56 protein-coding genes, 1 other RNA gene and 1 pseudogene (1 of these 58 running past the window's edge) are annotated in these 57671 nt (G+C 37.4%); 20 read left to right on the top strand and 38 right to left on the bottom strand.

Features of this window, described 5'->3' with window-relative positions; genetic code table 11:
* The 4 genes from KW850_RS22725 to KW850_RS22710 all read right to left on the bottom strand — a co-directional run.
* Positions 1–55: the 5' end (the start) of a PIN domain-containing protein gene (locus KW850_RS22725; protein ID WP_218350038.1), read on the bottom strand. The gene continues 101 nt to the left of window position 1, outside the view; only the first 55 of its 156 coding nucleotides appear in the window; it begins with the start codon at positions 53–55; its stop codon lies off the left edge, out of view.
* Positions 56–116: 61 nt separating this feature from the next.
* Complete coding sequence (locus KW850_RS22720; RefSeq protein ID WP_218350037.1) at positions 117–965, bottom strand: DegV family protein; 849 nt, start codon at positions 963–965, stop codon at positions 117–119.
* Positions 966–1101: 136 nt separating this feature from the next.
* On the bottom strand, positions 1102–1623 hold the full coding sequence (locus tag KW850_RS22715; protein ID WP_218350036.1) for a hypothetical protein: 522 nt from the start codon (positions 1621–1623) through the stop codon (positions 1102–1104).
* Positions 1624–1641: 18 nt separating this feature from the next.
* Positions 1642–3345 carry a formate--tetrahydrofolate ligase gene (locus KW850_RS22710; protein ID WP_218350035.1) on the bottom strand — a complete coding sequence of 568 codons (1704 nt, stop codon included), beginning with the start codon at positions 3343–3345 and terminating at the stop codon, positions 1642–1644.
* 225 nt (positions 3346–3570) lie between these two features.
* On the opposite strand from KW850_RS22710, the gene metA reads away from it, so the two are divergent.
* Entirely contained in the window at positions 3571–4479 is a 909-nt protein-coding gene (metA, locus tag KW850_RS22705; RefSeq protein ID WP_218350034.1) for a homoserine O-acetyltransferase MetA, read from the top strand.
* A gap of 123 nt (positions 4480–4602) precedes the next feature.
* Positions 4603–4815: a DUF3892 domain-containing protein gene (locus KW850_RS22700; protein WP_256358390.1), complete on the top strand. Its 213-nt coding sequence runs from the start codon at positions 4603–4605 to the stop codon at positions 4813–4815.
* Between the two features lie 74 nt (positions 4816–4889).
* Here KW850_RS22700 and mntR read toward each other — a convergent pair whose 3' ends face one another.
* The 4 genes from mntR to KW850_RS22680 all read right to left on the bottom strand — a co-directional run bounded on the left by mntR (position 4890) and on the right by KW850_RS22680 (position 8037).
* Positions 4890–5312 carry a transcriptional regulator MntR gene (gene mntR, locus KW850_RS22695; protein WP_218350033.1) on the bottom strand — a complete coding sequence of 141 codons (423 nt, stop codon included), beginning with the start codon at positions 5310–5312 and terminating at the stop codon, positions 4890–4892.
* 92 nt (positions 5313–5404) lie between these two features.
* Positions 5405–7573, bottom strand: a complete 2169-nt coding sequence (locus tag KW850_RS22690; protein ID WP_218350032.1) for a DNA topoisomerase III — start codon at positions 7571–7573, stop codon at positions 5405–5407.
* A complete protein-coding gene (locus KW850_RS22685; protein ID WP_218350031.1) occupies positions 7573–7725 on the bottom strand; it encodes a hypothetical protein in 153 nt (50 codons plus the stop codon). The genes KW850_RS22690 and KW850_RS22685 overlap by 1 nt, the downstream gene beginning before the upstream one ends.
* A gap of 27 nt (positions 7726–7752) precedes the next feature.
* Positions 7753–8037, bottom strand: a complete 285-nt coding sequence (locus tag KW850_RS22680) for a hypothetical protein (protein WP_218350030.1) — start codon at positions 8035–8037, stop codon at positions 7753–7755.
* 280 nt (positions 8038–8317) lie between these two features.
* On the opposite strand from KW850_RS22680, the gene cspD reads away from it, so the two are divergent.
* On the top strand, positions 8318–8518 hold the full coding sequence (gene cspD, locus KW850_RS22675) for a cold-shock protein CspD (protein ID WP_026563856.1): 201 nt from the start codon (positions 8318–8320) through the stop codon (positions 8516–8518).
* Positions 8519–8588: 70 nt separating this feature from the next.
* Here cspD and KW850_RS22670 read toward each other — a convergent pair whose 3' ends face one another.
* Together KW850_RS22670 and KW850_RS22665 are read right to left on the bottom strand one after the other, a co-directional pair.
* The gene (locus KW850_RS22670) at positions 8589–8774 is read right to left on the bottom strand and encodes a zinc-finger domain-containing protein (protein ID WP_218350029.1); all 186 of its coding nucleotides are present in this window, start codon (positions 8772–8774) and stop codon (positions 8589–8591) included.
* 20 nt (positions 8775–8794) lie between these two features.
* The gene (locus KW850_RS22665) at positions 8795–9451 is read right to left on the bottom strand and encodes a reverse transcriptase-like protein (RefSeq protein WP_218350028.1); all 657 of its coding nucleotides are present in this window, start codon (positions 9449–9451) and stop codon (positions 8795–8797) included.
* 196 nt (positions 9452–9647) lie between these two features.
* Here KW850_RS22665 and KW850_RS22660 point away from each other — a divergent pair, with 196 nt between their 5' ends.
* Positions 9648–10055, top strand: coding sequence for a reverse transcriptase-like protein (locus KW850_RS22660; RefSeq protein ID WP_218350027.1), 408 nt, complete (start codon positions 9648–9650; stop codon positions 10053–10055).
* Positions 10056–10061: 6 nt separating this feature from the next.
* A complete protein-coding gene (locus KW850_RS22655) occupies positions 10062–10991 on the top strand; it encodes a DMT family transporter (protein WP_218350026.1) in 930 nt (309 codons plus the stop codon).
* A 32-nt stretch (positions 10992–11023) separates the two neighbouring features.
* On the opposite strand, the gene KW850_RS22650 is transcribed toward KW850_RS22655, so the two are convergent.
* Together KW850_RS22650 and KW850_RS22645 are read right to left on the bottom strand one after the other, a co-directional pair.
* Positions 11024–11305 carry a DUF6123 family protein gene (locus tag KW850_RS22650; protein ID WP_218350025.1) on the bottom strand — a complete coding sequence of 94 codons (282 nt, stop codon included), beginning with the start codon at positions 11303–11305 and terminating at the stop codon, positions 11024–11026.
* 29 nt (positions 11306–11334) lie between these two features.
* Positions 11335–11826 (bottom strand): divergent PAP2 family protein, encoded by a 492-nt coding sequence (locus KW850_RS22645; protein WP_218350024.1) that lies wholly within the window; start codon positions 11824–11826, stop codon positions 11335–11337.
* An 83-nt stretch (positions 11827–11909) separates the two neighbouring features.
* On the opposite strand from KW850_RS22645, the gene sspL reads away from it, so the two are divergent.
* On the top strand, positions 11910–12047 hold the full coding sequence (sspL, locus tag KW850_RS22640; protein ID WP_218350023.1) for a small, acid-soluble spore protein L: 138 nt from the start codon (positions 11910–11912) through the stop codon (positions 12045–12047).
* 43 nt (positions 12048–12090) lie between these two features.
* On the opposite strand, the gene KW850_RS22635 is transcribed toward sspL, so the two are convergent.
* From KW850_RS22635 to KW850_RS22625, 3 genes are read right to left on the bottom strand one after another with little or no spacing between them, the layout of a single operon-like run.
* Entirely contained in the window at positions 12091–13119 is a 1029-nt protein-coding gene (locus tag KW850_RS22635; RefSeq protein WP_218350022.1) for a YheC/YheD family protein, read from the bottom strand.
* 10 nt (positions 13120–13129) lie between these two features.
* A complete protein-coding gene (locus KW850_RS22630; protein ID WP_218350021.1) occupies positions 13130–14353 on the bottom strand; it encodes an ATP-grasp domain-containing protein in 1224 nt (407 codons plus the stop codon).
* Between the two features lie 25 nt (positions 14354–14378).
* Positions 14379–15461, bottom strand: a complete 1083-nt coding sequence (locus KW850_RS22625) for a YheC/YheD family protein (RefSeq protein WP_218350020.1) — start codon at positions 15459–15461, stop codon at positions 14379–14381.
* A 175-nt stretch (positions 15462–15636) separates the two neighbouring features.
* Here KW850_RS22625 and KW850_RS22620 point away from each other — a divergent pair, with 175 nt between their 5' ends.
* Entirely contained in the window at positions 15637–16797 is a 1161-nt protein-coding gene (locus KW850_RS22620) for a glycosyltransferase family 4 protein (RefSeq protein WP_218350019.1), read from the top strand.
* 50 nt (positions 16798–16847) lie between these two features.
* Here KW850_RS22620 and KW850_RS22615 read toward each other — a convergent pair whose 3' ends face one another.
* The 8 genes from KW850_RS22615 to KW850_RS22580 all read right to left on the bottom strand — a co-directional run bounded on the left by KW850_RS22615 (position 16848) and on the right by KW850_RS22580 (position 28176).
* The gene (locus tag KW850_RS22615) at positions 16848–19157 is read right to left on the bottom strand and encodes a YheC/YheD family endospore coat-associated protein (protein WP_218350018.1); all 2310 of its coding nucleotides are present in this window, start codon (positions 19155–19157) and stop codon (positions 16848–16850) included.
* A gap of 39 nt (positions 19158–19196) precedes the next feature.
* Complete coding sequence (locus KW850_RS22610; protein WP_218350017.1) at positions 19197–19763, bottom strand: hypothetical protein; 567 nt, start codon at positions 19761–19763, stop codon at positions 19197–19199.
* Positions 19764–19819: 56 nt separating this feature from the next.
* Complete coding sequence (locus tag KW850_RS22605; protein ID WP_218350016.1) at positions 19820–20569, bottom strand: protein kinase domain-containing protein; 750 nt, start codon at positions 20567–20569, stop codon at positions 19820–19822.
* 116 nt (positions 20570–20685) lie between these two features.
* Positions 20686–21579, bottom strand: coding sequence for a 5'-3' exonuclease (locus KW850_RS22600; protein WP_218350015.1), 894 nt, complete (start codon positions 21577–21579; stop codon positions 20686–20688).
* Between the two features lie 71 nt (positions 21580–21650).
* Positions 21651–22478 carry a sulfurtransferase gene (locus tag KW850_RS22595; protein WP_218350014.1) on the bottom strand — a complete coding sequence of 276 codons (828 nt, stop codon included), beginning with the start codon at positions 22476–22478 and terminating at the stop codon, positions 21651–21653.
* A 23-nt stretch (positions 22479–22501) separates the two neighbouring features.
* A complete protein-coding gene (locus tag KW850_RS22590) occupies positions 22502–26170 on the bottom strand; it encodes a dynamin family protein (RefSeq protein ID WP_218350013.1) in 3669 nt (1222 codons plus the stop codon).
* 341 nt (positions 26171–26511) lie between these two features.
* Complete coding sequence (locus KW850_RS22585) at positions 26512–27087, bottom strand: isoprenylcysteine carboxyl methyltransferase family protein (RefSeq protein ID WP_218350012.1); 576 nt, start codon at positions 27085–27087, stop codon at positions 26512–26514.
* Positions 27088–28176: a type III polyketide synthase gene (locus tag KW850_RS22580; RefSeq protein WP_218350011.1), complete on the bottom strand. Its 1089-nt coding sequence runs from the start codon at positions 28174–28176 to the stop codon at positions 27088–27090.
* Positions 28177–28888: 712 nt separating this feature from the next.
* On the opposite strand from KW850_RS22580, the gene KW850_RS22575 reads away from it, so the two are divergent.
* Genes KW850_RS22575 through KW850_RS22565 form a run of 3 tightly spaced genes read left to right on the top strand, consistent with a single transcriptional unit; the run spans position 28889 to position 31200 of the window.
* Entirely contained in the window at positions 28889–29038 is a 150-nt protein-coding gene (locus KW850_RS22575; protein WP_218350010.1) for a cytochrome c oxidase subunit 2A, read from the top strand.
* 21 nt (positions 29039–29059) lie between these two features.
* Positions 29060–29536: a cytochrome c oxidase subunit II gene (locus tag KW850_RS22570; RefSeq protein WP_218350009.1), complete on the top strand. Its 477-nt coding sequence runs from the start codon at positions 29060–29062 to the stop codon at positions 29534–29536.
* Positions 29536–31200, top strand: coding sequence for a b(o/a)3-type cytochrome-c oxidase subunit 1 (locus KW850_RS22565; protein WP_218350008.1), 1665 nt, complete (start codon positions 29536–29538; stop codon positions 31198–31200). The genes KW850_RS22570 and KW850_RS22565 overlap by 1 nt, the downstream gene beginning before the upstream one ends.
* A 56-nt stretch (positions 31201–31256) precedes the next feature.
* Here KW850_RS22565 and KW850_RS22560 read toward each other — a convergent pair whose 3' ends face one another.
* Positions 31257–32771: a carboxypeptidase M32 gene (locus tag KW850_RS22560; protein ID WP_218350007.1), complete on the bottom strand. Its 1515-nt coding sequence runs from the start codon at positions 32769–32771 to the stop codon at positions 31257–31259.
* Positions 32772–33068: 297 nt separating this feature from the next.
* Positions 33069–35427 (bottom strand): annotated as a pseudogene (locus tag KW850_RS22555) (nitric-oxide reductase large subunit).
* A 224-nt stretch (positions 35428–35651) separates the two neighbouring features.
* Here KW850_RS22555 and KW850_RS22550 point away from each other — a divergent pair.
* Genes KW850_RS22550 through KW850_RS22530 form a run of 5 tightly spaced genes read left to right on the top strand, consistent with a single transcriptional unit; the run spans position 35652 to position 38417 of the window.
* Entirely contained in the window at positions 35652–36344 is a 693-nt protein-coding gene (locus KW850_RS22550; RefSeq protein ID WP_218350006.1) for a Crp/Fnr family transcriptional regulator, read from the top strand.
* A gap of 41 nt (positions 36345–36385) precedes the next feature.
* On the top strand, positions 36386–36619 hold the full coding sequence (locus KW850_RS22545; RefSeq protein ID WP_218350005.1) for a DUF2249 domain-containing protein: 234 nt from the start codon (positions 36386–36388) through the stop codon (positions 36617–36619).
* 18 nt (positions 36620–36637) lie between these two features.
* A complete protein-coding gene (locus KW850_RS22540) occupies positions 36638–36844 on the top strand; it encodes a DUF2249 domain-containing protein (RefSeq protein ID WP_218350004.1) in 207 nt (68 codons plus the stop codon).
* Positions 36845–36859: 15 nt separating this feature from the next.
* Positions 36860–38104, top strand: coding sequence for a hypothetical protein (locus KW850_RS22535; RefSeq protein ID WP_218350003.1), 1245 nt, complete (start codon positions 36860–36862; stop codon positions 38102–38104).
* A 13-nt stretch (positions 38105–38117) separates the two neighbouring features.
* Positions 38118–38417: a metal-sulfur cluster assembly factor gene (locus KW850_RS22530; protein ID WP_218350002.1), complete on the top strand. Its 300-nt coding sequence runs from the start codon at positions 38118–38120 to the stop codon at positions 38415–38417.
* A 48-nt stretch (positions 38418–38465) separates the two neighbouring features.
* Here the strand turns inward: KW850_RS22530 and KW850_RS22525 are convergent, their stop codons facing one another.
* From KW850_RS22525 to KW850_RS22490, 8 genes are all read right to left on the bottom strand, one after another.
* Positions 38466–40391: an ATP-dependent DNA helicase gene (locus KW850_RS22525; protein WP_218350001.1), complete on the bottom strand. Its 1926-nt coding sequence runs from the start codon at positions 40389–40391 to the stop codon at positions 38466–38468.
* A 54-nt stretch (positions 40392–40445) separates the two neighbouring features.
* On the bottom strand, positions 40446–41603 hold the full coding sequence (locus KW850_RS22520) for a THUMP domain-containing class I SAM-dependent RNA methyltransferase (RefSeq protein WP_218350000.1): 1158 nt from the start codon (positions 41601–41603) through the stop codon (positions 40446–40448).
* Between the two features lie 179 nt (positions 41604–41782).
* An RNA gene (rnpB, locus tag KW850_RS22515) (RNase P RNA component class B) lies at positions 41783–42188 on the bottom strand.
* 79 nt (positions 42189–42267) lie between these two features.
* Positions 42268–42570, bottom strand: coding sequence for a cell division regulator GpsB (gene gpsB, locus KW850_RS22510; protein ID WP_218349999.1), 303 nt, complete (start codon positions 42568–42570; stop codon positions 42268–42270).
* Positions 42571–42713: 143 nt separating this feature from the next.
* The gene (locus tag KW850_RS22505; RefSeq protein WP_218350095.1) at positions 42714–43271 is read right to left on the bottom strand and encodes an SLOG family protein; all 558 of its coding nucleotides are present in this window, start codon (positions 43269–43271) and stop codon (positions 42714–42716) included.
* Positions 43272–43399: 128 nt separating this feature from the next.
* Positions 43400–43870: a CotD family spore coat protein gene (locus KW850_RS22500; protein ID WP_218349998.1), complete on the bottom strand. Its 471-nt coding sequence runs from the start codon at positions 43868–43870 to the stop codon at positions 43400–43402.
* Between the two features lie 429 nt (positions 43871–44299).
* On the bottom strand, positions 44300–45568 hold the full coding sequence (locus KW850_RS22495; RefSeq protein WP_218349997.1) for a ribonuclease H-like domain-containing protein: 1269 nt from the start codon (positions 45566–45568) through the stop codon (positions 44300–44302).
* Between the two features lie 14 nt (positions 45569–45582).
* Complete coding sequence (locus KW850_RS22490; protein WP_218349996.1) at positions 45583–47859, bottom strand: DEAD/DEAH box helicase; 2277 nt, start codon at positions 47857–47859, stop codon at positions 45583–45585.
* 210 nt (positions 47860–48069) lie between these two features.
* Between KW850_RS22490 and KW850_RS22485 the strand changes: the two genes are divergently transcribed.
* A complete protein-coding gene (locus KW850_RS22485; protein ID WP_218349995.1) occupies positions 48070–48768 on the top strand; it encodes a Crp/Fnr family transcriptional regulator in 699 nt (232 codons plus the stop codon).
* Positions 48769–48810: 42 nt separating this feature from the next.
* Here the strand turns inward: KW850_RS22485 and hcp are convergent, their stop codons facing one another.
* Positions 48811–50109: a hydroxylamine reductase gene (hcp, locus tag KW850_RS22480; protein ID WP_218349994.1), complete on the bottom strand. Its 1299-nt coding sequence runs from the start codon at positions 50107–50109 to the stop codon at positions 48811–48813.
* A 191-nt stretch (positions 50110–50300) separates the two neighbouring features.
* On the opposite strand from hcp, the gene KW850_RS22475 reads away from it, so the two are divergent.
* Positions 50301–50780 (top strand): Hsp20/alpha crystallin family protein, encoded by a 480-nt coding sequence (locus KW850_RS22475; protein ID WP_218349993.1) that lies wholly within the window; start codon positions 50301–50303, stop codon positions 50778–50780.
* Positions 50781–50833: 53 nt separating this feature from the next.
* Here the strand turns inward: KW850_RS22475 and KW850_RS22470 are convergent, their stop codons facing one another.
* Positions 50834–51397 (bottom strand): YppG family protein, encoded by a 564-nt coding sequence (locus tag KW850_RS22470; protein WP_218349992.1) that lies wholly within the window; start codon positions 51395–51397, stop codon positions 50834–50836.
* Positions 51398–51587: 190 nt separating this feature from the next.
* Here KW850_RS22470 and yppF point away from each other — a divergent pair, with 190 nt between their 5' ends.
* A complete protein-coding gene (gene yppF, locus KW850_RS22465; protein WP_218349991.1) occupies positions 51588–51797 on the top strand; it encodes a YppF family protein in 210 nt (69 codons plus the stop codon).
* A gap of 33 nt (positions 51798–51830) precedes the next feature.
* On the opposite strand, the gene KW850_RS22460 is transcribed toward yppF, so the two are convergent.
* The 3 genes from KW850_RS22460 to KW850_RS22450 all read right to left on the bottom strand — a co-directional run bounded on the left by KW850_RS22460 (position 51831) and on the right by KW850_RS22450 (position 54017).
* A complete protein-coding gene (locus tag KW850_RS22460; protein ID WP_218349990.1) occupies positions 51831–52187 on the bottom strand; it encodes a DUF1798 family protein in 357 nt (118 codons plus the stop codon).
* A 233-nt stretch (positions 52188–52420) separates the two neighbouring features.
* Entirely contained in the window at positions 52421–52699 is a 279-nt protein-coding gene (locus KW850_RS22455) for a hypothetical protein (protein ID WP_218349989.1), read from the bottom strand.
* 340 nt (positions 52700–53039) lie between these two features.
* The gene (locus tag KW850_RS22450; RefSeq protein ID WP_218349988.1) at positions 53040–54017 is read right to left on the bottom strand and encodes a DUF2515 domain-containing protein; all 978 of its coding nucleotides are present in this window, start codon (positions 54015–54017) and stop codon (positions 53040–53042) included.
* Positions 54018–54213: 196 nt separating this feature from the next.
* Here KW850_RS22450 and recU point away from each other — a divergent pair, with 196 nt between their 5' ends.
* Positions 54214–54828 carry a Holliday junction resolvase RecU gene (recU, locus tag KW850_RS22445; protein WP_218349987.1) on the top strand — a complete coding sequence of 205 codons (615 nt, stop codon included), beginning with the start codon at positions 54214–54216 and terminating at the stop codon, positions 54826–54828.
* A 29-nt stretch (positions 54829–54857) separates the two neighbouring features.
* Positions 54858–57500 (top strand): PBP1A family penicillin-binding protein, encoded by a 2643-nt coding sequence (locus tag KW850_RS22440; RefSeq protein WP_218349986.1) that lies wholly within the window; start codon positions 54858–54860, stop codon positions 57498–57500.
* Positions 57501–57671: the final 171 nt, after the last annotated feature.

The following is a 57671-nucleotide window of genomic DNA, read 5'->3' as shown; positions in this document are numbered from 1 at the left end:
GTTTTTCAATTTGCTCTCTCGTTTGGTTGGGGTTTTGCCTTCCTTGCTTACTCATTACACATCTCCCTCTCTGCAAAATTTAATAGCCATTTTAGTATGCACAGAGGGAGAAAAAGTTATTTCAGCCCATTATGCCAGCTTATGCCGAGAGTATTTTCACCTGCATGAACACCAATTACTGCTCCCAATGGGCAGCAGATAATTTCTAATTGTGGAAATTCCTTTCTTAATTCATCCTTCCAATTAGCGGCAGTTTCCTCATGCAATCCATATAAAATGTATACTTCTTTAAAGTGGTGCTGCTCATAAGATGAGCGTAAATATTCCAATATTTTCTCTTTCGCTCTTTTCTCACTTCGTACTTTTTCTTTTACACTTAATGCCCCGTCAACAATCGATATAATGGGTTTCACATTAAGCATACTACCAAGGAAGAATTGTACACCAGACATCCTTCCGCTTCGGTGAAGTTGCTCTAAACTGCCGATAAGCACATATGTCTCGTTTGTTTTTTTCAACTTTTCAAGTTGATTGATAACCGATTCAATACCTGCACCAGCCTCTAGTAATGCTATTCCCTCTTTAAGTAACGCCGTCATCGGATAGGTAAGAATATTGGAATCAAACGTGATAACTGGAATATCAACTAGTTTGGCAGCTTGCTCACTTGAAGACACAGTACCACTTAATTTTCCTGATAAAAGAACAGCCACCACTTGGTCGTACTCCTTTGATAGTTGTACGTATAATGCTTGAAACGCTCCAATGGATGGTTGTGATGTTTTGGGCGGTGTTTTTAGCTGCTTTAATCGCTCGAATAATTGTGCAGAGGATAAGTCCACCCCATCTGAAAATTCATCACCATCAAGTAGAACCGTTAGCGGAATGGTATATAAATCAGGATGATTTCTTAATTCTTCGTCTAAATAGGCGGTACTGTCTGTGACCCAAGCGGTTTTGACCAATGCCCTCTCCCCTTAACCTTATTATTTAACAAGTATGTAAAATAATCGTACATAAAAATTAGAATATTGTAAATATTTTAGGGGTGCTAACAAAACCAGCTCTCGCTAAAAAAGCTGGTTTGGTGATTTGGTTATCTTAGTTAATCTCGCCGTTAAGTTTTTTAAGTGTTGTGATAATAAACTCCGTCATTTCTACTAAATCATCCATTTGGTCTTCTCGGATTAACCGATCAAATTCAATACTGATGATATGATCATGCTTTTTATCGATATGGAGCGGGTCATACTGAATAATTTGAGTAATTTTTCTCGCAGATCCCCAAACATCCAGGAGAGTGGCTTCCATTGCTTGAAAGTCGATTTCTTTGTCGTCATGTTCCGTATAAAATTGCAGGCTCAACTGACATCCTGCCTTCTGCTCTGAAAGTAAAGCGGGCAATAGTTCAGCAGCTAGATTACCGAGATTTGATATCATCTCGATTTTCGCAGTAAATCCTTTAGTAGGCAATTGAAAAGAAACGTCAAATTTCCGAGACATTTTGGCCATGTTAATGGAATCATTTCGATCGGTAATAACAATATCACCACTAATATCTAGATCATATAATGCTCCTTCAATCACTACTTTCATATTATCGAAGGCTGTAGGATCAAACATTTACCATCTACTCTCCTCTTAGAAAAGCCCTAATACATTCCCGTTTTCATCCACATCCATATTTAAGGCTGATGGCTTTTTCGGCAGTCCTGGCATCGTCATTACATCACCTGTTAAGGCGACAATAAATCCTGCGCCAATAGATGGTTTAAATTCCCTGATAGTTACACTAAAATCCGCTGGCCGTCCTAACTTAGAGGGGTCATCAGACAAGGAATACTGGGATTTCGCCATACAAACGGCCAAATTAGACCAACCAAACTTTTCAAATTCAAGCAATTGTTTTTTTGCTTTCGATGAAAATTCTACATCTCTTCCACCATAAACCATTTGCACAATCGTTCTAACTTTCTTGTCAATCGAATCAGATAAGTCGTATAAAGGCTTAAAGTTGTTTTCCTTCTTGTCCATCACGGCTAACAATGTGTTAGCTAGGTCGATGCCGCCTGCTCCCCCTTTTTCCCACACTTCTGTTATGGCAACGGGCACATTTTCTCGTTGACACCATTCTAGCAATGTGGCCGCCTCAAGCTCTGTATCGGTGATGAATTTGTTAATCGCAACCACCACTGGTAATCCAAAGCTCTGGATTGTCTCGATGTGTTTCTTCAAATTGGCAAAGCCAAGAGTTAGGGATGGAATATTCTCATGCGCTAACTCACTTTTCGCTACACCGCCATGCATTTTTAAGGCACGAATTGTTGCAACAACCACCACTGCTTCCGGTTGAATACCGGCACTTCTTGATTTTATATGTAAAAACTTTTCTGCACCCAAATCAGCACCAAAACCTGCTTCTGTAATAACATAATCAGCTAACTTGGCCGCTGTTGTGGTGGCGATTACGCTATTACACCCATGGGCAATATTTGCAAACGGTCCTCCATGAATAAGTGCTGGTGTATGTTCAATGGTTTGAACAAGGTTTGGTTTAATCGCATCCTTTAACAGCAGCGTTAATGCACCCTCCACTCCTAGTTCACCAACCGTAACCGGCTCTTTCTCATAATTATAAGCTACAACCATCCGTGATAAACGTAATTTTAAATCTTGTAAATCAGTTGCTAAGCATAAAACTGCCATAATTTCCGATGCTACAGTAATATCAAAGCCATCTTCGCGCGGCACCCCTTGTAACGGACCGCCAAGGCCTATTATTACTTTTCTTAAGGCACGGTCATTTAAATCAACCGCCCGTTTCCAGACAATTCTTCGTTGATCGATGTTAAGCTCGTTTCCCTGTTGGAGATGATTATCGATTAATGCTGCGAGAGCATTGTTTGCAGTCGTAATCGCGTGAATATCTCCAGTAAAGTGTAGGTTGATGTCCTCCATCGGCAGAACTTGTGAGTACCCGCCGCCAGTCGCCCCGCCTTTAATCCCCATTGTTGGTCCTAGTGAGGGCTCACGAAGGGCAATCATTGTTTTTTTGCCTATCTGGTTGAAAGCATCGGCCAGGCCAACGGTCACAGTTGATTTTCCCTCGCCTGCTGGTGTTGGATTTATGGAAGTGACAAGGATAATTTTCCCATTTTCCTTTGTTTTGAGTTTAGCTAAAGCATCACTTGAAATTTTTGCTTTGTATTTTCCAAAAAGCTCTAAATCATCCTCAACCAAACCAATTTTTTCGGCGATTTCAACAATTGGCCTCATTGATGATTCTTGTGCAATTTCAATGTCTGATTTCACTGTTGTTTTTAATACCACCTTTATCCCCCGCATTCAGCATTTAGAATTGGACTTACGCTAACATTGTATCAAATAAGCGCTTTCAATCCGATATGTATATTTGAATTAATTATTTTCTTTTCTGAACTTCCAATAATGTTTATAATATAATTATTAAATATTTCAAATATTCATTGACTAATGATGTTGGTAGTTATATTAATGGATGTAGTATTTTGAAAAATGTCTTAAATTAAACCTGATAAAGGGGATGGTCACTTGCCAATTAACATTCCAAAACTCCTTCCTGCAAGGGAAATTCTTGAAACAGAAAATATTTTCATCATGGACAATGAACGAGCGACTGCTCAGGACATCCGACCATTAAATATCCTTATTTTGAATTTAATGCCTGAAAAAGAGAAAGCAGAAACACAACTTTTACGTTTATTGGGAAACTCGCCATTACAAGTAAATGTTAACTTTCTAAAAACAAATTCTTATGAATCGACCCATACGAGCAAACAGCACCTCGCACAGTTTTACACTACTTTTTCCCAAGTGAGAAACCTGAAGTTTGATGGGATGATTATTACTGGTGCACCTGTGGAGCTTTTGGAATTTGAGCAAGTAAAATATTGGGCGGAGTTAACAGAAATTATGGATTGGGCAAATGAAAATGTTACATCGACATTACATATTTGCTGGGGAGCCCAAGCTGCACTTCATTATCATTATGGAATTGGTAAATTTGAGTTGCAGAGAAAATGCTCCGGCATTTATGCCCACCGGATTTTCGAACAAAACGATATTCTATTACGTGGTTTTGATGACCAATTTTATGCTCCTCATTCCCGTTATACAGATGTACCCATTGAAGCTATTAAGAAACATCCAGAATTAAAATTACTAGCGGCTTCTGAGGATGCAGGTGCTTTATTGATTGCATCACGAGACAGAAAGCATGTAATGGTAACCGGACATTTGGAATATGAATCAGATTCGCTCGCACAGGAATATGAAAGAGATTTAAATAAGGGTCTTGAAATCCACATTCCAGAGAACTATTTTCCAAACAATGACCCAACACAACCGCCAATAAACCGCTGGCGTTCTCATGGCCACTTATTCTTTTCAAACTGGCTCAATTATTATGTCTACCAAGAAACTCCATTTTATTGGGGTTAACAGAAAGTATCGGACACCTTCCGATGCTTTTTTTTATGGTTTTGTTCGTTTATTATTTGTAAAAATAGAAAGAATATAGGAAAAAGCAAGATACTTTAATTCAAAAACTAGAGGGAGATTTTTATGGAATCTATCGTTGCTCTGCATCGCAATTACTTTGGTGAAATTATTAATTTCGTTACTTCAGAAGGGCGAATCATTTCATATCGAAAGGCATTACATGAAGCTGAAAATGGATTAATACAAGGTGTTCAGGCTATTGAGGAAGAACATGGGCAAATGACTTTAATCCCTGAGGGAAGCCAATCATTTGATCAATATCCTGATTTATATTAATGTGCAAATCACCAATTAGCTCTTACATAACTAATATTAAAAGCACCTAGCGTTTAATGCTAGGTGCTTCTTTTTTATTCGCTTTCATTCTGTTTTTGAATTTCATTTAATGCATCAATGCGTCTGTGGTCTTCTTCGAAAAATTGAACCAGGTCACCAATTCGATCAATTGAATCCCAACTTAAATGGTGCTCAATTCCTTCCACATCGTTATAAATATTTTCATTTTTTACGCCGATGATTTTAAGGAACTGTTCTAACAAATCATGTCTAAAGACTAGACGTTTTCCAATCTTTTTACCTTTTGTTGTTAACACAAGGCCTCTATATTTTTCATAAACTAAGTATTCATCTTTATCAAGCTTTTGCACCATTTTCGTTACTGAGGAGGGATGTACAGACAGCGCTTCGGCAATATCTGAGACCCGAGCGTATCCTTTTTCTTCAATCAATATATAAATTTGTTCGATATAATCTTCCATACTTGGTGTTGGCATCCCATACCCTCCAAAAAAATTACTCATCTAAAAGTGTACTATAGAAAAAAAATAGTGACAAGGCAATTTATCACTTATCAATTACAACTTCCTTATTTTGTGGCCGTTTCTTCAAATAAAAATTTAACTTTTTTTTCAGTTTCATCTAAATAAAGTCTTGCATTAAAGGTTTTTTCCTTATTAACGAACCCTTCAATCAGCTCTGTTTTCCCTTCTGAGAGAAGCAGTTTAATATTCTTCTGGGTAATATTTTTTCCCAATATTTTTTTGGAAATGGTAAAGTCACAATGATTTTTTTGGTAATTCGAACATCCGTAAAAGCTCCCTTTGTCAACAACTGCCCCCTCACATTTTTTACAAGGTCCCAGTTTCGTATACGACTGCTTTCTTCCCTTTTGCTTCCCAGGTGCAAAATTTTCACGCATTTCATCTGAAAAAGACCAATTTGATGCTTGATCCATACTTGATGCTATTAAATGGATGACCATCTTTTTTGTTTGTTCCATAAAATGTTTAGGTGCCGCAGATCCTTCTGAAATTTCCTTTAACTTCTGTTCCCACTTTGCGGTCATTTCCGGTGAGGCTAAGATTTCTTTGCCGATTGCTTCGATCAGGATCTTGGCTTTTGCAGTGGCATATACTAAATTTTTCTTAACCTCAATATATAAGCGGTCCTTTAACATCGTAATAATGCCTGCTCTTGTTGCTTCTGTCCCAAGCCCCTCGGTCTTTGTTAGAATTTTCTCAAGTTCTTTGTCATCTATATGCTTTCCGGCCGTTTTCATTAACGTAATCAATTGACCTTCTGTATAGCGTTTAGGAGGCTGAGTTTTGCTTTCTTTTACATCCACTTTTACAGTATGCCCCTGCTCACCTTTTGCTAACTTTGGCAGTGCAGGTTCATCATCACTATCTTTTGGTTTCAGGACTTTACGCCAGCCTTCTTCAATTTGTACCTTTCCTTTTGAAATAAATGACGCCCTGCCATCGACTAGAGTTGTTACAGTAGTATATTCAGCAATGGCCTTATTGTAGTGTGCGGCTATCAAACTTGTTACGACTAGATCATAAATTTTCTTTTCATCTGGAGTGAGCCGCTCTACATTCGGGATTTGTTCAGTCGGAATGATTGCGTAGTGGTCCGTGACTTTCTTTTCATTCACATAACGCTTGTTTTCTGAAATCGATGCAAATGGTAAGGGGAAAAAGCCTTCATAATCTTTAATATGACTTAATTTGTTTAAAATTTCTGGGAAAGTATTCGCTTCTTCTTTCGTTACATACCGAGAATCTGAACGAGGGTATGAGACATTTCCTTTTTGATAGAGCTTTTGCATTACATCGAGCGTTTTCTTGGGAGAAAACTTAAACCGTTTATTCGCTTCAGCTTGGAGAGCGGATAGGTTGTATAAGAGTGGAGGGAGGAATTCTTTTCTTTCTGATTGAACCTCATTGACCTCTGCGGGTTTATCCTTGCAAAAAGCCGCAACTTTTTCTGCTAACTCTTTTGAATTAACTCGAGTTTCCCCATCGTTTTGCCATTTTCCAGTGTACTTTTTTCCATTAATTAAAAACTGTGCTAGAACCTCCCAATAGGGTTCAGATTTAAAGTTCTCTATTTCAAGCTCTCTTTTAACAATAAGTGCTAAGGTTGGAGTTTGGACTCTACCAACTGAAAAGACATCAGAAAATCCTTGTTTTTGTAATAAGAGGCTATAGAGACGTGAAGCATTCATGCCAACCACCCAGTCGGCACAAGCCCTAGTATAGGCTTCAAAAAATAAGCTGCGTGTCTCTTGTTCTTCCAATAGCTTCTGAAATCCTTCTCTAATGCTATTAGGTGTTAACGAAGAAATCCACAGCCTTTTCATGGGTTTGTGACATTTTGTTAGCCGAAGGACATTGCGGATAATCAGTTCACCTTCTCGCCCCGCATCACCCGCATGAATAATTTCAGTAACCTTAGGATCAGAAACCAATTTTTTTATGACTGCATATTGTTTTGCCTTATCCTTTGTTACCTCATATTCAAACTGTTCAGGGATCATTGGTAAATTATCCAATGTCCATTTTTTCCAACCTTGTTGATATTTCTCAGGCGAGACCAATTGGCAGACATGTCCAATAGCCCAAGTGACATATGCACCATCTGGAAAAACATCATTTGAAAAAATTTCTATAAAACCATTTTGTTTTTTATGTTTAAAGATTGATGCTAAGGTTGAACCTTGATCCGGCTTTTCGGCAATAATTAATTTCATTATGATTGCTCCCTTTTTTCAAGCATCCCGGAATCCATTTTACCCATTAAAGCCATTGTTAGTAAAGACTTAAAATACTGATCATCCAGTATTTCCCTTGACAAATCTATGACAATTAGCTCAAATGGTGAATAAATAAAAAAGATGGCCATTTTATGACCATCCTCCAGAACTTCTGATTATTTTATTTGCTTTATTGAAGTAAACTCCTGATCATACCAATTGTCCTCGGGGATAATATTTGAAACTGTTAATATTAATGACGGAATTCTCTCAACTTCGAAAACTATCGCGCCAATCTTTTTCGTAAAAATGATAAAAGCGCTGCCATGTGCATATTTAGTTAAATCCGCACCGATATGAAGCAGCGCCAATAAAATAGCCTGTTTCTCGACTGAATCAATGTAAACTTGCGGTGAAAATCTTAATATCCAATCCGCACCTTCAATAGAAAATCGGTACATCTAACCCCCGCCTCCTGCATGTATAGTAGATATTTAAACATATGATGCAAAAGTAGTTTTATGTTAGGGGCCTGTTTTCATTTGTACATATATTTTCATAGAATCTATGCTAATTTCACTAAAAAACCTAAGTCCTTTCTTGACTGTAAATTTTCAATATTGTATATTTAAAGCATCATGTAACTAATATATGCATTCTATTATAGTGCAGATAGCTACATGATAATATTTATCTTTGGCACCATAAGGGTGGCTTGAAAGGCTTAGGAGGAAGAAGTAAATGCAAAACGGTAAAGTTAAATGGTTTAACAATGAAAAAGGTTTTGGTTTTATTGAAGTAGAAGGCGGCGACGATGTATTCGTACACTTCAGCGCTATCACTGGCGAAGGCTTCAAATCTTTAGAAGAAGGCCAAGAAGTTTCTTTTGAAATCGTTGAAGGAAACCGTGGACCTCAAGCGGCTAACGTTGTAAAACTATAATCTAAACTAACCCTTAGGGCTGACGAATATCGTCAGCCTTTTTATTATTTCAAGCACTATTTCAAATAGGTCAACTCAATTTCTTCCCATACTTCTGAAGTTGTTCTCCTATTGTACACTGTGAAATACAAAACCGGTGTGCTGCTCTTCGCCCGCCTTCTTTTTTCAAATGTTGATGTAAAAAGCAGCCTTCACAGTATTGAGTCATTAACGATTCAACATGACTCAACAATTCCCTTCTGTTTAATTCCTTCACAAGAGTCTCACACCCATTTCCTAGAGAATTAATGTTTTTGCAAAAATTTCCTTTCCCTCTAATGCTTGTGTTGCTAATTTATCTGCCTCTTTGTTGTCTTTTCTAGAAATGGATGTATATTTTGGTACTAAACCAAGGGCTTTAATTTTTTCTTCAATCCTGTCAAGCCATCTATTCAAAGAATCTTCATAGCAGGGCCATTCCCCTTCTAACTGTTTTAATACAACCTGGGAGTCTCCCTTAAATTCACAGGACAAATGATGTACTCCCAAATCCTCTAAAATATTTAACGCATAATAAAAAGCGGCATATTCTGCTTCATTATTTGTATCCAATTCATCAATTCGTTCATTCGCGCGGATACGGTATTTCTTTTTACCCTGTTTAAAAAAAATAACAGCTCCTAGACCTGCTTGATTAGTTTCTATCTGAAAGCCACCATCAAAATAAACGGTTATTTCATGAGGATCTTCTTCAATTTCGGTCAACAATTTTTTCATTTCCTTCAAGTTCCAGGATGTTTCTTTCTCATCATAAAATAACAAATCCGATACCTTCCCGGTACTTTCAAGCTCCTCACCAATTTGTATGGCTACTTCACCGGTTACCAATTCAGAAGAAAACTGAACTTTTTCATTGCTTTTTGTTTTATACATCCACTCTAACCTATAATTCAATGTCTTCAACCTTTCTCTATAGATTTAAATGGCCATTTCATTTATAATTCCATCCAGAAATTTCTACCAATTAATCTTAACTTATTCTAATATATTCTTATCATACCCATCTTCATAGGAGTAATAAGAATATATATTTTCTGCCTTAAAAGAAATATGATAAACTTTCAATAATACATGTATGGAGGAAACAATATTGATTGAGGTTTATATTGACGGGGCTAGTGCTGGAAACCCTGGACCTAGCGGGGCCGGGATATTTATTAAAGGAAATGGCATTACTGAAAAATATTCGATTCCGTTAGGAAACATGTCAAATCATGAAGCAGAATATCATGCATTTATTAAAGCATTAGAGATTTGTTTAGAAAAAGGATTTCAAGAATCCGTCTTGTCTTTTCGTACTGATTCTCAATTAGTTAACCAGGCAGTTGAAAAAGAATTTGTTAAAAACAAGTTATACACACCATTACTTGAGCAGGCTTTACAGTTATCCAAACAAATCCCATTGTTTTTTATGAAATGGATCCCAAGTGCTGAAAACAAGGCTGCCGATGAATTGGCACGGCTGGCCATTCGAAAAAATCTTTCCAAGGAGCAATGAAACATCATGAAAAAACCTTTAATTGCAGATTTAAGTTTGCTCTTTGTTACAATTATTTGGGGTTCAACTTTTGTTTTAGTTCAAAATGCGATTGATTTCCTTGAACCATTTTCTTTTAATAGCATTCGCTTTCTTTCTGCTGCCATCATATTGGTTCTCTGCCTTGTCATTGTTGATAAAGAGCAGTTAAAAAAATTGAATGCTAAGTTACTGTTATCGGGTGTATTTATCGGATTTTGGCTTTTTCTTGGTTATGCTACCCAAACAATCGGTCTGTTATATACTACTTCTTCCAAAGCAGGATTTATTACGGGGCTAAACGTTGTTCTAGTTCCATTGTTTTCCATGATGTTATTAAAACAGTTTCCCACCAGAAATGCAGTATTAGGTGTGTTAACAGCGACAATCGGCTTATTCCTGCTGACAATGACTGATGTAACTGGATTGAATAGAGGAGATGGCTTCGTCTTCATTTGTGCCATCAGTTTTGCCCTTCAAATTATCTATACTGGTAAATTTAGCAATAAATATCCAACACTGCTGTTAACTGTTATCCAAATTACAACCGTGGCCATATTATCTATCATATCCTCGTTCCTTTTTGAAGATTGGAGGAAGTCAGTTGATCCCGAGATCCTACTCTCAAAAGATGTGCTGGTTGCTTTGGTAATCACGAGCATGTTTGCAACTGCGCTGGCGTTTTTAATTCAAACTAATTTTCAAAAGTATACTTCAGCCACAAGAGTAGCGTTAATTTTTGCGATGGAGCCCGTGTTTGCAGCGATTACCGGTTTTTATTGGGCAAATGAACGGCTTTCCTATAGTGCACTAATTGGCTGCTTCCTCATATTTGCAGGTATGATTTTCGCTGAACTCCCAACCAAAAAATTATCTTTCCTTAAAAAAAGTAAAGGTTTTGAAGATAATATCTCATAAAAAAACTCCCTTTGAAGGGAGTTTTTTCTTCATTATATTGCTAATATTTCCTTTTCTTTAACGAATCTAATGGCTTCTTTCCTGGTGTTTATTCTGTTAGAAATTAAGGTTTCCAGTAATGATACATAAAAACTGCCATCAAAACTTTTTTGTGCTTTTAATGTTAGTTCAATGGCTGTATTAATTATTTCATCAGAAGCGTTTGTATAGTGTTTCCCAAAGAAAATAAACCCAATTGCATCCTCCTGAAATTGAAAACCCTTTCCTTTCAAGTGATGCAAATAATCTTCGACTGTTCCCACCGACTTTGCCATCCCTCTCCCAACAAACTCTGAATATTCCTTTAAAATCTTAACTTAAATTTCAGGAATTTTCTATTCTTTTTTGTACACAGGTGACCAATGACTCCCACCAAAACACCTAAAATTGCCCCTCCGACAACCTCTTCGGGTTCATGGCCTAACATTTCTTTTAACTTTTTTGGAGAGTCCTGTTTAAATTCAACACTTTCTTCCTTGTGAATTTTTTCAATTAATTCATTCATTGAATTTACCTTTAATGTCAGTTCCCCAGTTTGTCTTCTTACACCTTGTGCATCATACATGACAATTAATCCATAGATGAGCGAAAGGGCAAAATCAAAGGTTGGCAGGCCGCGCTGCATCGCAATATAGGTTGTTAAAGTAGAAACCCCGGCTGAATGGGAACTTGGCATCCCGCCCGTACCAAAGAATAGTTCGGGGCGCCATTCTTTCTTTTTAAAAAAGTGAATGGGAATTTTTATCCCTTGTGCTAGTCCCATGCTGAAAAGTGCTAAATAAACACCTTTGTTCATCATATCACCCCTGTTACTATTGTTCGAAAGCCTGAGTTTTATTATTCCATCTGGAAATACTAAAAAAGTGGGAGGTGACGTAGATGATTAAAAATGGCCATTCGAATCGAGGCGTGAAAGCATCAGGGGTTAATCCTCAAGGATATGGTAAAGATGCAGAGTTTGCTGAGGAGCCGAAAAGTAAATTAGAAAATGCCGCTAAAAAGAAAAATACGAAATGATGCATAAACATGAAACTGGCTGCCAAGGGTATGCCAGCCAGTTTCATGTGTTTAAGTTAAAATTAGCAAGATACTGACAATAGGGAATTAACCGCCGGGCTACTTCAAATTCCCTATGTTTACACCCCGGCCTCCAATTAACTTCAAAGATCCATAACCTATATTGTTTATCTATTCCAACATCAATGCCCAGTTCATCAAAAGAATGAGCGTATAATGATTCAAAATGGCTAGAAAATGATAGCGCAAATTGCTCAAGAGCTAATTTAACTTGGTCAGACTCCTCATCAAATTCATGCAGCAGAAATGGCTCCAAGTCACCGCGATATCCACCGCTGCTTATATTACTTATCAATTTGCCGTCACCACTAATTCGAGGGTATATTAAATTGATTTCCCATAAACCGCTGCCATTTTTTTGGACATGCAAGCGAAAATCATAGGTTAATTCATTTTTTGTTTTACATTCAATAAAAGGCTGCAGCAAATATTTACGTTCGAGAATCAAGTCTGCAATCAGCGTTTCCAATTCCTTTTGGTGGAGTTTTGTAACATTCTGTCCGTCAGTTAATTGGTAAAATTGCTGGTCGTTCAGCTTTTCGATAAACAATACTTTTTTCCCTTGATTGCCACTTAAAGGCTTGATCACAGCTCGGGACTGTTCATCGAAAAACCTGATACATTCTGCCGGATTCCTTAATTTAGTAGAAGGAATGAGATATCTGGAGAATTGTTTCCCATGAAGAACTTTTTTATATACTTTGAGCTTATTTCCAACAGGATAACTTGTAAATAGTACATATTCCTTTAGTCTTTTCGAGATTTCATTTTGCTTTTTTGTTTTAGGGTTGCAACTGTTTATGATGACGGTTGGAAAGTCGACAACCGTTTGTGTCCATTCACCATCGATGTATTCCCATCCGTTAATTTTCAATCTTTTAAAATCCACATTATTGAAAGTAAAATAATAAAAAGGAATTCCTTCCATTTTGGCCACAGCAGCAAAAGGATAAGCTTTCCTAACCTCAGTCGGATTTTTTTGATAGTGAAGCATCCCGATTGACAACAACATCCTCACATCCTTATAGTGGCTCTAAGTAAAACTTGATTTCTTTCGCAGCTGTCAATGCTATCTCTTCGGCCTTTTCAGGTGTATCAGCTGAAGCAATTACATAAGCGTAACGATCACCTAGTGAATATGGCTTAGTCAATATCGCACCTTTCCTTGGTTTCACAAAAACCTCCTTAACACCGTCATAACTAGCTGCCTTAATTTTCCCGGTAACCTTAATAAGGCGGCCGCGCGAATTGATAGTAAGAAATTTAGCAAATACATGATTCCTTAGCGTTGGTTCTAGGTTTAGTTCTTCCCCTAAAAACAGCTTAAGTGTTTCTTTCACTAAGTTAATTCCAGTCCCCTCTTGAATAATTTTATTCATTGCTCCGCCTGACATTCTAGGATTTATCTCAATTAACTTCCACACTCCATTAATGAGCCTCATTTCTAAATGGCACGTGCCATTGACTAATCCAAGTGCTTGGATAATACTCGTAACCGCTAGATGTAAATCCTCGAATGCCTCATGCTCTAACACTGCTGGAAAACGATACCCCGTAATAATAAAACGTTCACCCGAAAGTATTTCCTGTTCAATGATAGCCACCATGGATATGTGCCCATCCTTCACGATAACTTCAATTAAATATTGCGTCCCAATTAGATATTCTTCTATCAATATGGGGCTAGTTGGAAATTTCTTATTTAAATAGTTTAATCCCTCCTTAAATTCAAGAGAAGTTTCAACTAGTAGTACATCCTTAGACCCATTGGAAACAGGTGACTTTAAGATAAGGGGTAAATAATAATAATATTCCTCTACACATTGCAAAATGGATTGTTCTCCATCATAGACCGTAAACCGAGGTGAAACCGGAAGCACTTTAAGTTGATCACGAAAAAGTGTCTTTTCCTCCATGGTTGCAAGAGCATCCGTGGATATTTGGTAAAGTCCTAACTCTGCTGAGATTCGTGCAGCAAAAGAGACAACCGGATCAATGAAACTAATGACCGCACAAATTTGTTTTTGAGCTTCTTCAAGTTCCTTAATTATGGAAAGTACTAGCTCCTTATCCATTAAATTTTCGACATAGACCATTCGATGAACTTCTTGGAATTCCTCTTGCTGTTTTACAAATTCACTTCTGTTTGTTAATAGAACCGTATAATAGCCCATTGCTGTTGAAATGTTGAGAGCTTCTCGGCTCGTTCCTGATTTATTACTTCCAATAAAGACAATGGTTTGCATACCAACCTACTTCCTCTTTTTTTTATTAGCTATTTCTTGAAGTTAACAAATATTTGCCATACCTAATTGGCGTAAGATACGTTTCTTTCCATGTGTCGAGTAATAAGGCTTCACGAAACGCAAACCTTAGGTCGCGTGCATTACATTCGATAAACATCGGAAAACCTTCGCCAGTAATCCCGATATCAAGACCCATATCTGCCAGGTTATTCATGTGATTTTCCAAATGTTGTGCAACCCTTAACGCTAAACGTTTCACGTCATCAACTACTTGTTTTTCATTAAGCCGCGGGAAGTTGCTTAGAATCTCATCTAGAGCAAAACAGGTACCGCCTCTGGCAACATTGGTAACGAAACTTCCTGTTTTTGCTACTTTCCCTACCATTCCTGTCACTTGCCATTCTCCCTCGCCATTGCGTTGAACGGATACGCGCAGGTCAAATGGATTTTTATAATATTCTGCTAGTGCAATTCTCTCCTGGATGATATATAAACCCCTATTTACCAAGGAATTTATTTTCAATGGCAGCTGTTTTGCAGGATAAATTTTCTCCAAATACGAGTCGTTATAAGGATAGGATAACAACCATTCTCCATCATTCAAGCGAGTTGCTTTCATGTTACGTTTTCCAAATGTCCCACTGCTTGGTTTGACCATTAACTCGCTATGTTTTTCCATCATATCGATCATATTATTCTGATTGAACTGAACCGTTTTTGGCAGATGTGGTTTCAGTTCTTCACTTTCCGCTAATATCTTATGGATTTTGAATTTCCCATGATGATTCCAATCATTAAAAATAATAATCCCTTCATCTTGTAATCTTTTAATCTGTATCTTGGCAGCCTTTGAACTTTGATAACCGCGATTATGAATCACCCATGGCTTTGGTATTATAGTATGTCGATACTTACCGTCAGAATCCATTACATAACCTATTGTCTGTTGTACTCCAGGTTGTAAATTCTCTAATCGCAAATAAATGGGAATGATATCATTTATTTTACCCGCTTCATCGTAAAAAGATAGAATTTGTGGATTCTTGCCATGAGTAAGTTCTCGATATAATTGCACGCTTAATAAAATTCCAATGTATTGTGGTTCCAATCTATTATCCCCGCCTTATGAAAAGGGTTTACGTTCAGGTAGCATGAATGAACTTCTTCTTATTATAAGATGCAAAATTTATATAACTGCAAAGACAAATACCCAATTTTATTTGAAACATTGAATAAATTAATGAATAGACTAACATACATTCATTGAAGAGGTGGTTTCCCATATGAGAAAAAAGCAAAAGGTGGCCATCATTACCCCAGGTTCATTCCCAATTCCCTCTCCTCTTTCAAGCTCGGTTGAAACGGTTGTTGAAATGCAAACAAATGCTCTTCAGACTGAAGTAGAATTCACCATATTTGGGAAGAAGACCAAAGAATTGCCCTCGTCCGAAAAACGTGGCAATATTTCTTATGTTCGGTTTATTTATCGAAGATGGACAAGGTACCTCGCAAAGGTCATTTCTTCCCTGTCTCAACTCAGACCCGATATCATTCAAATTGAAAATCGACCTAATTTTATTCCCCTCCTCAGAAAAAGGTTTCCAAAAACTAAGTTATGGTTATCACTCCACTCAACTAAATTTATTTCCTCTTCCCATATTGGAAAGGAAGAGTTAATTAATTGTTTAAAGCAAACTGATAAAATTATTGTTAATAGCCAATTTCTAAAAAAACATGTAATAAATCAAACAGGTTATGAGCCCGTTAAAATATTTGTTAATTATTTAGGAGTGGACACGAATCAATTTCAATCAAAGTGGGCAACAAATCAACCAAATGAAAATAAGGCTGCGAAGCTGCCATTGAATCTTGAAGGAAAGAGAATGATCTTATTTGTCGGACGATTAAGAAAGATAAAAGGTGTGGAAAAAATACTTCAGGCAATGCCATCGATTATCCAAGCGGTGCCTGACACCCTATTAGTCATTGCTGGCAGTGCGTTTTATGGATCCAATCGGAAGACGAATTATGTGGAGCATTTGTATAGGTTAGCTCAGAAATTTCCGGATCATGTCAGGTTTCTATCGTTTATTCCACATGCCGAGATACATGTATGGTTTAAAGCAGCCGATCTAGTACTAGTCCCCTCAATCGCAAATGAAGCATTTGGATTAGTGAATGTTGAAGCAATGGCATGCGGTGTCCCCGTTATTGCAACTAATATTGGGGGAATGCCAGAAGTAATTGAACATGGAAAAACGGGGTATTTGATTAATCCACAAAATCTAGAGGCAGAACTAACAAATTATGTTATTCAACTCTTAAACGATCCCGAAAAGGTACAACAGATGGGTCATAACTGTTTAGATAGAGTAAATGAAAATTTCACATGGGAGAAAAGTGCGCGCCGTCTGCTCCGATTGTATGAGCAAATAGTATCTTAAAAGGAATAGGACGTCCCTTTTATCACTAGGAGAAAAGGGACGTTCACTAACTATAAATATACTTTTTCTCTAAAAAACAGGCTCTTCCCAGATGCTTCACCATCAAGAATCTGAAACCCTTGAATTTGCACGGCATAAAACAGCGGTTGATTACGAATTTTCAAGTACGTATCGTAGTCTAGGGTCTTAAAACCTTTAAAGCTAGGATATATATTTGCTTCTAATATCCACGGAAAGCCATCTTCATCTAAGGCAATATCGATCCCGAATTCTGCAAAATGTCTATTTGTTTGGTCCATTATCCGGCAAAACCGTTGGCAAACCTTTAATATATTTCGATAAACCTGCGAATAGTTAAGAGGTTGCGTTAAATTCTTGATGACCGCTTCTAAAGACATAGCTATTCCGCCCCGGGCAATATTGGTTAAATCCTCATCTTCACGTGCTACCCTGCATTCGATTCCAGTACATTGCCATTTCCATTTGTTATATTTTTGCATAACCACTCTTACATCAACCGAGCAGTTGCGTACCTTTAATAACGGAATATATGTTTGATATAAATATTCTTGGTCTAGAATACCTATTTCGTTTAATAATTCTTGTAATCCTTTCAAATCCTTTCGTCTGTGTTGGACCTTAGAGTTATTTCGATAATCGTATAAACTGTAACCGTCCATATCATTATCAACTTCTAAGATGAAAATTCCACGACCTCTTGATAAGCTAACCGGCTTTAAGATAATCTTCTTTTTTTCTTTTAAGAAATCTATTAAACCTTCCACGTTGTTTAAAAGGAAGGTGGCCGGTAAATGCTGATTAATCTCTGGGTTGTTTTTTAATAAATATAGATCTGATTTTTTATAGTGGTATGAGTTAAATACATTATTATCGGTTAATTCAATTAGTTTCATGATATTTTCTTTGTTTTGATGGAAATTTCGACGGTAAATGGTAGAGGGGATAGGGGTAGAATCATAGCGCCATTGTTTTGTTTCCGGTTCATATACCATCCCATAGGCTATTTTCTTTTCCCAATCGACAGAACGAGGGGAAAAAGCGATGGTTACTCCTCCATAGCGATGATATTCTCCAAAACGATCCTTGAATTTCTCCATATATTTCAAATTATTGACCTGGTTTTTTTCACCTAATAATAAGCCGATTGTTGGTCCGATTATTGCCTTATTTTCAGCAAATTGGATCTGATAAACAAGGTCTGTTGGTAGATGCATGCTTTCAACTAAGGTGTGGGAAACAAACAGTTCAATTGGATTATGATAGGAATTGTATCCAAGCGGAATTGCGTCTTCGTAAGTGACAAAGTCGCACGGCTGTTCAATAACCCCCAATTTTACAACTTCAGGCATTTCTCTCCAGCGTTCTGTTATTCGGTCAGGTACCTTGATCATTATTTCATCATCTTGGAAAACTCTAAATTTTATCCATACATTTTCTTTTAAAGATCTTGAATTTCCAATAAAAGGGGGTATTTTATCACCTTGGAATGATTCTCCAATTTCCAGCGAGTTTGATTCCTGTTTTTCATTATTTTTAATCGAACTGAGGGCTTGAGCTAGTTCAACCGGCCATTTAAGGATTGTTTCAGCTAATTTTTCGTGACGACAATTTATGTCTTTAATTATATTAAGGACGGGAACCGTTGATTTTATTTGATATTCTCCATTTTTCATCATAGCAAATTGAAGACCAATTTCATAAATGGCAGGATAATAATAATGGAGAATATCTAAAATACGGTGGCATACTTCATAAAGAAAATCGATTGTTTCCTCTACCATTTGTTGATTTTCCGTAAAAAGCAAATACGCTTCCTCAAAGGTATAGATTTTATTTTTTTCCTTTGCATAAACAATGGGGGTAGTCCAGTGCTGATGACTGTCTTTTTGTCCTAAAACGAAAAAACTAAAAGATGGTTGAAGTTGAGGATCCACAATCCTAACAATATCTGTAAGGGCAGGATGTGTCGTCATTAATTCAATAAAAGGCTTTTTCTTAAGATTATTTTGTTCATTAATCAAAGTAACTCCTGTTTGCTTGGCCAGTTCAAAGATGGTTCGATTATATTTTTTTTGATGATAGATTTTGGGATTATACATGATTGAAGGAATTGAAACGAAGCCAGTTAAAACGATCTCTTCCCCTTCAATAATAAATGCTTGCCCCTTTCTCTCGTTCACTCGTAACTCATCTATATTAAAAAATAGTACATCAAGATTTAACTCTTCCCCAGTTTTGGCATAATGAAAGACAAAGGAGTCATCCTCTTCCAATTGCTTTTGTGCAAATCTCTTCCATTGACGTTTTGGTAAAATAATACCAATTGACGTTTCGTCCATAATACTGTCTCCTTCAATTATTTGAGTCTTTAATATCTTTTATTTCTTCCATTGTTCATAGAGTTCAGGCTCCAGATTGTTTACATGTTCTAAAAATGATGATAAAAGACCTATTTGTTTTAAGTCCATAAAAAGTCGTTTTGGGAACGACCTTTGAATTCTGAACGAATTTACATGATCGATAATTTTCAGGCTTCCCTCTTGATCAAAAAGGGTGTGGCGCAAAGAAAAATCAATCCGACTAAACTGTAACCTTTTCAGTTCAGTAATTAAATATAGGATTTCGCTTGTTAATGCTTCAGAAATAGTCTCAGATTTCTCAAGATATTCTTGTAACGAGGGTCCGTTAAGGTATTCCATAATAATATAATTTTCTCCTGTTTCATAAACCGCTGGAATAATTGTTGATTTATCACCAACTTGCTGTAAAACCAGCTTTTCTCGAAGACAATATATTTTTTTTGAGTATATCTTTACACAGTGGTCATCTGAGAGTTTAAACACTGCCCCTTGTAATCCTTTCCCAATCAGGGGATAGGTGGTTGGATTTTGTTGAACCCTAACAGGTTTCCCAGGCATAACAATAATTTTGGTAAAATCATTCACTTGCTTTTGCTCCTTTTTAAAGGCTCTGCTGTGATTTATGCAAAATTCACTCCTCTTTATGAGAATGGTATAAGAGCATCAATAAGTTCTTGTGCAGATTGAAACCGTTTCTTTTTATTTCTTTTTGTAGCTTTCCGAAGAACCTTTTGAAGATCTTGATTGGTAATCTGTTCGCACGCATGTTTTTTACGATAGGGTGCTTGACCAGTTAACAAGTACAAACATACACAAGCTGTACTATATAAATCAGAGCTGCGATTTAAGTTAGCGGTAAAGCAATTATTTTCTTTCTTAAGTTCTGCTGGTCGATACCATCTGGTTGCTCCCTTATGGCTTCCTCTAAATTCTCCGTACTGATTCATTCGAACAGCAGAGCCAAAATCAATAATTTTGACAGTTTCGGGGTCATGATTACTCATTAACACGTTATGTGGCGTAATATCACAATGGAGAATCCCATGCTGATGAATTACCTTTAATCCCTCAAGGATGCTAATGGTAATTTGGACTGCTATTTTTTGAGAATGGCTGATTCCCTTTTTAAAATGACCGAGCCTTTCCCCATTGTGATAGCTTAGAACAATATAGCCTGTTTGATTCTCAACATAAAAATCTAACCATGTGATGATATGTTTATGAACTGGTAAGCTTTTATGAATGCTGCTTTCCTGCTCTGCCTCGCTTTTCTTTTCCACCTTTTTTATTATTACCCTTTCGTTTTGGTCAGTTTGACCGATTAAAACAAGGCTCGTCGCACCTTTCCCTATAACTTGATCGTCTAGTGAATAGTTTACGAATTTTCGCACCTCCTTCGAATCTAAGTATGTGACCATGCTTTTTATATCTTATTACTATTAAGACAAGAATTCCTGTATGTTTAACCATAAAAAATGAGGTTGTCTCCAATGGACAACCTCATTTTTTATGAAACATTCACTTCATCTATTGGGAGAATGCGCTGCAATCCACGAAGCTCTAATTCCATTAACTTATTCATTGCTTTCTCTTTTTCAATACGTAGTCCTGCTTCATCCAAGGCACAACTTATTGGAACATCACATTTGATTTCTGCAAGCACTCTCGATAAATGGAGCATTTCTAAATCCTGCTCGATTTTTGTCTTATTGGATTTGGATAAGCGATCTAAATTCGAAATAATGCCTTCGACATGTTCATACTCCTGTAAGAGCTTAAGGGCTGTCTTTTCTCCTATTCCTCTCACACCAGGATAGTTATCACTTGTGTCCCCCATGAGGGCCTTTAAATCAATCATCTGCCTGGGCGTAATCCCTTTTTCTTCGAAAAAAGTTTCCGGGGTATGAACAAGGTAATTTCCATAGCCCTTTTTCAACAATATAACGGAAATACGATCATCAAGCAGCTGCAACATATCCTGGTCGCCCGTTAGGATTGATACATGGGCATAGTCCTTCGATTGATTGGCAATCGTTCCAATGCAATCATCGGCTTCGTATCCTGCTAGGCCAATATTGGGAATATCAAAAGAAGCAACAACCTCCTTAACTAAATCGAACTGCGGAATAAGTTCAACTGGAGCTTCTCCACGATTCCCTTTATAATCGGAAAATAATTCAGTGCGGAAGGTCTTGCTTCCCATATCCCAACAAACTGCAAGATGTGAGGGTTTAAAGGAATTCACTGCTGTAAATAAATGCTTAACAAATCCATGAATTCCATTGGTAGGCATTCCCTTTGAATTTATCATAAATTGTCCTGTAACTGCGGTAGCGTAAAAAGCACGGAATAACAAGGCCATTCCATCAACAAGCATCAGTGAAGGCTTTTGATTAGTCATTTTGGACCTCCTTAGTTGGTGTATGTTAAAAACAACACGTTTTCCATTATACCATAAGTTGACCCAAAAAATTATTCTATTTTATTATCCTCATAGGAGATCCAATCGCTAAAACTTCCAACATACAGCTTTACTTTCTCAAAACCTGCTTCTCGTAATGCCAAGAAATTTGGAGCGGCAGTAACCCCTGACCCACAGTAAACAATCATTTCCTTAGCTGGATCGAGGCTAACAAACCTTTGTTTTTGTTTCGCAACAGGTTTATAACGATTCTCATTTAACCCTTCCATCCATGGCTTATTGAGTGCTCCAGGAATATGCCCCGCTTTTTTATCAATTGGTTCCTCTATACCCAGATATCGTTTTTCTTCTCGTGAATCGATTAAGATTTTACTAATCGGTCGCTTTTCAACTACTTTCTTTACTTCATCAATAGAGGCAAGAATTTCTGACTGAATGCGGAAATGGAACTCAGTTTTTTCAAATACAGGTATTTCAGTTGAAACAGGATATTTTGCTTCTACCCATCCTTTAAATCCGCCATCAAGGACATATACATTTTCATGGCCAAGATATTGTAACAACCACCAAAAACGAGCAGCATACGCCCCTTCACCCTGATCATAGGCAACAACCAGTTTGTTTTCATCAATCCCAGCCTTCTCAAGTTTGGCAATGAATTCCTCAAGTACTGGCATAGGATGCCGGCCGCCATGGGATTGTTTCGGACTTGACAGGTCTCTTTCTAAATCAAAGAAAACTGCCCCAGGAAGATGACTCTGTAAATATTCCTGCTTCCCTTTTTCTGGTTCAGCTAACGAAAACCGGCAATCGACAATCCTGACATGACTCTCGTTTAAGGATTTCCATAACCATTCTTGGTCTTTAACATATTTCACGCAGCATCCTCCTCAATTTTTGTCTATAATTCTTGAGATTCAACCAACTGTTCCTGTATTTTCTTTAGAAATTCAATTGATATTCCACCGTCAAGGGCTGAAAGATGACTCAAATAAAAATCTATCACTTGTTCGTTCATTAGCTCTAATAAGTGCTTGAATTCCTTTGCAATCTCAGCACTATAATGAGTATTTAAACGTTTCGCTTCCGCCGCTAAATATTCCTCTGCAGGGATATTTAGGACTTGATAAAGTTCATCACTCATGAATTTCTTTTCATTTTTTTCGAAGAAAGTTTTTGGATTTTTAAAAAATGACATCGCTTTTGCAAATAATTGTTTATTTAGATTGACAAAGGCGTTTGGAAACTCGATTGTTTCTTTATGCTCCACTTCAAATGGTGAAAAGGAAAGGTCAGGATTGATTTCCTGTAGATTCCTGATGAGACCCGTTTGAAAATCAGCCAATTGTTTTTCAGTAAACCGCTCAATACGGACAGTCGTTGCTCTCATTTCTTGAGCAAAATCATACCCTAAACTTTCAAGAAAATCATCCAATGCCCCTTGTAACACCTTTTTCAAATTACGCCCATCATCCCTTAGTGCACTAGGATTAAATGCCTCTCGAAAGAAATCCCCAAAGCGCAAGAATACCCTTTGCTTAATGTAATAAACCAGTTCATTTGCTTCTTGCTGCAACCGGTTTTGTAAATTACCAACTGTTTGTTTTTTCAATACCTCTTGAATGAGTTGTTGCTGCTTTGTAATATTCTCACGTTTTTTCTCTTTTACAGATTGATCTTCCTTTGAACTTTGAATAAGATTTGAAATTAGGTCATCGATACGACCTAGTTCTTTTTTAGCTGAAGAAATAGCCATTTCCATTAATTCATTCGTAATGAATTGATAGAATGCCTGTTCAAACTTATTCATACCTGATTCTGCATTCCGACTAGGATTCATTTTTTCCTTTAATGCAAGCAAACTTGATACCGGATATAGATGAGGATTCCTGATCCCATATTTGGTAAGTTGATCCTCGACGTACTCCATAACTGTTTCTTTCTCTTCTTCACTCTCTGCCAGGTCAATAGCATTGATAATAAAGAACAATTTATCCATTTGAAAGGATTCTTTTACGCGCCCAAGTTGGATTAAAAATTCACGATCTGCTTTCGAAAAAGCATGATTGTAATAAGTAACAAAAAAACACGCATCTGAGTTTTTAATGTAATCAAAGGCTACCCCTGTATGACGGGCATTGATAGAATCCGCTCCAGGTGTATCAACTAGTGTGATACCTTTTCGGGTTAACTCACAATCATAGTAGAGTTCTATCCATTCCACATAGCAGGATTTTTCTTCTTTTGCCACAAACTCGCTAAAATCTGATAAATCAGTTTTGAGAACTGTTCCTAATGAATTCCCAAATGAAGCATAGCCCTTTATAAAGGCCTGTAAAAACGCAAAATGGGTTTTTTCCATAACCCCGCCATCATGCCCTTTTTGAAGCACGATCTGGTCAATTTGCTTGTATGCACCATCTAAATCAGCGGCCTGAAGGTCAAATACCTTAAGAGATCGATTAACATCCTCCAGCATGGCTTCTGGCTCTTTAAATTTAACAAGCACAGTGCCATGTGGGTGAATCTCAGTAACTGGTTTAATTTTATTAATTGCAGCAGTTGTTGGATTTGGTGATACAGGCAGCACCTTGTCTCCCATAAACGCATTGGCAAAGGAAGATTTACCTGCACTGAATGCACCAAATAATGCTACGGTAAATCCTTTGTTACCAAGTCTATCTGCTTTTTCCACTAATTCGGCAGCTAGCTTTTGAAATCCTGGAATGTCTTTGATTAATTTTGAAGTCAGATTGAGACGCTCTACTGTTTTCAGTAACTGGTCGTTCGATGAAATAACCTCTGTTTCCTTGATTTCAGCTAAATCCACCTTTTTGGTCTTAGCAATATTGGTTGAAGCAGGTCGGGTGTTAGTTGTATGCTGGGATTTGACCACTTCATATTCTTCTTCGTCCTGTTCAAAAAGATAATAAATATCATCTTGGATCACATCATCTCTTGTTAATAACTCTTCTATTTTTGTTTTTATCATATTCATTTTTTGCTCAGAGTTTTTTAACTCTGTTAAGGCATTAACATATCTATCCGTTCTGTTTAATTCCTGTTCATATTGCGAGATTAATATGGCTGTTCGTTCCTTTAATGCATTTAGGAACTCCTCTTTAAAAATAGTGAGTTCACGTCTTGCTATCTTTTTTATCTCATTAGCAACATCTTCCGTATAATGTAAGACATATTCTCCGGAAACTCGTGCCCCAGACTTTACCGCATCCGTTAGAAGGATTGTTGGAACTTCAATCGAATAAGACTGAGCCAAGCTTTGGAGTTCCCCTCCATCAAGACCTGTTTCTTTTAATGTGCGAAGCAAATATTCGCGTACATGCCATTCGAGTTGAGTTTTTGTTTTATCAAGGATATCTAGATGAAAATGTTCAAGCCTTAGCTTTTTCTCATCCATTGTCTTTTGCTTCGAAAATAAAAATCCCATTTTAAATTCAGGCTGACATGATTCTAAAAAACTCTCAGCTAACTCTCTCGTTTGAAATGGCATTAAGTATGCGTTTTTCAATATTTGCGAGATTTGATGATCAAATTCCTTCTCTGTTCCTGCTACTCCTTCTTTTAAAGTCTTGAGATTTCCTTCCACTTCATTTGCAGCAGTAGACAATTTACTTCTCTCATCCTCAGATAATTCATTCAAGATTGCAATCGCAGGCGCAAGATCATCCTCGTCTAATTTACTTCTTTGATTAATATGATCCTGGGTAATTTTCTTAATGGAATGAAAAATTGATGGTACTAATAATTCGTCTTTAGCGGCCAACTTTTCAGCAATAAATCGTTGAAGTTCGTTAAATTCATTAAAGGGATGTGTCTCATGCTTCAATGATGTATAAAAAATCCTTGCTGGTTTTACTCCCCATGTTGCGAACGAATCTAACACGCTGTTTTGAAAATCCTGAAAACTTAACTCTTCATCATTGTGTTTATCAATTTGATTAATGACTAAGTAAATTTCTTTTCCAGCTTCAGTTAATTCCTTTGTAAATAAAAAATTCAACTCAGCTTGGACATGGTTGTAATCCATCACATAAAGAATTAAATCTGCTAAATGGATTGCCGATTCCGTTGCTATTCGATGCGCATCGTCAGCCGAATCAATTCCAGGAGTATCCATAATGACGGTATGATCAGGCAGACCCGTATCACTGTGACTTATTTCAATTTCTTCTATTTGGTCGCCATCCTTACAATAATTCTTTACTAAATCATAATCATATGGAGCTAAATAAAGGCGGGGTGTTTCATTTTTGAAGAAGACTTTTGCGTAATCCTCCCCTGATTTTACCTTCACCAAGTTTGCACTGGTCGGAATCGGACTCGATGGAAGTAATTTATCACCGATTAGTTGGTTAATCATCGTAGATTTCCCTGCAGAAAAATGGCCGCAAAAGGCAATCAGGAACTCCCTGTTCTCTAGCTTATTGGCTAATTGTTTCATTTTTTGGGATTGCTCTAAATCTCCTTGATCAAGCAAATATTCATATATGGAAACGATTTTCGTTTTAAGTGTTTGGATAGCTACTTCTTGGTTTGCTGTTTTCACCATTTATTTAATTCCCCTTAACAACTTTGTAATATTTTTTATTTTAAACGATAATTCAAACTTTTCCTATCCTGACACTTATTTTCCTTAAAACAAATTTTTCCCAAAACGACAAAAAAGCCAAGGTGTACAACCTTGGCTCAAAGATAGCTATAAATTTTATTTTCAATGGGTAACGTTCTTTAAGACATGCTTCATGACAAATGCATAAATAAGAACCGTTCCGCCAACTAAAGCAAAAGTCATATGTAACACCTTCCTTGTCAGTGTTGTTGAGAATGATTTTCATTGTTAATCAAAGTTTATCATAGGTGATAATCATTTTCAATATCCTTTTAAAATTGTCACACTTTTTTTACAACTTTAGGGAGAAAGCGATTATATTCCTGAAAAGTCCCTTCATATTCGGTCAGCTCCTTGAGTGCTTTCTCCTCCTCCGGGATGCGAATCATAAGGATGATTGCATTTAGGATGGTAAAGACACCAGCCGTAAAATACAAATCATACAGTAAAGGAACGACAACTAGTTCAATCGTGACAACAAAATAATTGGGGTGTTTAATAAAACGGTATGGCCCTTTTTGTATAATCTTTGCATTTTTTAAGACAATAATCTTCGTGTTCCAATATCTCCCAAGCGAGGTTATCACCCAAATCCGAATGATTTGCGCCATCAGGAAAACTGATAAAAGAATCGGCCATAAATGAGAAAGTCCATGATCCCAATTAACCTTTTCGGTAATGAGACAAATAAAAAACAGAACATGAATCAGCACCATATATCGATAATGACTTACCCCAAATTCAATAGCACCCTGACGCTTCATCCATTTCTCATTGCTTTTCGCGATTCCAAGTTCTACCATCCGTTGTAGAACAATAAACCCAATAATGATTGGGAATACAAAATTCCCGTCCATTTACACCCACCTCAGTAAATGTAGTTCTGAACTAAATCCCGGTCCTAGAGCGGTCCCGAGACCCATCGACCCTCTAGGAATATCTTTCTCCATGTAACGCTTCAGTACAAAAAATATCGTCGCTGATGACATATTTCCAAACTGTTTAAGCACATCAAGTGAAACCTCTGTCATCGATGGAGGGATTTCTAATGATTTTACATAAGCATCTAACACCTTTTTTCCGCCAGGGTGTGCAACAAAATAGTCTATGGTTTCAAGGTTCACTTTATTTTCTTCTAAAAACTCACTTACATTCGGCTTCAGCCAATTTTCAATTATTTGAGGAATATCTCGTGAAAATACTACGTATAAACCGTTATTCTTAATATCCCAGCCCATCACATCTAAGGAGTTTGGCATTAGTGTAGACTGGGTTGCCATAATGGCAGGTGAAGTTTTCTTCTTCCTGTATTCGGAATAATTTGAATCATCCCCGCACATTAATGCACAGGCAATCCCATCTGCAAACAAGGAAGTACCGATGAAATTACTTTTCGAAAGATCATTGCGCTGAAATGTTAAACTACAAAGTTCCACCGAGAGGACAAGGACTTTTGCTTTAGGAAAAGCAAGGCAATATTCGTAAGCCCTTGAAAGCCCAGCAGCACCACCAGCACAACCAAGCCCCCAAATAGGTACCCTCTTTGTGTGAGGCTGGAACGGGAGCAGGTTCATAATTCTCGCTTCAATGCTTGGGGTAGCAATCCCGGTGGTTGAAATAAAAAAAATGGCGTCAATGTCTTGGCAGGGAATATTTCTTGTTAAGAAATCATTATTATTCAGGCATTTCACGATGGCTTCTTTTCCAAACTCCACTGCTGATTCCATATACGCATTATTTTTTTCTTCAAAGGTTTTATCTTCTTTAAACCAATCAATATTTTTTACAAAATGCCTTTTTTCTATCTGGCCATTTTGAAAAGCACGCAATAGTCTTTCAATATCCTTAAAAGAATCAGAGAAAAGTTCTCGTGCAAACTCTGCGGCTTGATCTTGGTTAATGGTAAATGGGGGCGAAACCTCTGCAACTGAAATAATCGTTGGCATGTTGTTTTCTCCTTCTAGATATGTAAGGGTATTTTTTCCAGTTCGAAGGTTTTTATGCAGGAAGGTTAGAAGACAAAAAAAGCTCCCCTCTAAGTGAGAAACCTAAGTTTCTTGAAAAAGGGAAGCAAACGTTTTGAAGGTTGTTGCTGTGCTCTTAAATTATATAATGGATGCTAATTTCGTTCATTAGCTAATGATTTCCAGTTTCAAATTTTTTAGTAAAAATCAAGAAAGCGGTTTATTTTTTATCAGGTTGTGTTTGAACCTCTATCTTAATTTTATTTTTTACTAACGTACCGCAAATTTTACAAATTTCAACTTTATCATACAGAAGCCGGCATCGATCACAATAATATTTTTCCACAAAGACACACTCTTTTCTGGAGGAAAATATGATTTATTACCATCATATTTTCAAACCCCTAAAGTGTGACGATTACCTCCTAAAAAGTTGTTTTCTAATGAGTAGGAAGGATTAATCAATTACTTTTATCACAGAGATAGTGTAATAGTTCACATTTTATTCACAAATACACCCTGGTAGTTGTGATATAAATCACTGTTACATCAATTTTATAATATTAACATAGTAGATACCTAAGGAAAGAACAATTTGTGAACTGTGGAATTTGTTATTTTTTCACCACTATTGTTTTGTATTATGAAAGAGAACTAATCATTAATTTTAATACTCTGAAGGGAGTGCAGGAGGATGGCGAAAGCGGAACTTAACACAAGCAAAAAAGCAGAAATTGAAGACAGCTCTTCTCTTAAAGGGACATTAGCGTCCGTTTTCTTTTTGGGAGCCTTTATTGTTGTCACTTGGGTAAGTGTCTATTACTTATTCGTAGAACGTTTCTAATGATTGAAGGGGGAAAAGATTATGCACATGCATAAATTCGAAAAAATTTGGCTATCATTCGGAATTGGTGCGTTGGTAGTTTTCTTAACAGTTGTAGGTGTAAGCGCATTCTATCTTGGCAACAAACCGCCAAGTTGTTTAACTACCATAAATGTCGATAAAGTTGATCAAACGAAACCATTTGATAAGCCTGGATTACATAAAGTTGATGGGAAAGATTGGGACTATGAGTTAGTATATGTTGCTTCCGCCTTCTCCTATAATCCTGTAAAAGTGGAAGTTCCACTAGGAGCAAAGGTGAAAGTTATTGCGACAACAAAAGACGTTGTCCATGGCTTTGAGGTTGCTGGAACAAATATTAACATGATGCTTGAACCTGGCTATGTCAGTGAATATACTACAACATTAGATAAGACAGGCGAATATTTAATTGTTTGTAATGAATATTGTGGTGCTGGACACCATCTAATGAGTTCGATGATCGAGGTGAAAAAATAATGGTTAACTCAACAGTTGCAAAAGTAAAAGTGGACCCGCGTGATGCAAAGCTTTCCATGGCACACTTTTTTGTCGCCTTCGCTGCTCTTGCTCTAGGAGGTTTAATGGGGCTTTTACAAACCCTTGTCCGTTCCGGTAAATGGGAACTTCCATGGGGGATTGATTATTACCAAATCTTAACCGTCCATGGTGTGTTAATGGGATTGGTTTTAACGACATTTTTTATTATGGGATTTCAATATGCTGCCGTAAGCAGAACTACTGGCGGTCATTCAAATACTGCACGCCGTGCTGGCTGGATTGGTTTTTGGATCATGTTAGCAGGAACCATAATGGCGGCAACCATGGTTTTACTGAAGGAAGCTTCCGTTCTTTATACTTTTTATGCACCACTTAAAGCACATTGGATTTTTTACTTAGGGTTAACTTTTGTTGTGATCGGAAGCTGGATTGATGGTTCGGCCCAAATCATGACTTATGCAAAATGGCGGAAAAACAACCCAGGACAGCCTAGTCCATTATTGAGTTTTATGGCTGTAATAAATACAGTTATGTGGATTATTGCTACGCTTGGTGTTGCAGCAACGGTATTATTCCAATTACTCCCTTGGTCGTTAGGATTTGTTGATACTGTTGATGTATTAGTAAGCCGGACTTTATTTTGGTATTTTGGTCATCCACTTGTTTATTTCTGGTTGTTACCTGCCTATATGTGCTGGTATGCGATTATCCCTAAAATTATCGGCGGAAAAATTTTCTCAGATTCACTAGCTCGTTTGTCCTTTATTTTGTTCCTGCTCTTTTCGATTCCGGTTGGTTTCCACCACCAGTTAACTGAACCAGGTATTGATCCTGCCTGGAAGTTCTTACAGGTTATCTTAACATTCATGGTTATTATTCCATCATTAATGACGGCCTTCTCGTTATTTGCTACATTTGAAAGATATGGACGTTCAAAAGGTGCAAAAGGGCTTTTTGGCTGGTTTAAAGTCCTTCCTTGGAATGATGCTCGATTTACCGTCCCATTCATCGGTATGGCTTCATTTATCCCTGCTGGAGCAGGAGGTATCATTAATGCATCCAACCAAATGGACCAAGTAGTTCATAATACCATTTGGGTTACAGGTCACTTCCATTTAACGGCTGCAACATCTGTTGTTTTAACGTTCTTTGGAATTTCTTATTGGCTTGTTCCACATTTAACTGGCCGCAAATTAACAAAGGCTATGAATAAATTAGGGATTATCCAGGCATGGGTATGGTTTATCGGAATGGCCTTCATGTCCGGTGCAATGCACTTCCAAGGTCTTCTAGGCGGACCTAGACGTTCAGCTTTCTCTACTTATGGCGGTGCCAAGCAAGCAGCAGAATGGATTCCTTATCAGATTGCTCAGGCAGTTGGTGGATCCATTTTGTTCTTAGGAATAATTCTTGTGCTTATCATTTTCATTAATCTTGCTTTCTTTGCTCCTAAAGGGGAAGAGGAATTCCCTGTTGCAGTAGCTGAGAATCTTGAAGAAAAGGCACCAATGGTATTTGAAAACTGGAAATTATGGCTAGGGATTGCTGCAGCCCTTATTCTTTTCGCTTACACGATTCCATTTATCGATATTATCCAAAATTCACCTCCAGGCTCAAAAGGATTCCAAACTTGGAGTAAATGATTGTAGATGTTATAAGGAAAAGACTTCAATCTCATCGATTGAAGCCTTTTTTTGTATCATTTCCCTGCTTTATTTAAGGAATAAACCTTTCCAAACTTCTCATATAAATAGTCAATTAAATATTGGGGATTTAGGCCTTCTCCTGTGACATCCTGTAAGATTTCAAGCGGTTTCTTCATTTTTCCGTACTGATGGATTTTTTCTGTCAGCCATTCTTTTATTGGCAAAAGGTTACCTTCCTCAACTAATTGATTGAAATTTGGAAAATCTTCGAGCATTTTATGCTTAAATTGGGCTGCATACATATAACCTAAGGCATAGGATGGAAAATACCCAAAGCTGCCCCCTGCCCAATGCACATCTTGAAGGACACCCATTGCATCGTTTTCTGGACGAATGCCTAAATATTTTTCATATTTATCATTCCAAATTGTTGGTAAGTCTTTCACATCAATTTCATCATTAAATAACCCTTTTTCAATTTCATAACGGATAATAATATGGAGCACGTATGTTAATTCATCCGCTTCAATTCGAATAAACGATGGTTTTGATTCATTAATCGCGCGATAAAAATCTTTAATTTCTACTTCATCAAATTGTCCAGTTGCATATTCTTTCAGAAGTTGGTAATTATGTTTCCAAAACGAAAAGCTCCGTCCTAGAATATTCTCATAAAAAAGGGACTGTGATTCATGAATCCCCATCGAGGTTCCCGAGCAAAGTGGTGTTCCAATTAAGTCCGTTGAAATATTTTGTTCATATAAGGCGTGACCGCCCTCATGAATCGTACCAAATACGGCGGTTCGGAAGTCGTTTTCATTATAATTTGTGGTAACACGGACATCGCCAGGGTTTAATCCAGTTGCAAAGGGATGAACAGTTTCATCCAGTCTGCCTGCTTTGAGATTATAGCCCATTTTTTCGAGGATTTTCAAACTTAATTCCCGTTGTTTTTCTTTTGGAATCCTTTTAAACAAAAAGTCCGTTTTAGGCTTGTGTGTAGACTCTGAAACTTGTTTAACCAAAGGTACTATTTTCTCTCTTAGTTCCCCAAATACTTGATCTAATACTTTCATTGTCATGCCTGGTTCGTACATATCTAATAACACATCATATTTATTCTGTTCATGCCCCCAATAGCTAACGAAGCTTTTTGTCTTTTCAACCAGTTTTTCTAAGTACGGACTAAACAGGGAAAAATCCGACTTTTCCTTTGCTTCCTCCCAAACACTTTCAGCCTTAGATTGGAGAATAACAAACTCTTTATATTCTTCAGCGGGGATCTTTTTATTTCGTTCATATTCTTTTTTGCATTCCTCGAGGATTTTCTTAGCTTTTTCAGCGAGTGGCTGTTTTGATAAATTTGCTATAAAAGCGGCCATTTCCTCGGAGGTAGACATTTTAAATACTTCGGATGAAAGCAATCCAATTACTTCGGATCGTTGTTCCACCCCTTGTTTTGGTGCTCCTGTTCTTAAATCCCAATAAATTAATCCTAATGCTTCATTGTACGCAGACATTTTTTTAACATATTCCAAAAACTCTTTTTCTAATAGTCCCATATTCATCTCGTTCCCCCCTACTCATCATCATTAAATTTTAGCACATTATTCAGAAAAATAGGTAAATGTCGGTTCGCAAGTGATAAAATGTACGATAAGAATGATTACTTTTTTAGAGGAGGCATGACAAATGAAGGAGCTCATTGGACAGTGCACAAACTGCTGTAAAGATCTTTATTGTTTGGATGGCTTTTTTAATGGAGTCCATACCGAGCAGAAAGAGCTTTATTGTTTCGAATGCCACGAAAGTTTGAGAGTGGACAAGGAAAATCCGCAAAGCTAACCTTTGCGGATTCATGAAGATTAATTTTCATCTATTGATAAATCTTTAACTGGAAGTTTTTCTCCTTCTTTGTGGGTTGGCTTTCGTAAATGAAAGATTGCTTTAATACAGAATACCAGCAATATGACGACGCCGATTAAGAAAATGGTGTCAGGCACCGCGCGCCAAGTTAATAATGTTTCAACTATATCCTTTTGTAGGAATGATGCTGAACGTGAAGCTGCATATCCATGATTAAATGCTTCTTTTATTTGAATAATTCCAACAGGAAGCAAGGATAGGAAAACCATTCCGGCGAGTCCAACGTTTAACAAGATACAGCTTATTTTAATCCATTTATCATTCCAAGCCTCTGGTTTAACAATGTTTCTCAATGAGTATAGGAGTACTGCACATGCGAACATCCCATATACACCCATCATCGATCCATGGCCGTGTGCTGGTGTTAAGAATTGACCATGTTCGAAATAGCTGACTGCTGGTAAGTTAATCAAGAATCCAAGCGCACCTGCACCTACTAAGTTCCAGATGGCAACAGAGATTAAGAACCAGAATGTTCCTTTGTAAGGGAAATTCACTCCACCCTCGCGCATCATTTTGTATTGCTCATATGCCTCAAGGATTAATAAAGTTAATGGAATAACTTCTAATGCAGAGAAAACTGCACCAAGGGCGAGCCATACTTCTGCCGAACCATTATAGTAATAGTGGTGACCGATTCCAATTACTCCACTGCCTAAGAGCAGAATCAGTTGAAAATAGAGTTGTCTTACTGTTGATTTTTTCGTTACAAGACCAAGTTGTACCAATAAGAATCCAATAACAACCACCGCAAACACTTCAAAAATACCTTCTACCCATAAGTGGATAATCCACCAGCGCCAGTAATCAGCGAATGTAAAGCTGGTACCTGGATTGATAAACAGTGCAAAGATATAGAATGCTGGCACAGCAATAGCTGAGTAGAATAATAGGTGGATCAATCCACCCTTATCATTTTCTCGCTTAAGACCTGCTTTAATTCCTCGGTAAACGATAAACAGCCAGATAAGCATACCTACGATTAGAATTAGCTGCCAGATCCGGCCAAGTTCAATATATTCCCAGCCTGTATGTCCAAATAAGAACCATTTGATTCCTAAGTAACCATTTGCACAAAGCCATTCTCCAACCATACTTCCTACAACAAGAACAACTAGTGCCCAGAATAAAATATCTACTAATAAACCTTGTTTCTTAGGTTCATAACCTCCAACAAGCGGTGCAACATATATTCCCATTCCAAGCCATGCCGTAGCAATCCAGAAGATGGCAAGTTGCAGATGATAGCCTTTTGAAATATTAAATAGAATATCGTGAATCCACTTTATTCCAAAGAAACTATCTGGTTCGATATAATAGTGTGCGAGTAATGCCCCAAACATACACTGTACAAAGAATAAAGCAGCAACAATTACAAAGTATTTTCCTGTTTTCACCTGTGAACTTGTCACTGGCATTTTCCGTAAATCAATTTGTGGGAATTTACCTTCTTTATACGCTTCCTGCATTCCAAAATTATAACGATAGAAAACAAACAGAATCACTCCTACCATTAAGACAAATAAAGTAATGCTGGCACCGCTCCACCAAATTGCTGAGAAAGATAATTGGTTGCCCGCGTCTTCATAATATGGCCAATTATTTGTATAAGTGATTTTATCGCCTTCACGAACAGTACTTGAAAGCCAGGCAGTCCAGAAGAAGAAATCTGATATTTGTGTGATTTGATCACCTTTAGCAACATAGGCTCGATCTGTTTTAGGCATGTCCCCTTCCTTAATAAGGTTTGCCTTTAAACCAGCCGTCACCTTTAGTGAATACCTTTTTATAGTACTCTCTTACTCTTTCAAGCCCAAACGCTTGTGCATTTGTTAACTTCATTGTATCACTATCTGAGTCATAACGATTTTTACGCATTTCTTTTATTACCTTATTTTTAATAACTGATTTTTCATCTTCATTTAATGAAACAAAATCTTTATTATATTGTTCATTTGCTTTATAGTCCTGCATTCCCTCTGTATATAGCCTTAAAGCTTCCGCAGTATAATCAGGACCCATATAGGAACCGTGTCCTAGAACGGTACCATAATCCATTAAGCCGTACTTTTGAAAAACGGCCTGACCGCCCATAATGGTATCTTTCGTAAATAGAATGTCTCCTTCTTCATTTGTCACCTCAACCGGTCTTGGTGCCTGTTCTTTAAAGATCCAATAGCCGCCAACAAGTAATACGGTGAAGCTGAGTAAAATGGTGATTACTAAAATGGATTTCAGCATTACATTTTTATTTGTCTTCACCACTTTTTTTGGTGATGTCCCCCGTTGTATTTCCATGACAATCATCCTCTCGTGTTTCATTACAGTTCGTATTGTAACTTTCACAAGACCGACACAAAGTGAAGCATTTCATCCTTTTCCTGTGATATTTACCACACTACCTTCCATACTGAGAATAATTTTCATAAAAACTAGTTTCCTATGACGGAGGTCACATTATAGCAATGTAAAGACTGCTACAATTTAACTAAATCAGAATTACTAATACGAAGGTGATGTTAATGAAGCAAGGGGACATAGTGAAAAGGTTATATGTTGTTCCAATCTTTAAAGAATTGACTATAGAAGAACTAGAACCAATTGTGAAGATTGCTCAAACTCGGTGTTATAAACTTAAGATGTATGTTTTTATGCAGGATGATCCACTTGACAGAGTTTTCTTTATTCATAGTGGAAAAATTAAGATATGCAAAACAGATCATTCAGGTAAAGAACAACTAATATCTGTCCTTGAACCTGGTGAAATGTTTCCTCATGCAGGATTTTTCAGAAAGGGAAATTTTCCAGCCCATGCAGAAGTAATGGAGGATGCAAATCTAATCATCATCCCCATTGATAAGTTTGAAGAAATCTTACTTTCCTATCCAGAGCTTTGCATTAAGCTATTTAAAGTATTGGGTGAAAAAATAGTAGATTTGCAAGGAAGGCTAGAAGCTCAAGTTCTCCACAATACGTTTGAACAAATTATTTTATTGCTTATTCGGCTTTGTCAAACAAACGGTGAAATGGTTGATGGCCGGTATAGGCTCACCACACAGTTCACCAATCGTGAATTAGCCAATATGATTGGTACTTCACGAGAGACTGTAAGTAGAACAATTAATCAAGTGAAAAAGAAAAACTTTGTTACCCTCAATGAGGATGGTTTCTATCTAATTGACCGAGAAGCACTTCAACAGGAATTATTCTATTAATAAATTAATTTATTCGATTAGTTAAAAGGAGTGGTAATACGATGGAGCAAAGAATTATTGAACTTGATGTACGAGAGGATTTAAAGAATAAAATCGAACCCTTTCAAAAAATTATGGAGGGTATTAAGGAGATAAAGGATAATGATATTTTTATCCTTCATGCCCCTTTTAAACCAGTTCCACTGTTCGGGGTATTAAAAGCAAAAGGCTTCACGCACGTGGAAGAAGAAATTGATAAGAAGCACTGGAAAGTAACATTCACAAAGAAAGCTTAAGGAAGACGGGGAAAATTCATGATCTTAGATAATCGCGGTTTAGAACCGCCACAACCAATGATGAGAACCTTAGCAGCCTTGGAGACCCTAGAAGAAAATGAAACATTAACCATCATTAATGATCGGAGACCGATGTTTCTTTATGAACAACTCGAGGAATTGGGTTACAAGCAGCGCACAGAGCAACAAAATGACGGAAGTTTTAAAATTGAAATCTTCCGGTAAGTGGGGTGAATGAACATGCTTCCTCAAAATATGGGAAGTGAAACAACTATTAAACTTCCATTTTCATTTATTTTGTTTAGCTTAATAGCATTGGTGCTTTCACAATTTCTATTATTAGTGAATGGAAAATTAATGGGAGCAGGGAATTTTAGAATCCCCGTTATCTGGTCTTCAGCCCATTTATTAGTTCTAGGCTGGGCTTTAATGGCAGCGATGGGCGCGATGTATCAGCTAGTACCAGTTGCATTTCTAACCAAAATATGGAATGAAAAATTTGGTTTTATTCAATTCTTCGTGACAGCAGTCGGAATCGTTTCATTTTCAGGGATGTTATATTGGTCACCGCAAAATGCAATGATCCCTGGAATCCTAATGCTGCTTGGGATCTTAATGTTTTTATTCCAAATGTTAATGACCCTAAAAGTGCAAGCCAAACCAACTATTCTTACGGCGTTTGTTGGTTCATCTTTAGTTTGTTTATTCATTACAATTTCCTTAGGGATTACCTTGATTTATTGCTTAAAAACCGGGTTTGCTGGGGAATATTATCAGTCGATCTTTAAAGCCCATTTATTAATGGGGATTACCGGCTGGTTTACACTGTTAATTTTCGGTTTCTCTTACAAGATGGTGCCGATGTTTTCCTTATCCCATGGTTTTCCAATGGTTCAAGCAAAATATGTTTTTGCCTTTTACTTTTCCGGTCTTGTCGTAGCAATGATATCCTTCTTTACAAATAATAGTCTGCTTTTAAAAATCGGTTTCTTATTCCTGTTAATCGGTTTTACCATTTTCAGCTGGCATATTCGCCTTATTATCAAAAAAAGATTAAAGAAAACATTAGATAAACCGTTTACGTTCGCATTAGTTGCGATTGGGTTAGGGAATTTAATTCATTTGGCCGCATTTATCCTGCTATGGAAACACCAATTCACTACTATTTTAGGGCCGCTTATTTATGCCTATTTATTACTCTGGATTGTCTTTAGTATTATTAGTTATCTATATAAAATTGTACCTTTTCTTTGGTGGACTTATAAATATAGTAAGGACATAGGGAAAAGCAAGTTCCCATCATTAAAAGAGATGATGAATGAAAGAATTGTTACTCCTATTTTTTCTTTATTTATAATTGCAATTTTGGCGGTCTTTTGCGCCTTAACTTTTCATATTACTGTCCTGTTTAATGTCGGACAGTCCATCCTTTCCATGGTATTTATTATGTTTGCAATCAGTATCCTTCGCGTTTTAAAAAAATAGTGAGGTGTTTATGATGAATATGAAAGAAAAAATCTTAACTGCATTAAAAAGTGTCTACGATCCAGAATTAAACATAAACGTTGTGGACCTTGGGTTGATATATAATATCGAAGTTACGGAATCAGCTGATGTTTCTATAACCATGACGTTAACCACACCCGGTTGCCCACTCCATGACAGCATAACAAGCGGGGTTCGATACTGTGTGGAAGGTATCGAAGAAATAAGAAAAGTGGATGTAAATCTTGTCTGGGAACCAGCATGGTCTCCAGACAAAATGACCCCTGAAGGTCTTAGATTATTAGGAAGATAAGATAAAAGAGGAAGCACCCTGAATAGTGCTTCCTCTTTGCTCATTTGATCATGATTTGGCTTGTGTTGGTAAAACTTCTTTAATATTCTCTAAAACATTTGCATCAATAACTTCGTCTAATAGAATATGAACGGCTCCCTGATCCTTTTCACTTCTGATTAAGCGTCCAACACCTTGACGTAAGCGAAGGAGCATATACGGGAGGTCTACCTCTGCAAATGGGTCATCAACACCAGCTTTTTTCGCAGTAAAGACCGGATCATTCGGTGGAAAAGGAAGCGAAAATATCATCACATTTTCAAGTGATCTTCCCGGAATATCCAGACCCTCCCAGAGATGAATGGAACATAATATCGCATGTTCCTCATTCTGAAATTTAGAGACAAGTGTGCTGATTTCTTCATCGCCTTCAAAATAAATGGGATATGGGACCTCTCCTGAAAACTTCTTCTTAAGTTGAGCTAACTCTTCTTTATTATTGAGAAGAATGAGCGCTCGTCCTTCAGATTGGTGAATTCCCTTTAATAAATAATCCATTTTCGCTGCAATGTCGGCATGTTTAAAGGTTGGCAGGTAAAGAGCCATTTTATCATCATAATCAAATGGAGATGACACCGAGAATGATAAGTATTCGTCCACCCCAAGACTCGTGGCAATATAGTCAAATGATTTTTGATTTGCAAGCGTTGCAGACGAGAAAATAAATGGTTTTTTCTGAGTAAAGACTTCTTCACGCATTACTTCCTCAACCATTTTTGGCATAATAACCAATGTTCGTTCTCCACCTTTTTCCTCGTACCAAGTAATTCCATTTAACTCTTGAAGGAAAAGTGATAAAGAATAGGTGATTTGCTCCAGATACTCCTCCACAATTTTCAAATCATATTCATTAATGACATATAGTTCACTTTCAAATACCAATTCTTCCTCTAATGTTTGAAGCTTGTTTAGTAACTTCCTGCATGTCTTCAAAACCAAAGGATGCTTAGTAATCATCTGTTTTTCCGACCCTTGTGAAAGTGAGGAGAATTGTGAAATGACATCGAAAAATGCCTCATTATCTAATAATGCCTCTTCAATCGTATACAAGGTCTTTTCACGGACTTCATTTTCCATTAATCTTGTAAGTAATGTTTCTAAGGTATAATCCGTAAAACGGTAGCTTAAGGCTTTCTGTGCTGCATATTCAAGCAGGTGGCCTTCGTCAAACACAACAGAAGAATGCTCAGGTAATAATGGCAGCTGTCCTTCACGCTTTCTTGATTCCTTTGTCCATATATGCTCCATGTAAAAATCATGTGAACAGATGATTAAATCCGTAGCGTGTCGGTAATATTCACGGTGTAAGGTCAGTCCACAGCGGTGACGCTTTTCGCAAGAAAAACAATCTTGGACAGCATCCCAACTTACTTCATTCCATTTTTCATCCGATAAAGTTGGGTAATCCCTTCTGTCCCCATACCTTTCAAAGGTTTGCATGGAACCTACCGAATGCACAAAATCGGGTAGGTTTTCATAAATACTTGAAATATCATCGGAAAAATCATTACTCTTAGTTTGATCTAGCTTTTTTAAACACAGGTATTGATCTCGAGATTTAGCCAAGCGGACATCGATATCTAGTCCAAGAACCTTTTCCAACTTGGCGATATCTCCCTCTTTTTTAACTAATTGCTCAATTAATGTTTCATCTGCACAAGCAATGACAGCAGGCCGATTCGTATAACGGGCGTACATAATGGCGTACAGTAAATAAACAATTGTTTTCCCCGTTCCTACGCCCGCTTCAGCAAACATGACTTTTTTATCTTTATAAGCATTTTCGAGTTGAAAAGCCATGTAAATCTGTTCATCTCTTAGTTCGAATCCAGCTTCAGGTAAAATATCATAGAATAGGTCACCGATCCATTCACCCAATTTATCATAAAAGGATTCAGTTTTTGCAATCTCAAATGGCATACGTTTTTTTTGCATGGTACCTCCCCAAAAAACTTTCATGTGATACAACAAAAATAATGTTAATTCGATTTATTCATCTTTATTTAGTTCATTTTGACGAGGAGGTTTTTTTCCCCAATATTGATATAAATCCGTACGAATAAAGCCATTAAAGAGCTTTCGCTTTTTTGTAGCGGGCTTACCATAAAATTGTTCGAACTGCTCGTTGGAAGTTAAGATATACTTTGACCATGTATCGAGTGCTTCGAATGCCTGGCCCATTTCTTTATACATATGTTCGACTGCTTTTTTATCCCCGAGTCTTTCTCCATATGGAGGATTCCCGATGATAACACCGTATTGCTTATTCGTAGAAATATCTCTAACCTGCATTTGCTTGAAATGGATTAGGTCCGCAAATCCAGCTTCAAATGCATTATCCTGGGCAATTTTCACCATTCTATGGTCGATATCTGTTCCTAAAATATCTAAGGGCTGATCGTAATTTGCTAAGGCTTCCGCTTCATTTCTAGCGTCTTCCCAAACCTTCGCTGGGATCCAATCCCAACGCTCAGATACAAATTCCCGGTTAAAGCCTGGAGCGATATTTTGACCAATCATTGCTGCTTCAATCGGAATCGTCCCAGATCCACAGAAAGGGTCGATAAATGGACGGTCTGCTTTCCAGTTAGTAAGTAGAACAAGTGCTGCAGCTAGAGTTTCCTTAAGGGGTGCCTCACCTTGGTCGACACGATAGCCGCGTTTATGGAGCCCTTGACCGCTTGTGTCAATGGTTATGGTTGCAACGTCCTTCAGAAGCGCCACTTCGATGCGAAAAAAAGCTCCATTTTCCTCAAACCACGTACTTCGCTTATAGTGTTGTTTCATTCGCTCCACTACTGCTTTTTTAACAATTGCCTGGCAATCAGAAACACTGAAGAGCTTTGACTTTACAGATTTACCAACAACCGGAAATTCAGCATCCTCAGGTAAGAATTTCTCCCAAGGGAGTGCTTTCGTTTTTTCAAATAGTTCATCAAAGGTATAGGCCTTAAATTCTCCAACCTTTATCTTAATTCTGTCCGCTGTTCGCAGCCATAAATTGCTGCGGGCGATCGCATTTTCATCTCCTGTATAAATGACCTTTCCATTTTCCACTTCACAGTCGTATCCTAATGCACGGACTTCTTTGGCAACTAAAGCCTCCAGCCCCATTGCAGCAGTTGCTATTAATTGATATTTTCCCATTATTTCACCCTTAATTCATTTCATTTGTATGTATGTTTTTGGTTAATATGAATATTCTTTAATTCGCTTTCATTATTGACAAAAAGTAGTTATCAAATGCAATTTGTTCATCAAGAATAATAAAAAGCCCTCCTTATTAGGAGAGCCGTTTAATCCAGCATACATTCCCATTAATAACGTTCTGTAAGCCATGTTCTGTACCAGTGTACTACAAACGACACGGGTGTGTCTCGTACTTAGGTGGTAATCATCTATCTACAGGCTCAAATCCTAAACCTGTCCTTCTCCTTGTTCAATTCCTCAGAGAAAGTGCCCCTACCATTATTTGGGTTTCTCGCTCGTGGGGTTTACCCGTTCCACCCTCTCCATTTCTGGAAAGGCTCCGTCACTGTGGCACTTTTATAGGTATTCATACCATATCCTAATAGGACTTAGGTATTTTCCCGGCCGTCAACTGGATGCTAGCCCCAGCTGCCCTAGCTTATGAATTCGCTAGGCACGAACACTACGAGCATCTCAGCTCGTGCGAGCATGGACTTTCCTCTGCAAGATTGCAAATGCATCTTACAGCGATTACCCGAACGTTATTAATGAACACAATTTATTATATGTATTTCACGCTGGTAATTCAATGGTTATTATCAGGAAATCATCCTATTTTTTGTTAATCGTACAGTTTGTTACCAAAAACATGCTTTTCAAGATTCGATAACCGCTTCAAGATATCAAAATTCGTTGTTCCTGCAGGTTGTGCTGCTGGCTGCCTTTTTGAAGTATCTTCAAGCTGTTTTCGGAGACGAAGGTTTTCCTGTTGAAGTTCTTCAATCTCTTGATGAAATGTACCATAATCCTTAATAATTAGATCTAAAAACTTATCAACATCTTCTTGTTTATAACCGCGTACTCCAGACTTAAACTCTTTTTCTAAAATATCCTTCGCTGTTAATTTCACTTTATCTGACAGCATACTATTCACCTCGGTATTCGCCAATCACTACCTATTATTTTTTCAAAAATATGTAGTTTTGTCAATTTTCATTTGTTTTGTAAGTATTATGATTTTAAAATCTATTCAATATATGGAATAACTACAGTAAAAATGACCAAAAACTAAAAATCAGTCTGTTTCAATTGTTCTTCTTCCACAATCATTTGTAAATCATAAAATGTAATAAGTTCAATTAGGTATGGATTTTTCTTTTGGTATTCCATAGCCATTTCATATAGATATTTTGGGCTTCCTTCCTTTTCCTGATCGTAAAGGAGGAGGAGTCCATCACTTTTTTCAATAAAAAATTGATTTTTCAACCGAAATTGCCATGGTTTTTCATATCCCTTTTTCGTAACAGAATCAACGAAATCTGCTTGGGCAAGAATAGATTCATACCATTCTTGGTTATATTCCTTCCAAGATGCTTGCTGGTCTAGAAATGGTGTTATTATCGCGAGTTTTAAATCAGGAAATTCCAATTGTAATTCAAAAACAACCTCAGCAGCCCACAGTTCCACCCCCAGCTGACCGCTTATCAATACCCACGCTAACCCTTCTTCCACCATTGGCATTAATGATTTCTTTATAGCAGCCTTTATAAATAAAACCGATGGGTGGTCGTTCTTAAATATCCCTAATTCAAACGGTTTATAGCCTGATATGGCAAGAACTTTCATCAAAAATGTTCTCCTCAATAAAGAAAATTTTTTAAAATGGACAAACATTTGGACAAGGACAGCATATCATGTAGTAAGAAAAAATAAAAAACAAGGGCTAAAAAGCCCCTGTAATCGCCATTTCCCTGTTAGCGTCTAGGTCCCATGAATGGTCCTGGTGCAAATCCTGGGCCTCCTGGGCCAACCATTCCTGGGCCTCCTGGACCGAAACCTGGGCCTCCTGGGCCAAATCCTGGGCCTCCCGGACCGAAGCCTGGGCCTCCTGGGCCAAATCCTGGGCCTCCCGGACCGAAGCCTGGGCCTCCTGGGCCTCCTGGCAAAACATTTGGTAAAGCATTTGCTGCTGGCAAAACTGCTGGCATAGGGGCAATTGGGGCAATTGGTGCACATGGATTACAGCAGTTAATTTGCTGATTGCATACCTCTTCAGCGCATGACGCAGTTTGCGGGCAAAAATGTTTATGTTGATACAAATGGTGATTCACCGTAGTTGTGTGAACAGGGTGAATATGGGGAACCACTGTGGTTGAAAACGTATGGTTCACAAATTGTTGAGTTGGATGAACAACAGGCGGTAAAAAATTTGTTCCAAGGTACATAAAATAATCTCCCTTCATAATTTTGTTTACATTACAGCCTATGTTGAAGGGATTACTCTTGTACTAATGAAAATACCTATTTTTCCTTAAGGACAGTCATTTCCATGGTTTCTTTTTCGATATGTATAAATATGCCTAGCTTTGAACCCACAAAGTAGTTCTTTTCTAGACATAGTTTTTGTTTAGAGAAAAGAATAAACGCTATCTTTTAAACTTGTAAAAATAACTGCAGTCAAACCTACGACAACAAAAAATAAAAATAAAATTGCTTTATACATAATACCAGCTCCAAATGTTTTGTAAGTCTTTTTTCTCAATCCAATTTCAAATTTTACAACTTTCAACATTGATAAACAATATGGAAATGCTGGTTTTTTAAATAAAATTGCAAAGAATTTTTGACAATAACGTGAACATTACCAAAAACTATCATTTTTCTAAGAATTTTGCTCTTTTTCGCTCTAACCGTGCAAGTCTAAACTGGAGTTGTTCTAAGGTACATGGACCTGTATTTTTGGGTGTTTGTTCCGATTGAGATACAATCATGATCGCTTTTTGACAGTATTTGATCGCAAGTTCATAATCTTTTAATCTATGTTCAAATATTTTAGCCTGTTCTAAGCAGGCTTCTATCATCAACAGGTTTTCACCAGAATCAGCAACATCTGAAAATAATTTCTCCGCATTTACCCAATCGTGTTCTTTTTTGCGTTGAAATGCCAAAGATAATTTTGCTTGATAGGAGGTCCTATCACTGCCATTTATAAGTTTACTTAATACTTTTTCAGCTTGATTTTTTTCACCCAAAGATGCAAACCAACGCCCTACCTCAAACGACTCTGGCCTAGTTTGGTCTATGTCAATCCCACATAGTTGAAAAGTGATATGCGTGTATAAAGTAACAAGCGATAAAATATCGATTTCATTATGCTTTAGAATACCCAGCATTCCATCCGGCTGTTTACTTTCGATGAAATCAAAATAAATCATCGGTGCTAAAAAGCCAGGAATATCATCCACCCGCTCCACCCCAAGGACCTCTTTCTCCACTACAGCCAGCTTCAACCGTTCTAATTTATGCTTCCAAAGCCTTCTCGCCGCATGAAACAAATCAAAATGTCCAAACTGGGGCAATTGAGGTACATGCTCCCTAACAAGGGTATGCCTAGTTTTCACCTGTGGCCAATCAAATGACTTCCCATTGTAGGTTACTAGTGTTTTATAATTCACTTTTTCTAAAAAGCTTTGATATAAAGGGACTTCTGCCCCCGGATGAGGTAAAATATGCTGTCTTAAGATAAGGGAGTCTCCCGATACACTCGCATAGCCTAGTAGGAAAATGGTATTTCCTACCCCTCCTCCAAGTCCTGTTGTTTCAGTATCAAAAAAGAATAATTCTTCAGCTTGATGCCCTTTTGCTGATAAAGGATGATTAATTGGCTGTTTGTTCCAAATTTCGACTGCGGTTAGGAAATCACGAAAACAGTAATGGCCATGTCGATGTGAAAGTGGATATTTCAACTCTCTTACCAAACAGTAACCATCATCCAAAAAATAAGGGTACACGTTAGCCTCTTCCCATTTGTCCTTGAGTGGAACCTCAATGTTAGCTGCTTGTGGTGGAGTATGCATTTTTTCTGATGGTCCACCGACAGAAAGATGTGGTTTTAAACGATTTAATTTATTTTTTAACGACATCGCTCTTCCTTCTCCTAAATTGAGGATTTTAAAAAGGCATCAATTATTTTTAAGGCATCCTTTTTAGCTGATTCACTCACAGTGTCAGTACCAATACAGGACGGACAGCCAAATTCACACTGACATCCAGTGATCATTTTCTTTGTTTCCGCAAATACTTCTGACATCCCAGCGTGTATCTTCTCGCTTAAACCAATCCCGCCAGGATAGCGATCATAAAAGAAAATCGTTGGCTTTTCGTTATGGTCTGCCTTCACCTGCGGTATTACATGAATATCCTGTGGATCTGCCATTACGAATAACGGTGCTATATGGTTTAGTGCATGTGCCGTTCCAACAAGCCCCTGTTCGAGTCGCTCATGCCCCATTCCTGACAGCGATTGATTTAAGGAAATCCAGGCAGCATTGGTGTGCAATTCCTCTTCAGGCAAATGAATCGGTCCTGAACCAATATTTTCGTGGGTTTCAAATTTAATTTTTTTAAATATGGTTGCCATGGCTCTTACACTTACATCCCCATAGCCAAATTCTGCATCTTCTAATGATTGAAGTTTATCCACTTCTAAGACTTTTAATTGAACCGCTAAATTAGCATCAGTAAAATAATCTACATCCACTTCCCTAACAAAAGCCTTTTTCTCTTCCCAATCGAGTTTTTCCACTTGGAATTGAGTACCTTGATGTAAATAGATTGCTTCATCATGGAGAAGCGTCATTGCCGAAAAGCGGTCCATTTCCCCAATAACTTTGACATTCGCAACATCTGATTGGTCAACAATAATCACATTTTCCTGGGATGCCGACCGTAAACTAATATTATGGGCAGGAAAGGAATCATTCATCCAATACCACTTGCCACCATTATGATAAAGAACTCGTTCCTCTGTTAAGTATTCTAGTAGTTCCTCTGTTTCGACGCTTCCAAATTGCTCTCCTGCTTTAAAAGGGAGTTCATAGGCAGCACATTTCATATGATCAATTAATATAATTAGATTGTCTGGATTTATTCTTGCTGTTTCAGGGCTTTTATTAAAAAAGTAATCCGGATTCTGGATGATATATTGATCAAGAGGACTAGAACTGGCCACCATAATAACCAGTGCCTCACTATGCCTTCTTCCCGCTCTTCCCGCCTGTTGCCATGCACTAGATATCGTCCCCGGATAGCCAGTCATGATACATACTTGCAACTGTCCAATATCCACTCCTAGTTCTAGCGCATTGGTGCTGACCACGCCGTAAATCTCTCCTGAGCGAAGACCCTTTTCAATCTTTCTTCGTTCTGTAGGGAGATATCCGCCTCGGTATCCCATGATTGATTTTGCACCCAGCTGGTTTTTCACTAATTCTTGCAAATAAGTCAGAATAATTTCGACTCGTACCCTGCTTCTTGCAAAAACAATAGTTTGAATTTTATTTTTTAATAATTCCCCTGCAATTTTTCTTACCTCAAGCGTTGCGCTTCTTCTAATGTTTAATGGCTTGTTTACAATAGGAGGATTATAGAAGAGAAAATGCTTTGTACCGCTAGGTGCCCCATTGTTATCAATCAAGTGCATCTTTTCTTCTGTTAAGGTTTCTGCTAACTCAAGTGGATTTGCAATGGTTGCGGATGTACAAATAAACACAGGGTTACTCCCATAATAGTTACAAATCCGTTTAAGTCTTCTAATTACATTGGCTACATGACTGCCAAATACGCCGCGATACGTATGAAGTTCATCAATGACAACAAATTTAAGGTTTTCAAACAGTGAAACCCATTTTGTATGATGCGGAAGAATGGCCGAATGGAGCATATCTGGGTTCGTAATTACCACATGCCCAGCTTGTCTTACGCGTTGTCGAATATTCGCCGGTGTATCGCCGTCGTACGTATAACTATTGATTTCTACGCCTGCTGCTTGAATAATTTCATTGATTTCACTTTTTTGATCTTGTGCAAGTGCCTTTGTCGGAAACATATAAAGAGCTCGAGCGCTTGGATTTGCTAGAATCGTTTGTAAGACTGGAAGATTATAGCAAAGAGTTTTCCCTGAAGCCGTAGGAGTCACCGCCACAATACTTTTTCGCTCCATTATTTTTTCATAGGCAGCTTTTTGATGTGTATAAAGTTGCCCTATTCCTCTGCCATTTAGAGCAGATTTTAAAAATGGATGGAGGTCACTGGGAATCGGAACGGTTTGGGCCGGTTTTTCTTCGATTGTGTGCCAAGTGACGATATTTTCCTTGAATTGATCATTTATTTTTAAGTCTATTAATATATCTTGTAAGCTTTTCTTTAAGTTCATGCCCTATCACCTCATTACCTCTATTTTATCGAATGAACGTTCGCAACAAAAGTAAAAATAATTTTTTTATGTTATTATTCCTCTGGTATCTTCTTCCTCTATAATAAATAAATTTAATGCATTCTTAACAATTAATACCGATATCAGCAACTTTTTCTAATCATTTTTGTTACAATAGATTGTAACTGACTATTATGTGAAGGTGATCGAATGAAAATCGAACAAATAAAAAAGGTTCTCGCTGATTTTTCTCTTTTTCGTGAGTTAAATGATTTTGAATTAACTAAAATTACAGATATTTCCATTGCTAGGGAATGGAAAAAACAGAATCATGTTTTTCTCCAAGGTGACCCATTGGAAAATGTCTATTTTATTTACGACGGTAAAATCAAAATCTACAAAAGTGATATAAATGGCAAGGAACAAATTGTGGCTATCGCAAAAAAAGGCGAGATGTTCCCCCATGTTGGTTTTTTCAGAAAAGGAGGTTATCCAGCTTTTGCGGAAGTACTTGAGTCATCAACCCTAATATCGATACCAATCTCCAAATTTGAAACTGTTTTAATCGAAAACCCCGAGTTATGTATTAAAGTATTTAGAGTATTAGGAGAAAAAATTGTCGATTTACAAAACCGCTTAGAAGAACAGATTCTCAATAATACGTATGAACAAATTGTTAAACTTCTAATCCGACTTGCCCAAAAATACGGCAAAGAACAAGAAGATGGAACCATCCTTTTAAAATCAGAATTCACGAACAAGGATCTTGCCAATATGATTGGTACAACTAGGGAAACGATTAGCCGGACTCTTACTAAAATGAAAAAAGATGAATTAATTGAAGTAAATGACGAAGGTAACATGATAGTTGATATTAATATTCTAATGGAAGAGATTCATTTAATATAATAAAAAGACCGCAGCAAAATCTTTGCTGCGGTTTATCTTTGGTTATTTTATTGACAATTGTAGCATGTCTTCCATGTCTTCTTTTGCAGAACCAATTAATTTTAAATTAAAGGTGTCTTGAAGAACCTGTAATACACCTTCTGAAATAAATTCAGGTGGTTTTGGTCCAATTCGAATATCTTGGATGCCTAGGCTAAATAGACCTAGTAAAATCGCGACAGCTTTTTGTTCAAACCATGATAAAACAATGCTGATAGGAAGTTCATTCACTTCGCAGCCAAATGCATCCGCAAGTGCGAGCGCAATTTTCACTGTAGATCCTGAGTTGTTGCATTGTCCTAAATCGATATATCGTGGAATATTTGTTCCTGGTACAACTCCATAGTCCACATCATTAAATCGGAATTTACCACATGAGGTTGTTAAGATGACAGTCTCTGGTGGGAGAGATGTGGCAAGTTCACGATAATAATTTCCGCCCGGACCTGGTGCATCACAGCCTGCGATGACAAAGAAACGTTTGATTTTCCCTGCTTTAACTGCATCAATTACTTCGGGTGCTAAGCCTAGAATTGTTTCATGGTGGAATCCAGTAAGTAATGTTTCATCGGAATCAATGGAAGCTTCAGGAAGTTCCAATGCCCTGTTTATTAATGGGGTAAAATCATCATTGATAATTTTTTCTACATTTTCAAGTCCAGCAACTTCGTATGTAAACATTCTGTCTGCATATGTTCCTTTGATTGGCATTACGCAGTTAGTTGTTGCAAGGATGGCTCCTGGAAATTTTTCAAAAAGACGGCGCTGGTCATACCAAGCTTTTCCGATGTTCCCTTTTAAATGAGCATACTTTTTCAAAGCTGGATAACCGTGAGCAGGTAACATTTCTGAATGGGTATAAATATTGATACCCTTTCCTTCTGTCTGCTTTAATAATTCCTCTAACGCAAATAAGTTGTGGCCAGTAACAATAATGCATTTGCCTTCAATTTTGTTTTGGCTGACCCGGATCGGTTCAGGGATTCCTAAACGATTTGTATGGGCTTCATCCAGTAGTTCCATTACTCGGACCGCTGACTTACCAACTTTCATCGCCATGTCAATATGTTCTTGAACATTGAAATTTGAATTCGTTAAGGTCATGTATAAAGCTTCGTGTGTCGTAGCATCCACAAAGGGATCAGTATACCCTAATTGATTTGCATGTGTCCGATATGCTGCAATTCCTTTTAAAGCAAAAATAATGGTGTCTTGTAAACTAGCAATAGTTTCATCTTTTCCACATACACCTATTACATTACAGCCGCCAGTTGGGGTTTGCTCACATTGATAACAGAACATATTCGAATCCTCACTTTCGATTTCATTTCTGCTTTACTATACTAATCTCCTCACATTTTTATTGTGATTTAGGTCACATTTAGAGCAATTGTAATAATTTGTTCAAAAATTATCACAAATATAGGGCGGCACCTACCCAGATTTTTTAGCATATACTAGCGAGTGAAATATTGGAAAGCGAGGGAATCCACATGTCATCTATGGTGCCGAATGATAAAAATTCAAAAAAGCCTAGATCTGATTCTTTTGGTGAATTAATGAAAACGATGAACGATTTTTTCAATGAAAGACCAATTAAGGGCTTTTTACAGTCAATTGATGATTTTTTCAAAAGTCCATTTCCGCCAGGGGCAAGTTTCCAAGTTGACACAATTGAGACAGATAAAGAATATATTATCTCTGCTGAACTTCCTGGTGTGAATAGGGAGCAGATTCATTTAAACATCTCAGGAAATTATTTAACAATTTCAGTAGAAAATAAAGAACTTGAAACAGCCGAGGATGAGCATAACCAGATCTACCGACGAAAATACTTACAACAAAAATCATCGAGAACCATCTCACTTCCTTATTCCATTAATGAAAAGAATGTGAGAGCTTCCTATCGTGATGGTTTATTAAAGATAAGAATTCCACAAGAAAAGGGGAAAATTATAGAAATCGAGGAATAACCGATTTTTAATCTCCAAATAAAAGGACGGCTCGTCACCAAGCCGTCTTTTTTTTACGCTTTAAAGATTCCGCCGAATCCTTTTACCAGTGAGCTAACTTGATTAACAGCGTTCATCATCTGACCTGCTGTATTCACCATCTTATTAATGTCCACTGTTCCATCCTGGGACTTAAATGAATTCATAAACGATTGTACGCCCCCCGGCTGTTTTGGAATAGCACTAGATTTAGGATAGGGGTTCATCACTGGATATCCATTCATTGGCCCGTATTGTGGTTTTTGAACCATTTCTTCCTGTGGCTGTAATGGATTCTGAAAGATAAATTGCGAATCCTTTTGTGTAAATGGCTGGCTATTGTATGCGGGACTTTGAGAAACATAGCCAGCTTGATAGTTTTGCATATATGGCGGGAAAGCTTGCTGATAATAAGGATTTTGTGGATTTTGTTGTTGGTACAATGTCCAATCAAAGTTTTGGGGTGGGGCCTGATATAAGTATGGTGGATTACTATTAATGTGCTGCTGATTCCTTTGCTGACCAACTGGACCCTGGTGCATCATTTGCCCCGGGTATCCATAATTGAAGTAATTGGTCGATCTTTTCTTTCCAAACATGGGCAAACATCTCCTCCGCATTTTACCTACTACACTTTATGAAGAAAAGGAAGGAAAGGTGATTCCTGCGCAGGAGGTTCCCAATGTCAAAAAGACAAGAATTTTGTCTAAAGTTTAAATATTTTAAAAACTAGAAATCCATCACTTTCATGATACGATAGAAAAAAGGATGAAGGAGGAGCTAATAGATATGGACATTCGCGAACTAAAAAGCAAATTTATTCAAAGCAGGGATTATACAACTGATGATGTTAACGCATTAATGGATTTTGCTAAAAAAGCGTATATTCAAAACGATATTAACATTAAAGAATATCGTCTTCTTGTCCGTGAACTTGAAAAACAAGGCGCGGTAATTCCAGAAACGGATAATGAAAACTCCCTCATCGAACATTCTTAATACACACAAAAGAGATGCTGAGGCATCTCTTTTCTAGTTTTTTAACTCTTTCAATATTTCTTGAAGAAAATACTCTACGGTACGATGTGAATTGATAAATCTCGTTTTGCTGGTCTCCGGGAAAAAGGCTTGGATTGAAAGCTGATCAATGTGATCAGAAGTGGTATCGATTTGCTTCAAATGAAGATGTTTATGGTCTGCTGCTGAAAGCCATTTCTTCATGGCCTGTTTCCATTGGTCATTAATTCCCTTTACCTCATTTGCAAAAGGCTTGATAACTTCATGAAAATCATGTTTTATCCCAGCTTCCCTCCCCTCTTGATAAAACTTCATAAATAACCCATTGAAGGCTAATAGTTTTTCTGTTAATTGAATGATCTCTTCAGACATCTTAGTAAATATCCTTCCTTACTAAAAATAAAGCTATGTTAAACTTGCCTGTTGATTTCCACTCCAGGCGCGGGCGGTTCGGAGAGCCTCCTCTGCACTGTCCTCCCGCAGGAGTCTTTGCGCCTTCCGTTCCAGTCAAAAGGGTGATAAAATCACCAAAAAGCTTTAACATAACTCAAAATAAAAAGCAGCATGTGTATTGATTCCATGCTGCTTTAGTTGTTACTGTTATTTTAACGGCAATTTAAAGCCCAATTCAAGTTGTAAGGCTCTAGTTGATTTGTACTGGCTAATTCTAAGTTCGTAATAGAGGTACCTTTATCAAAAGTTTGTTCAAGTCCATATAGTTTTTGTTTTGATTCCAGGATCTTATCATGTTCTTCCTTATCTAGACTTTTACGCAGGTCTGAGAAGGATGCTTCTAGCACTACTTCCAATTCTTCTAATTGATCATATATTTCTGTAAGCATTGAAATCAATTTTTCCTTATCGGACAATGGCTTATTCAACATATAAACCCCTCCCAGCATTTTCTATTTAGTATAATTCTCTTTCTTTTTTTTGCTTCCTTCTGTCTTGACAAAACTAGAACCTATTCGTCAAAGGTAGTGTGAAAATGGCATTTTTCCCTCAGTTATTCGACACTAACTCCACCTGCATGAAAAATAAAAAAGCGCACATTCTAATATTGGAGGTGCTATTAATGTCCAAAAATAATAAGCAAAACAAAAAGCAGCAAACACAAGCGGATGAAGCTAAAAAGACAGGCTATGGCGATAAAAAGCTTGTCGGTGAAAACCGTCCAGCTGAATAATATCCCACAAAAAGCAAGGGACGGTTCCCTTGCTTTTTCTATTTCCATTTTTTAAATTGCAAGGTCTTTTGGATTGCCAGCATTAATTGGAGCTGGTTTGATTTTTCAAAGTACCAATCAGTCAGATGTATGGGATGGCGATGACGTACAGGTAGGTGCATCCACAAAGGGGATACCCTTCGAACCTTACTCCAATCCTCGTACTTATGATGATTATGCTCAATAACAGGAAAGGCTGCCCGTAAAATCGGTGTTTTTTGACCCGACTTTATTTTAAAATATTGTTCATAATCATATCTTGAACCAGTATGTGGTGTTTTGTCTGCGAACTCATAAAAATATGGAAAGAGCCGAGGGTGGAAAAGAATACTTGCAAGGCGTTTACCTAAATTGATTCTTTTTGAGAGTGATTTAAAGCCATTTACGCTTGCACCATATACTTCTCCACCGCATGTCGGAAACAGCACACAACTAAAATGAAGCCAGTCTTGAAAAGAAAACAACTTCGAGTGGAAAACCTTTTTCTTATATACAGGGTGTTCAATCACAGGTGTTTGAATGACATTTTGCTCATTAATGATTAAACAAGTAGTTAGTCGATTCTTATCGTTTTCATTCCAATATCGATACCATTCCTTTTGGATAAATCTAGAAACATGAAAATAAGGAAGTAAATGAAACATTTGTCGATTTAATTTCGTCGAATATTGATAGACCAATAACTGGGGATAGACATCATGAAAAATAAGCCAATTTGCCCGTTCATAGGTGAGGAATAGCTGTTTTCTCGTCATGTCTGTTATGAATGGAGAAAAAATCGACCCTTGCAGGTCACACATATTCCAGCCGCCATTTCTAGAAACCATACTTGCTAAGAAGGCCCAAATGATATCCGGATTTTTTTTAAAAAAAGAAAAATAAGCATCTGTCCGTGAAATATTATCAACATTTTTTTTATTGGTTTCTGCTTTAATTTGACGAATGATTGTTTGTTCCTGTATTGTAAGATGATTCATATTCATCTTCCCTTGTATTTTTTAATAGATTATTAGTACTACCCGAATGGTTTGGTTCCTTTTATGAAGAATGCATCATGTATGAATTAGGCATTCACGGTACAATTGTTATTAGCGTGTGTATGCGAATGTATTTTATACACCCCAATCTCGCTAAGATTTGATATGATAAGGAATAGCTTGAGAGGTGTAAAAAATGAATTTTAATTATCCTAATGGAAAAAGGTACATACCAAAAGAACTTGGTACAGACCCAGAAAGTCCGATGAAAAAAAGGAAAAATGGATCTTACAGCAATAGAGGTATGACTCTGGAAGAAGATTTGAATGAAACAAATGAATATTACCGGGAAAGAAAAGTAGCGGTCATTCATAAGAAACCAACGCCTGTACAAATTGTTCAGGTTGATTATCCAAACCGTAGTGCTGCAGTAATCAAAGAGGCTTATTTTAAATTAGCTTCAACCACGGATTATAATGGTGTGTATAAAGGCAGATATATTGATTTCGAAGCAAAGGAAACACAGAATCCTACCTCTTTTCCATTAAAGAATTTTCATCAACACCAGATACAGCATATGGAAGAAGTGCTGAATCAAGGAGGGATATGTTTTGTTATCCTTCGTTTTACAAGGTATGAACAAGTTTTCTTACTAGAAGCAAAACACTTGCTATCATTTTGGGAGCGAATGACCAATGGAGGCAGAAAATCGATCACCAAAGAAGAAGTGGAACAAAAGGGATATCTGATTCCGCTTGGATTTCAACCCCGAATTGACTATATTAAAATTATTGATAAGCTGCACAATTGAGAAAAGGCTCGAAAGGAAGGAATATTACAATGTCTGAACAATACCAATCTAGAGAGGAGCGCAGAAAGAAACTCCAATCTAAAAGTACACCAAAAGCCAAGAAAAAATCTGGAGGAATTGTAAAGAAAATTTTTCTTACATTAGTAGCCCTTGGTATTATTGGTATACTTGCAGGAGTTGGTACTTTCGCGTACTTAGTAAAGGATGCTCCCGAACTTGATCCAAAGTTATTAAAAGATCCAATCCCTTCAAAGATATTAGATAAAGACGACAAACTAGTGACAGAAGTAGGTGCAGTTAATCGGGAATATGTTAACTATAAAGATATTCCACAGGTGGTTGAAAATGCAATCTTAGCAACAGAAGATTATCGTTTTTATAAGCATCATGGTATTGACCCAATTCGATTAGGCGGCGCTGTCCTAGCAAATATCCAACATGGATTTGGCTCTGAAGGTGCCAGTACCATTACACAGCAAGTGGTTAAAAACTCATTTTTAACCCCTGAAAAAACTTTAAAGCGAAAAGTTGAAGAAGCATGGCTTTCCTATCAATTGGAACAGCAGTATACGAAGCACCAGATCTTCGAGATGTATGTAAATAAGGTATATGTTTCTGAAAATAGTCATGGTATTGCTACCGCTGCAAAAATTTTCTATGGAAAAGAATTAAAAGATTTAACACTTTCAGAAGCAGCCCAAATTGCAGGGATGCCGCAAAGTCCGAATAATTATAACCCTTTTGATCATCCTGATTTAGCTGAAAAAAGACGAAACATCGTCTTAACGTTAATGCATCATCATGGATTTATTTCTAAGAAAGAGATGGAAGATGCGAAAAAGGTTTCCGTTAAAGATACCGTCTTAAATGAAAAAGAGCGGGAAGTTAAAGAAAAACCGTTTGATTCATTTGTTGATGCAGTTATTGATGAAGTGAAGGAAACGTCTGATTTTGATATTTTTACAGATGGCTTAACCATTCATACAACGCTTGATCCAAATGCACAATCCTATGTCGAGGACATCCTTAATAAAGATGACGTTATCGACTATCCTGATGATGAATTCCAAGCTGGGGTTGCTCTTCTGGATACCAAAACAGGAGAAATCCGTGCGATTGGAGGAGGGAGAAATCAAAAAGTTAAACGAGGATTTAACTATGCGATTGACACCCAGCGTCAACCTGGATCAACCATCAAACCAGTTCTTGATTATGCTCCAGCAATTGAATATTTAAATTGGGGAACATATCAAATGATCGAGGATAAACCCATTACTTATTCTTCAGGGAAAAAATTTGGGAACTGGGACCAAAGTTATAAAGGAGCAATGACGATTAGAACAGCTTTGCAATTATCACGAAATTCACCTGCTGTTCAAGCCTTACAACAAGTTGGTCTTGATAAGGCAAAGGATTTCGCTATTGATTTAGGTATACCTTTAAAGGAAATTTTTGAGTCCTATGCGATTGGTGGTTTTAAAACGGGTGTATCACCTCTTCAAATGGCTGGTGCGTACAGTGCTTTTGGTAATAAGGGTATTTACACAAAACCCCATGCTATTAGGAAAATAAAACTCCGTGATGGTACAGTGATAAGTACTGCGCCAGAACCAAAAGTAGTCATGAAGGATTCGACTGCTTTTATGATCACCGATATGCTGCAAAGTGTACTTGAATATCCAGGTACAGGTACAAGGGCGAAAGTTCCCGGTCTTCCGATTGCAGGTAAGACAGGAACAACTAATTATACAGATGAAGAAATACAGAAATGGGGTATTCCAAGCAGCAGATCCGTGCCTGATGCATGGTTTACTGGTTATACCACGAATTACACTGCATCCATTTGGACTGGTTATAAAGACCGAAGTACTCCTATCAATGCAGTTGGAAATAATCAACGCTTAGCACAATTATTATTTAAAAACATCATGGAATATGTATCAAAGGATATTGATACACCTGACTTTAAAATGCCAAACAGCGTTCAAAGAGTAAGGATTGAAAGAGGTTCCATGCCACCTGTATTAGCAAGTGAATACACACCTAATAGTGAAATTATTACAGAGTATGCAGTGAAAGGTCATTCACCTAATAGAGTCTCTACAAGGTATGACAAACTGGATGCTCCAAAAAACCTAAGTGCAACCTATGATCAAATGAGTAATAATATAGGATTAACATGGAAATACAAGGGATCCCAAAAAGCCAATGTTACTTTCTCGATTACAGTAGATAACGGAACAGAACAAAAGCAGTATACTCAAACAGAAACGTCCTTAACTATACCAGCTGTACCTGGAGCGAAGTATAGCTTTACAATCATTGCGATTAGTGGGAATAGACAAAGTGATCCTGTCACAACATCTCTGGATATTCCTGCCCAAGAAACGGATCAAGGTAACGGTACCCAGCCTGGTACCCCACCTGGGAACGGAAATGGTAATGGGAATGGTAATGGGAATGGGAATGGGAACGGGAATGGAACTGGAACTGACACTGGAACTGGAACTGGAACTGACACTGGAACCGACACTGGAACTGGAACTGGCACTGGAACTGGCACAGGTGATGACAATGGAGGGGATCAAGGTAATGATGGCGGAACTGCTCCACCAGATACCCCAGTTGACAATAGCACGGGAGATGGGGCAAACTCAGGAACGCCAGGCTAAGCCCTCCTAATAAAAACCATAAAAAAGCGTCTTAACCATTTGGTTGAACTGTAACCCATAATATGGACAGTTTAATAAAGAGCCTATGCAACTAACAGGTGACCTCGGTATTGTACCGGGGTCATCCTATTTAATCCCCACTGGTAACGATCATTATTGTACTCTTCGATA

Source organism: Bacillus sp. sid0103 (genome assembly GCF_019219025.1).
The sequence above is the reverse complement of the archived record's forward strand: the minus strand, read 5'-3'. Positions and strand labels throughout refer to the sequence as shown.

Bases quoted from the DNA above. Each gene is read 5' to 3' on its own strand.
- KW850_RS22715 (WP_218350036.1), bottom strand. From the start codon at position 1,623: ATGTTTGATCCTACAGCCTTCGATAATATGAAAGTAGTGATTGAAGGA.
- KW850_RS22710 (WP_218350035.1), bottom strand. From the start codon at position 3,345: ATGCGGGGGATAAAGGTGGTATTAAAAACAACAGTGAAATCAGACATT.
- KW850_RS22700 (WP_256358390.1), top strand. From the start codon at position 4,603: ATGGAATCTATCGTTGCTCTGCATCGCAATTACTTTGGTGAAATTATT.
- mntR (WP_218350033.1), bottom strand. From the start codon at position 5,312: ATGCCAACACCAAGTATGGAAGATTATATCGAACAAATTTATATATTG.
- KW850_RS22690 (WP_218350032.1), bottom strand. From the start codon at position 7,573: ATGAAATTAATTATTGCCGAAAAGCCGGATCAAGGTTCAACCTTAGCA.
- KW850_RS22685 (WP_218350031.1), bottom strand. From the start codon at position 7,725: ATGGCCATCTTTTTTATTTATTCACCATTTGAGCTAATTGTCATAGAT.
- KW850_RS22680 (WP_218350030.1), bottom strand. From the start codon at position 8,037: ATGTACCGATTTTCTATTGAAGGTGCGGATTGGATATTAAGATTTTCA.
- cspD (WP_026563856.1), top strand. From the start codon at position 8,318: ATGCAAAACGGTAAAGTTAAATGGTTTAACAATGAAAAAGGTTTTGGT.
- KW850_RS22655 (WP_218350026.1), top strand. From the start codon at position 10,062: ATGAAAAAACCTTTAATTGCAGATTTAAGTTTGCTCTTTGTTACAATT.
- KW850_RS22650 (WP_218350025.1), bottom strand. From the start codon at position 11,305: ATGGCAAAGTCGGTGGGAACAGTCGAAGATTATTTGCATCACTTGAAA.
- KW850_RS22645 (WP_218350024.1), bottom strand. From the start codon at position 11,826: ATGAACAAAGGTGTTTATTTAGCACTTTTCAGCATGGGACTAGCACAA.
- sspL (WP_218350023.1), top strand. From the start codon at position 11,910: ATGATTAAAAATGGCCATTCGAATCGAGGCGTGAAAGCATCAGGGGTT.
- KW850_RS22635 (WP_218350022.1), bottom strand. From the start codon at position 13,119: ATGTTGTTGTCAATCGGGATGCTTCACTATCAAAAAAATCCGACTGAG.
- KW850_RS22630 (WP_218350021.1), bottom strand. From the start codon at position 14,353: ATGCAAACCATTGTCTTTATTGGAAGTAATAAATCAGGAACGAGCCGA.
- KW850_RS22620 (WP_218350019.1), top strand. From the start codon at position 15,637: ATGAGAAAAAAGCAAAAGGTGGCCATCATTACCCCAGGTTCATTCCCA.
- KW850_RS22615 (WP_218350018.1), bottom strand. From the start codon at position 19,157: ATGGACGAAACGTCAATTGGTATTATTTTACCAAAACGTCAATGGAAG.
- KW850_RS22600 (WP_218350015.1), bottom strand. From the start codon at position 21,579: ATGACTAATCAAAAGCCTTCACTGATGCTTGTTGATGGAATGGCCTTG.
- KW850_RS22590 (WP_218350013.1), bottom strand. From the start codon at position 26,170: ATGGTGAAAACAGCAAACCAAGAAGTAGCTATCCAAACACTTAAAACG.
- KW850_RS22585 (WP_218350012.1), bottom strand. From the start codon at position 27,087: ATGGACGGGAATTTTGTATTCCCAATCATTATTGGGTTTATTGTTCTA.
- KW850_RS22580 (WP_218350011.1), bottom strand. From the start codon at position 28,176: ATGCCAACGATTATTTCAGTTGCAGAGGTTTCGCCCCCATTTACCATT.
- KW850_RS22575 (WP_218350010.1), top strand. From the start codon at position 28,889: ATGGCGAAAGCGGAACTTAACACAAGCAAAAAAGCAGAAATTGAAGAC.
- KW850_RS22570 (WP_218350009.1), top strand. From the start codon at position 29,060: ATGCACATGCATAAATTCGAAAAAATTTGGCTATCATTCGGAATTGGT.
- KW850_RS22565 (WP_218350008.1), top strand. From the start codon at position 29,536: ATGGTTAACTCAACAGTTGCAAAAGTAAAAGTGGACCCGCGTGATGCA.
- KW850_RS22560 (WP_218350007.1), bottom strand. From the start codon at position 32,771: ATGAATATGGGACTATTAGAAAAAGAGTTTTTGGAATATGTTAAAAAA.
- KW850_RS22550 (WP_218350006.1), top strand. From the start codon at position 35,652: ATGAAGCAAGGGGACATAGTGAAAAGGTTATATGTTGTTCCAATCTTT.
- KW850_RS22545 (WP_218350005.1), top strand. From the start codon at position 36,386: ATGGAGCAAAGAATTATTGAACTTGATGTACGAGAGGATTTAAAGAAT.
- KW850_RS22540 (WP_218350004.1), top strand. From the start codon at position 36,638: ATGATCTTAGATAATCGCGGTTTAGAACCGCCACAACCAATGATGAGA.
- KW850_RS22535 (WP_218350003.1), top strand. From the start codon at position 36,860: ATGCTTCCTCAAAATATGGGAAGTGAAACAACTATTAAACTTCCATTT.
- KW850_RS22530 (WP_218350002.1), top strand. From the start codon at position 38,118: ATGAATATGAAAGAAAAAATCTTAACTGCATTAAAAAGTGTCTACGAT.
- KW850_RS22525 (WP_218350001.1), bottom strand. From the start codon at position 40,391: ATGCAAAAAAAACGTATGCCATTTGAGATTGCAAAAACTGAATCCTTT.
- KW850_RS22520 (WP_218350000.1), bottom strand. From the start codon at position 41,603: ATGGGAAAATATCAATTAATAGCAACTGCTGCAATGGGGCTGGAGGCT.
- gpsB (WP_218349999.1), bottom strand. From the start codon at position 42,570: ATGCTGTCAGATAAAGTGAAATTAACAGCGAAGGATATTTTAGAAAAA.
- KW850_RS22505 (WP_218350095.1), bottom strand. From the start codon at position 43,271: ATGAAAGTTCTTGCCATATCAGGCTATAAACCGTTTGAATTAGGGATA.
- KW850_RS22500 (WP_218349998.1), bottom strand. From the start codon at position 43,870: ATGTACCTTGGAACAAATTTTTTACCGCCTGTTGTTCATCCAACTCAA.
- KW850_RS22495 (WP_218349997.1), bottom strand. From the start codon at position 45,568: ATGTCGTTAAAAAATAAATTAAATCGTTTAAAACCACATCTTTCTGTC.
- KW850_RS22490 (WP_218349996.1), bottom strand. From the start codon at position 47,859: ATGAACTTAAAGAAAAGCTTACAAGATATATTAATAGACTTAAAAATA.
- KW850_RS22485 (WP_218349995.1), top strand. From the start codon at position 48,070: ATGAAAATCGAACAAATAAAAAAGGTTCTCGCTGATTTTTCTCTTTTT.
- hcp (WP_218349994.1), bottom strand. From the start codon at position 50,109: ATGTTCTGTTATCAATGTGAGCAAACCCCAACTGGCGGCTGTAATGTA.
- KW850_RS22475 (WP_218349993.1), top strand. From the start codon at position 50,301: ATGTCATCTATGGTGCCGAATGATAAAAATTCAAAAAAGCCTAGATCT.
- KW850_RS22470 (WP_218349992.1), bottom strand. From the start codon at position 51,397: ATGTTTGGAAAGAAAAGATCGACCAATTACTTCAATTATGGATACCCG.
- yppF (WP_218349991.1), top strand. From the start codon at position 51,588: ATGGACATTCGCGAACTAAAAAGCAAATTTATTCAAAGCAGGGATTAT.
- KW850_RS22460 (WP_218349990.1), bottom strand. From the start codon at position 52,187: ATGTCTGAAGAGATCATTCAATTAACAGAAAAACTATTAGCCTTCAAT.
- KW850_RS22455 (WP_218349989.1), bottom strand. From the start codon at position 52,699: ATGTTGAATAAGCCATTGTCCGATAAGGAAAAATTGATTTCAATGCTT.
- KW850_RS22450 (WP_218349988.1), bottom strand. From the start codon at position 54,017: ATGAATCATCTTACAATACAGGAACAAACAATCATTCGTCAAATTAAA.
- recU (WP_218349987.1), top strand. From the start codon at position 54,214: ATGAATTTTAATTATCCTAATGGAAAAAGGTACATACCAAAAGAACTT.
- KW850_RS22440 (WP_218349986.1), top strand. From the start codon at position 54,858: ATGTCTGAACAATACCAATCTAGAGAGGAGCGCAGAAAGAAACTCCAA.